63 protein-coding genes, 2 tRNA genes and 2 pseudogenes (2 of these 67 cut by a window edge) are annotated in these 54,253 nt (G+C 69.9%); 37 read left to right on the top strand and 30 right to left on the bottom strand.

Annotated features, from left to right (window positions below):
• The 3 genes from KSK32_RS12410 to KSK32_RS12400 form a co-directional block, all read left to right on the top strand.
• Positions 1–616: the 3' portion of a 5'-methylthioadenosine/S-adenosylhomocysteine nucleosidase gene (locus tag KSK32_RS12410; protein WP_216931380.1), read on the top strand. Its footprint begins 539 nt before the window's first position; the window shows 616 of its 1,155 coding nt (coding positions 540–1,155); its start codon lies beyond the left edge, outside the window; its stop codon occupies positions 614–616.
• On the top strand, positions 616–2,463 hold the full coding sequence (locus KSK32_RS12405; RefSeq protein ID WP_254187029.1) for a hypothetical protein: 1,848 nt from the start codon (positions 616–618) through the stop codon (positions 2,461–2,463). The genes KSK32_RS12410 and KSK32_RS12405 overlap by 1 nt, the downstream gene beginning before the upstream one ends.
• Before the next feature lie 49 nt (positions 2,464–2,512).
• Positions 2,513–3,681 (top strand): IS3 family transposase gene (locus KSK32_RS12400; protein ID WP_216931379.1). Its coding sequence is split into 2 segments (ribosomal slippage): positions 2,513–2,797 and positions 2,800–3,681, totalling 1,167 coding nucleotides; the frame shifts between segments, so codons are not numbered across the junction.
• Between the two features lie 259 nt (positions 3,682–3,940).
• Here the strand turns inward: KSK32_RS12400 and KSK32_RS12395 are convergent.
• Together KSK32_RS12395 and KSK32_RS12390 are read right to left on the bottom strand one after the other, a co-directional pair.
• Positions 3,941–4,330: a hypothetical protein gene (locus KSK32_RS12395; protein ID WP_216931378.1), complete on the bottom strand. Its 390-nt coding sequence runs from the start codon at positions 4,328–4,330 to the stop codon at positions 3,941–3,943.
• A gap of 15 nt (positions 4,331–4,345) precedes the next feature.
• On the bottom strand, positions 4,346–4,987 hold the full coding sequence (locus KSK32_RS12390) for a S1 family peptidase (protein ID WP_216931377.1): 642 nt from the start codon (positions 4,985–4,987) through the stop codon (positions 4,346–4,348).
• A 173-nt stretch (positions 4,988–5,160) separates the two neighbouring features.
• On the opposite strand from KSK32_RS12390, the gene KSK32_RS12385 reads away from it, so the two are divergent.
• Positions 5,161–5,943 (top strand): transposase family protein, encoded by a 783-nt coding sequence (locus tag KSK32_RS12385; protein WP_216930649.1) that lies wholly within the window; start codon positions 5,161–5,163, stop codon positions 5,941–5,943.
• Here KSK32_RS12385 and KSK32_RS12380 read toward each other — a convergent pair.
• The gene (locus KSK32_RS12380; RefSeq protein ID WP_216931376.1) at positions 5,931–6,431 is read right to left on the bottom strand and encodes a hypothetical protein; all 501 of its coding nucleotides are present in this window, start codon (positions 6,429–6,431) and stop codon (positions 5,931–5,933) included. The two genes, KSK32_RS12385 and KSK32_RS12380, sit on opposite strands and share 13 nt — an antisense overlap.
• 244 nt (positions 6,432–6,675) lie before the next feature.
• On the opposite strand from KSK32_RS12380, the gene KSK32_RS12375 reads away from it, so the two are divergent.
• Positions 6,676–7,044 (top strand): hypothetical protein, encoded by a 369-nt coding sequence (locus KSK32_RS12375; RefSeq protein ID WP_216931375.1) that lies wholly within the window; start codon positions 6,676–6,678, stop codon positions 7,042–7,044.
• A gap of 56 nt (positions 7,045–7,100) precedes the next feature.
• Here the strand turns inward: KSK32_RS12375 and KSK32_RS12370 are convergent, their stop codons facing one another.
• The 5 genes and pseudogenes from KSK32_RS12370 to KSK32_RS12350 all read right to left on the bottom strand — a co-directional run bounded on the left by KSK32_RS12370 (position 7,101) and on the right by KSK32_RS12350 (position 10,679).
• Positions 7,101–8,663, bottom strand: coding sequence for a recombinase family protein (locus tag KSK32_RS12370; protein ID WP_216931374.1), 1,563 nt, complete (start codon positions 8,661–8,663; stop codon positions 7,101–7,103).
• A gap of 52 nt (positions 8,664–8,715) precedes the next feature.
• Positions 8,716–9,168: a SigE family RNA polymerase sigma factor gene (locus KSK32_RS12365; RefSeq protein WP_289256549.1), complete on the bottom strand. Its 453-nt coding sequence runs from the start codon at positions 9,166–9,168 to the stop codon at positions 8,716–8,718.
• A gap of 114 nt (positions 9,169–9,282) precedes the next feature.
• Positions 9,283–9,799, bottom strand: a pseudogene (locus tag KSK32_RS12360) (putative immunity protein).
• Positions 9,796–10,347, bottom strand: a complete 552-nt coding sequence (locus KSK32_RS12355) for a putative immunity protein (RefSeq protein WP_216931373.1) — start codon at positions 10,345–10,347, stop codon at positions 9,796–9,798. The pseudogene KSK32_RS12360 and the gene KSK32_RS12355 overlap by 4 nt, the downstream one beginning before the upstream one ends.
• The gene (locus tag KSK32_RS12350) at positions 10,344–10,679 is read right to left on the bottom strand and encodes a hypothetical protein (RefSeq protein ID WP_216931372.1); all 336 of its coding nucleotides are present in this window, start codon (positions 10,677–10,679) and stop codon (positions 10,344–10,346) included. Before KSK32_RS12350 ends, KSK32_RS12355 begins: the two co-directional genes overlap by 4 nt.
• 95 nt (positions 10,680–10,774) lie before the next feature.
• Between KSK32_RS12350 and KSK32_RS12345 the strand changes: the two genes are divergently transcribed.
• Together KSK32_RS12345 and KSK32_RS12340 are read left to right on the top strand one after the other, a co-directional pair.
• Positions 10,775–11,578, top strand: a complete 804-nt coding sequence (locus KSK32_RS12345) for a helix-turn-helix transcriptional regulator (protein WP_216931371.1) — start codon at positions 10,775–10,777, stop codon at positions 11,576–11,578.
• On the top strand, positions 11,569–11,763 hold the full coding sequence (locus KSK32_RS12340; RefSeq protein ID WP_216931370.1) for a DUF397 domain-containing protein: 195 nt from the start codon (positions 11,569–11,571) through the stop codon (positions 11,761–11,763). The genes KSK32_RS12345 and KSK32_RS12340 overlap by 10 nt, the downstream gene beginning before the upstream one ends.
• On the opposite strand, the gene KSK32_RS12335 is transcribed toward KSK32_RS12340, so the two are convergent.
• A complete protein-coding gene (locus KSK32_RS12335) occupies positions 11,738–12,505 on the bottom strand; it encodes a class I SAM-dependent methyltransferase (RefSeq protein ID WP_216931369.1) in 768 nt (255 codons plus the stop codon). The genes KSK32_RS12340 and KSK32_RS12335 overlap by 26 nt on opposite strands.
• A 120-nt stretch (positions 12,506–12,625) precedes the next feature.
• Here KSK32_RS12335 and KSK32_RS12330 point away from each other — a divergent pair, with 120 nt between their 5' ends.
• The 8 genes from KSK32_RS12330 (at position 12,626) to KSK32_RS12295 (ending at position 18,379) form a co-directional block, all read left to right on the top strand.
• Positions 12,626–12,973 (top strand): PadR family transcriptional regulator, encoded by a 348-nt coding sequence (locus KSK32_RS12330; RefSeq protein ID WP_216931368.1) that lies wholly within the window; start codon positions 12,626–12,628, stop codon positions 12,971–12,973.
• Positions 12,974–12,975: 2 nt separating this feature from the next.
• Entirely contained in the window at positions 12,976–13,353 is a 378-nt protein-coding gene (locus KSK32_RS12325; RefSeq protein WP_216931367.1) for a DUF1048 domain-containing protein, read from the top strand.
• Entirely contained in the window at positions 13,350–14,132 is a 783-nt protein-coding gene (locus tag KSK32_RS12320; protein ID WP_216931366.1) for an ABC transporter ATP-binding protein, read from the top strand. The genes KSK32_RS12325 and KSK32_RS12320 overlap by 4 nt, the downstream gene beginning before the upstream one ends.
• A complete protein-coding gene (locus tag KSK32_RS12315) occupies positions 14,129–14,893 on the top strand; it encodes an ABC transporter permease (RefSeq protein ID WP_216931365.1) in 765 nt (254 codons plus the stop codon). The genes KSK32_RS12320 and KSK32_RS12315 overlap by 4 nt, the downstream gene beginning before the upstream one ends.
• Before the next feature lie 85 nt (positions 14,894–14,978).
• A complete protein-coding gene (locus KSK32_RS12310) occupies positions 14,979–16,748 on the top strand; it encodes a proline--tRNA ligase (protein WP_216931364.1) in 1,770 nt (589 codons plus the stop codon).
• Between the two features lie 54 nt (positions 16,749–16,802).
• On the top strand, positions 16,803–17,222 hold the full coding sequence (locus KSK32_RS12305) for a CBS domain-containing protein (RefSeq protein WP_216931363.1): 420 nt from the start codon (positions 16,803–16,805) through the stop codon (positions 17,220–17,222).
• A gap of 78 nt (positions 17,223–17,300) precedes the next feature.
• Positions 17,301–17,726: a SufE family protein gene (locus KSK32_RS12300; RefSeq protein WP_013283255.1), complete on the top strand. Its 426-nt coding sequence runs from the start codon at positions 17,301–17,303 to the stop codon at positions 17,724–17,726.
• A gap of 20 nt (positions 17,727–17,746) precedes the next feature.
• Positions 17,747–18,379, top strand: a complete 633-nt coding sequence (locus KSK32_RS12295) for a DsbA family protein (protein WP_216931362.1) — start codon at positions 17,747–17,749, stop codon at positions 18,377–18,379.
• Between the two features lie 36 nt (positions 18,380–18,415).
• Here KSK32_RS12295 and KSK32_RS12290 read toward each other — a convergent pair whose 3' ends face one another.
• From KSK32_RS12290 to KSK32_RS12275, 4 genes are all read right to left on the bottom strand, one after another.
• Positions 18,416–18,964 carry a YbaK/EbsC family protein gene (locus KSK32_RS12290; RefSeq protein ID WP_216936032.1) on the bottom strand — a complete coding sequence of 183 codons (549 nt, stop codon included), beginning with the start codon at positions 18,962–18,964 and terminating at the stop codon, positions 18,416–18,418.
• Positions 18,965–19,023: 59 nt separating this feature from the next.
• The gene (locus KSK32_RS12285) at positions 19,024–19,221 is read right to left on the bottom strand and encodes a hypothetical protein (RefSeq protein ID WP_013283252.1); all 198 of its coding nucleotides are present in this window, start codon (positions 19,219–19,221) and stop codon (positions 19,024–19,026) included.
• A gap of 36 nt (positions 19,222–19,257) precedes the next feature.
• On the bottom strand, positions 19,258–20,037 hold the full coding sequence (locus KSK32_RS12280) for an SDR family oxidoreductase (protein ID WP_216931361.1): 780 nt from the start codon (positions 20,035–20,037) through the stop codon (positions 19,258–19,260).
• Positions 20,038–20,457: 420 nt separating this feature from the next.
• Entirely contained in the window at positions 20,458–21,834 is a 1,377-nt protein-coding gene (locus KSK32_RS12275) for an MFS transporter (protein WP_216931360.1), read from the bottom strand.
• Positions 21,835–21,993: 159 nt separating this feature from the next.
• On the opposite strand from KSK32_RS12275, the gene KSK32_RS12270 reads away from it, so the two are divergent.
• Positions 21,994–26,508, top strand: a complete 4,515-nt coding sequence (locus tag KSK32_RS12270) for a cation-translocating P-type ATPase (protein ID WP_216931359.1) — start codon at positions 21,994–21,996, stop codon at positions 26,506–26,508.
• 17 nt (positions 26,509–26,525) lie between these two features.
• Here KSK32_RS12270 and KSK32_RS12265 read toward each other — a convergent pair whose 3' ends face one another.
• On the bottom strand, positions 26,526–27,473 hold the full coding sequence (locus tag KSK32_RS12265) for an L-threonylcarbamoyladenylate synthase (RefSeq protein ID WP_216936031.1): 948 nt from the start codon (positions 27,471–27,473) through the stop codon (positions 26,526–26,528).
• 167 nt (positions 27,474–27,640) lie between these two features.
• Positions 27,641–28,270, bottom strand: coding sequence for a helix-turn-helix domain-containing protein (locus tag KSK32_RS12260; protein WP_216931358.1), 630 nt, complete (start codon positions 28,268–28,270; stop codon positions 27,641–27,643).
• Between the two features lie 65 nt (positions 28,271–28,335).
• Here KSK32_RS12260 and KSK32_RS12255 point away from each other — a divergent pair, with 65 nt between their 5' ends.
• The gene (locus tag KSK32_RS12255; protein WP_216931357.1) at positions 28,336–28,926 is read left to right on the top strand and encodes a dienelactone hydrolase family protein; all 591 of its coding nucleotides are present in this window, start codon (positions 28,336–28,338) and stop codon (positions 28,924–28,926) included.
• A gap of 42 nt (positions 28,927–28,968) precedes the next feature.
• On the opposite strand, the gene KSK32_RS12250 is transcribed toward KSK32_RS12255, so the two are convergent.
• Genes KSK32_RS12250 through KSK32_RS12240 form a run of 3 tightly spaced genes read right to left on the bottom strand, consistent with a single transcriptional unit; the run spans position 28,969 to position 30,216 of the window.
• Complete coding sequence (locus tag KSK32_RS12250; protein ID WP_216931356.1) at positions 28,969–29,517, bottom strand: hypothetical protein; 549 nt, start codon at positions 29,515–29,517, stop codon at positions 28,969–28,971.
• Positions 29,518–29,527: 10 nt separating this feature from the next.
• Complete coding sequence (locus KSK32_RS12245) at positions 29,528–29,914, bottom strand: VOC family protein (protein ID WP_216931355.1); 387 nt, start codon at positions 29,912–29,914, stop codon at positions 29,528–29,530.
• A complete protein-coding gene (locus tag KSK32_RS12240) occupies positions 29,911–30,216 on the bottom strand; it encodes a helix-turn-helix transcriptional regulator (protein WP_216931354.1) in 306 nt (101 codons plus the stop codon). The genes KSK32_RS12245 and KSK32_RS12240 overlap by 4 nt, the downstream gene beginning before the upstream one ends.
• Before the next feature lie 52 nt (positions 30,217–30,268).
• Between KSK32_RS12240 and KSK32_RS12235 the strand changes: the two genes are divergently transcribed.
• Entirely contained in the window at positions 30,269–30,808 is a 540-nt protein-coding gene (locus KSK32_RS12235) for an AAA family ATPase (RefSeq protein WP_216931353.1), read from the top strand.
• 39 nt (positions 30,809–30,847) lie between these two features.
• Positions 30,848–31,033 (top strand): annotated as a pseudogene (locus KSK32_RS12230) (cell wall anchor protein); the annotation flags it as partial.
• A gap of 61 nt (positions 31,034–31,094) precedes the next feature.
• Here KSK32_RS12230 and KSK32_RS12225 read toward each other — a convergent pair.
• Both KSK32_RS12225 and KSK32_RS12220 read right to left on the bottom strand, forming a co-directional pair.
• Complete coding sequence (locus tag KSK32_RS12225) at positions 31,095–31,532, bottom strand: hypothetical protein (protein ID WP_216931352.1); 438 nt, start codon at positions 31,530–31,532, stop codon at positions 31,095–31,097.
• Positions 31,533–32,177: 645 nt separating this feature from the next.
• The gene (locus tag KSK32_RS12220; RefSeq protein ID WP_256451548.1) at positions 32,178–32,675 is read right to left on the bottom strand and encodes a very short patch repair endonuclease; all 498 of its coding nucleotides are present in this window, start codon (positions 32,673–32,675) and stop codon (positions 32,178–32,180) included.
• 7 nt (positions 32,676–32,682) lie between these two features.
• On the opposite strand from KSK32_RS12220, the gene KSK32_RS12215 reads away from it, so the two are divergent.
• Together KSK32_RS12215 and KSK32_RS12210 are read left to right on the top strand one after the other, a co-directional pair.
• The gene (locus tag KSK32_RS12215; RefSeq protein WP_254187025.1) at positions 32,683–33,780 is read left to right on the top strand and encodes a DNA cytosine methyltransferase; all 1,098 of its coding nucleotides are present in this window, start codon (positions 32,683–32,685) and stop codon (positions 33,778–33,780) included.
• 114 nt (positions 33,781–33,894) lie between these two features.
• Positions 33,895–34,839, top strand: coding sequence for a NaeI family type II restriction endonuclease (locus KSK32_RS12210; protein ID WP_216931349.1), 945 nt, complete (start codon positions 33,895–33,897; stop codon positions 34,837–34,839).
• 1,570 nt (positions 34,840–36,409) lie between these two features.
• Here KSK32_RS12210 and KSK32_RS12205 read toward each other — a convergent pair.
• A complete protein-coding gene (locus KSK32_RS12205) occupies positions 36,410–37,105 on the bottom strand; it encodes an HAD family hydrolase (RefSeq protein ID WP_216931348.1) in 696 nt (231 codons plus the stop codon).
• Positions 37,102–37,968 carry a GntR family transcriptional regulator gene (locus KSK32_RS12200; RefSeq protein WP_013283236.1) on the bottom strand — a complete coding sequence of 289 codons (867 nt, stop codon included), beginning with the start codon at positions 37,966–37,968 and terminating at the stop codon, positions 37,102–37,104. The genes KSK32_RS12205 and KSK32_RS12200 overlap by 4 nt, the downstream gene beginning before the upstream one ends.
• A 185-nt stretch (positions 37,969–38,153) precedes the next feature.
• Here KSK32_RS12200 and KSK32_RS12195 point away from each other — a divergent pair, with 185 nt between their 5' ends.
• From KSK32_RS12195 to KSK32_RS12130, 14 genes are all read left to right on the top strand, one after another.
• The gene (locus tag KSK32_RS12195) at positions 38,154–38,552 is read left to right on the top strand and encodes a transcriptional regulator (protein WP_216931347.1); all 399 of its coding nucleotides are present in this window, start codon (positions 38,154–38,156) and stop codon (positions 38,550–38,552) included.
• Positions 38,552–38,767 (top strand): hypothetical protein, encoded by a 216-nt coding sequence (locus KSK32_RS12190; protein ID WP_216931346.1) that lies wholly within the window; start codon positions 38,552–38,554, stop codon positions 38,765–38,767. The genes KSK32_RS12195 and KSK32_RS12190 overlap by 1 nt, the downstream gene beginning before the upstream one ends.
• Before the next feature lie 91 nt (positions 38,768–38,858).
• Positions 38,859–39,032, top strand: coding sequence for a hypothetical protein (locus tag KSK32_RS12185; RefSeq protein ID WP_216931344.1), 174 nt, complete (start codon positions 38,859–38,861; stop codon positions 39,030–39,032).
• Positions 39,032–40,672, top strand: a complete 1,641-nt coding sequence (locus KSK32_RS12180) for an FtsK/SpoIIIE domain-containing protein (RefSeq protein WP_216936029.1) — start codon at positions 39,032–39,034, stop codon at positions 40,670–40,672. Before KSK32_RS12185 ends, KSK32_RS12180 begins: the two co-directional genes overlap by 1 nt.
• Positions 40,669–40,986, top strand: a complete 318-nt coding sequence (locus KSK32_RS12175; RefSeq protein WP_216931341.1) for a spread protein — start codon at positions 40,669–40,671, stop codon at positions 40,984–40,986. The genes KSK32_RS12180 and KSK32_RS12175 overlap by 4 nt, the downstream gene beginning before the upstream one ends.
• Positions 40,987–41,007: 21 nt before the next feature.
• On the top strand, positions 41,008–41,196 hold the full coding sequence (locus KSK32_RS12170) for a hypothetical protein (RefSeq protein WP_216931339.1): 189 nt from the start codon (positions 41,008–41,010) through the stop codon (positions 41,194–41,196).
• Positions 41,193–41,450: a hypothetical protein gene (locus KSK32_RS12165; RefSeq protein WP_216931338.1), complete on the top strand. Its 258-nt coding sequence runs from the start codon at positions 41,193–41,195 to the stop codon at positions 41,448–41,450. Before KSK32_RS12170 ends, KSK32_RS12165 begins: the two co-directional genes overlap by 4 nt.
• The gene (locus tag KSK32_RS12160) at positions 41,447–42,070 is read left to right on the top strand and encodes a hypothetical protein (protein WP_289256548.1); all 624 of its coding nucleotides are present in this window, start codon (positions 41,447–41,449) and stop codon (positions 42,068–42,070) included. The genes KSK32_RS12165 and KSK32_RS12160 overlap by 4 nt, the downstream gene beginning before the upstream one ends.
• Positions 42,067–42,213 (top strand): hypothetical protein, encoded by a 147-nt coding sequence (locus KSK32_RS12155; protein ID WP_216931333.1) that lies wholly within the window; start codon positions 42,067–42,069, stop codon positions 42,211–42,213. Before KSK32_RS12160 ends, KSK32_RS12155 begins: the two co-directional genes overlap by 4 nt.
• A gap of 87 nt (positions 42,214–42,300) precedes the next feature.
• Positions 42,301–42,744, top strand: coding sequence for a hypothetical protein (locus KSK32_RS12150; protein ID WP_216931332.1), 444 nt, complete (start codon positions 42,301–42,303; stop codon positions 42,742–42,744).
• Entirely contained in the window at positions 42,732–42,974 is a 243-nt protein-coding gene (locus tag KSK32_RS12145) for a hypothetical protein (protein ID WP_216931324.1), read from the top strand. The genes KSK32_RS12150 and KSK32_RS12145 overlap by 13 nt, the downstream gene beginning before the upstream one ends.
• Before the next feature lie 204 nt (positions 42,975–43,178).
• Positions 43,179–44,936 carry a replication initiator gene (locus KSK32_RS12140; protein ID WP_216931323.1) on the top strand — a complete coding sequence of 586 codons (1,758 nt, stop codon included), beginning with the start codon at positions 43,179–43,181 and terminating at the stop codon, positions 44,934–44,936.
• Positions 44,936–45,133 (top strand): helix-turn-helix domain-containing protein, encoded by a 198-nt coding sequence (locus tag KSK32_RS12135; protein ID WP_216931321.1) that lies wholly within the window; start codon positions 44,936–44,938, stop codon positions 45,131–45,133. Before KSK32_RS12140 ends, KSK32_RS12135 begins: the two co-directional genes overlap by 1 nt.
• A gap of 35 nt (positions 45,134–45,168) precedes the next feature.
• Positions 45,169–46,281: a tyrosine-type recombinase/integrase gene (locus tag KSK32_RS12130; protein ID WP_289256547.1), complete on the top strand. Its 1,113-nt coding sequence runs from the start codon at positions 45,169–45,171 to the stop codon at positions 46,279–46,281.
• A gap of 55 nt (positions 46,282–46,336) precedes the next feature.
• Here KSK32_RS12130 and KSK32_RS12125 read toward each other — a convergent pair.
• The 6 genes from KSK32_RS12125 to gyrB form a co-directional block, all read right to left on the bottom strand.
• Positions 46,337–46,412, bottom strand: a tRNA-Ala gene (locus KSK32_RS12125).
• 10 nt (positions 46,413–46,422) lie between these two features.
• Positions 46,423–46,551: a DLW-39 family protein gene (locus KSK32_RS12120; RefSeq protein ID WP_013283222.1), complete on the bottom strand. Its 129-nt coding sequence runs from the start codon at positions 46,549–46,551 to the stop codon at positions 46,423–46,425.
• Between the two features lie 43 nt (positions 46,552–46,594).
• Positions 46,595–46,668: transfer RNA gene (locus tag KSK32_RS12115), tRNA-Ile, on the bottom strand.
• Positions 46,669–46,810: 142 nt separating this feature from the next.
• Entirely contained in the window at positions 46,811–47,737 is a 927-nt protein-coding gene (locus KSK32_RS12110) for a DUF3566 domain-containing protein (protein WP_216931317.1), read from the bottom strand.
• Between the two features lie 3 nt (positions 47,738–47,740).
• On the bottom strand, positions 47,741–50,260 hold the full coding sequence (gene gyrA, locus KSK32_RS12105) for a DNA gyrase subunit A (protein ID WP_216931315.1): 2,520 nt from the start codon (positions 50,258–50,260) through the stop codon (positions 47,741–47,743).
• Between the two features lie 131 nt (positions 50,261–50,391).
• A complete protein-coding gene (gyrB, locus tag KSK32_RS12100; RefSeq protein WP_216931313.1) occupies positions 50,392–52,338 on the bottom strand; it encodes a DNA topoisomerase (ATP-hydrolyzing) subunit B in 1,947 nt (648 codons plus the stop codon).
• Positions 52,339–52,883: 545 nt separating this feature from the next.
• On the opposite strand from gyrB, the gene KSK32_RS12095 reads away from it, so the two are divergent.
• Complete coding sequence (locus tag KSK32_RS12095; protein ID WP_216931311.1) at positions 52,884–53,438, top strand: hypothetical protein; 555 nt, start codon at positions 52,884–52,886, stop codon at positions 53,436–53,438.
• On the opposite strand, the gene KSK32_RS12090 is transcribed toward KSK32_RS12095, so the two are convergent.
• Positions 53,423–53,917, bottom strand: coding sequence for a MarR family winged helix-turn-helix transcriptional regulator (locus KSK32_RS12090; protein WP_216927904.1), 495 nt, complete (start codon positions 53,915–53,917; stop codon positions 53,423–53,425). The two genes, KSK32_RS12095 and KSK32_RS12090, sit on opposite strands and share 16 nt — an antisense overlap.
• An 84-nt stretch (positions 53,918–54,001) precedes the next feature.
• On the opposite strand from KSK32_RS12090, the gene KSK32_RS12085 reads away from it, so the two are divergent.
• Positions 54,002–54,241, top strand: a complete 240-nt coding sequence (locus tag KSK32_RS12085) for a hypothetical protein (protein WP_216927903.1) — start codon at positions 54,002–54,004, stop codon at positions 54,239–54,241.
• Here the strand turns inward: KSK32_RS12085 and KSK32_RS12080 are convergent.
• On the bottom strand, positions 54,232–54,253 hold the 3' portion of the coding sequence (locus KSK32_RS12080) for a DciA family protein (protein WP_216931309.1). It continues 584 nt past the right edge of the window; only the last 22 of its 606 coding nucleotides appear in the window; its start codon lies off the right edge, out of view; its stop codon occupies positions 54,232–54,234. The two genes, KSK32_RS12085 and KSK32_RS12080, sit on opposite strands and share 10 nt — an antisense overlap.

Below are 54,253 nucleotides of genomic sequence, written 5' to 3'. Positions count from 1 at the left end.
CTACAACGACGCCGTAGCAATCGAGATGGAAGCGGCCGGTGTGGCCCAGGCGGGCCATCTCAACCGTGCCCTGCCCGTGGTGGTCGTGCGCGGCATCAGCGACCACGCGGACGGCGGCAAGGCAGCCACGGACGGACAGGACTGGCAACCGAAGGCCGCACGCCACGCCGCCGCGTTCGCCACCGCACTGGCGCGAGAACTGATCATCGACGGGCCGGCCAGCCGAGGCGGCGCGGACCGGGACGGGAGCCCCACGATGCCAATGACCAACCGCAACATCGCCACCGGGAACGCCCACGTCGGGGTGCAAGCCGGGCAGATCTACGGCAACGTCACCGTCGGTGCTGGCGCCAATCAGCGGATCGACTTGGCAGCGAGCATCGCAGACCTGCGAACCCACCTCAAGCAGGCCCACCTCGACGGACAGTTGGACGAAGAAACCTACGCCGCCGCAGAGTCGGAACTGGAAGCGGCGACGGCATGCGTCTCGGCGGGCACACCCGAGAAGAAGAGCGGCCTGATGGTCGCGCTCAAGCGGTTGCGGGGCCTGGTAGCCGACGTGTCTGAGCTGGCCGCGCGGCTCGCGGCGATCATCGCCGTGGTGCGGGACCTGTGATGACGACCACGACCACGACCAACGTCGCCCAAGGAGATGCGCACGTCGACCTACAGGCAGGCGTAGTCCACGGTGACATCAACTTCTACCGCCTGCCCCCAAACCCGAGTCCGGAGGAGCAGTTCACCTTCGCGCTGAAGTATCTCGACGCGCGAGTTCGTGATCAGGCGCGCGAGCTCATCGAAAAGGCCGTCGCCGGTGGGTATGTGACCACGGAGGTCCAGTTCTACCGGCTGATCGCCCTGTTGAGCGGACGTACTCTGCGCCAACTCGCCCCCGAGGAGCTGGATCGCCTCACCGCCATCTGCGCCAGCCTGCCCCACCTCGACGACCATGACGAGTGGACCGCGGGGCTGAAGGCAATCATCCACCTCCTGGCCCCCGTCAGCGCCGCCGAGACGGATCTCGTGATCAAAGAGATCGACGCGCTGAACCGACGGCAACGCGACGGGATCTACGGCCACCTCGAGGCGCTCCTCGAAGGCGCGATGCAAGAAGAGATGTGGCGGAAGTCCGTCACCCTGGCGGACTCGCAGCGCACAGCCGGGGACCGATTCAACCGCGTCTGGAAATTCTTTCACCCCACACCCGCGCAGCCTCGGACCCTACCGGTGCAACCCGCTGCTGTTGCGCTGCGCGACTGGCTACGCGCCGGCGCTGGCACGGCCGTGTTCACTCTCGCCGTGGTGCAGATGATCGTGCTGGTGACGGCCCGCGGCACGCTCGACCCGTTCCTCGGTCTCCTCGCCGCCCTGGTCGGACTGGCCGCGTTTTGCGTCGGTGGGGCGGACCAGTACTACCGCGGGACACGGCTTCGCGCAAAGGAAGCCCAGATCCGTCCACCCCGGCAGCGGCGACGAGATGCACCACCGGGAGGCTTCGCCCGCAAGGTGGACCGGCTCTTCGACCGCTACTTCCGCCGGTACGTGCCCGAAGGAACCGACCGAGCCTACTGGCTCGACCAGACGGCGGGGATCCGGCGGCACCTCCGCGACGAGGTCGTCGAGCTCTACCGGGAACAGCGCATCGACGCCGAACGGGTCGCCTGGCTCGTCCGACACCTGGTGGGAGATGTCCGAGGGCAATGGGAACGAGACACGCTGACGTCGTACCGCCAGCAGCTGCGTAACCCCGCCAGGACCACGGCCCTCCACGTCGGGGGACTGGCCCTCCTTGCCGCAGGGAGCCTCTGGGCCGTTGCTGCCGTCGTGACCAGCGCCCCCTTGTCCGGCACAGGCTGGTTCCTGCTCGCGGTGACGTCCGCGGTGCCGGCGGTGCGCTCGTCGTTCCGGATCATCGCCGAGCATCGCAGGGTCACCGACGACCATGCGGAACGCAACAACAAGGACACGGCCCGCTGGGCGGCATACCACCAGTGGTGCCACAAGCTGTCCGACAAGCCGTCGGACACCGAGATGGCCACCTGGCTGGAAAGCGACCGCAAAGTCCTGGTCGACCAGGCCATGCAGCAGTACCGACTCCGCCCCAGCCAGGTAATCGCCCACGCCTTCATCGAGGCGCCGGCACCATCATGCAAAAAGGCCCGCTACCCACAAGGACCATGGCGGTACTCCCGGTACCGCCTGCTGCTATTTCTCCTCACCGACGACGGCGTCCGGCAGGTCAACATCGATCTCGACTTCGAAACCTCCGCAAGCCACACCACCCAACGGCTCAACTACCGCTTCGACGCCGTCGCCGCCGTACGGATCGACGGCATCGCCACCCGACAGCAGACCTTCGAGCTGACTCTATTCAACGGAGAACCCATCTCAATCCGAGTGAGCGATCCTGACAACGGAACCCTCCAGCACGACGAGAACCCAACGGGTCTGCTGCACCGATAGGTGACATCTGAGATGGCTTGCCCTGACGGCGAGCTGGAAGGATGTCGCTGTGCCCAAGCCCTATCCCCGAGAGTTCCGCGACGATGTCGTGCGGGTGGCCCGTGACCGCGATCCGGGCGTGACGGTCGAGCAGATCGCCAAGGACTTCGGAGTCCACCCGATGACGTTGTTCAAGTGGATGCGCCAGGCTGACGTCGACGCCGGAACCAGACCGGGTGTCAGCGGCGGCGAGTCAGCCGAGCTGCGTGAGGCCCGTAAGCGGATCAAGCTGCTGGAGCAGGAGAACGAGGTCCTGCGCCGGGCCGCGGCTTACCTGTCGCAGGCGCATCTGCCGGGAAAAGGCTCTACCCGCTCGTGAGCGAGCTGGCCGCCGACGGGGTCCCCGTGGCGGTGACGTGCCGGGTATTGACCATCGCTCGTCAGCCCTACTACCGGTGGCTTGCCCGCCGTGTCACAGACGCCGAACTGGTGGCGGCGTATCGGACGAACGCGTTGTTCGACGCCCATCGCGACGACCCGGAGTTCGGCTACCGGTTCCTGGCCGACGAGGCCCGCACTGCCGGCCAGCCGATGGTCGAACGCACCGCCTGGAAGATCTGCTCCCACATGGGCTGGTGGAGCGCGTTCAGCAAGCGCAAGCGCCGGGGCAAGGGCGGCAAGGTCGGTCCGCCAGTGCACGACGATCTGGTACGCCGCGACTTCACCGCCCACGGCCCGAACCGGTTGTGGCTGGCCGACATCACCGAACACCGAACCGGCGAGGGCAAGCTCTACCTGTGCGCGATCAAGGACGTGTGGTCCCACCGGATCGTCGGCTACTCCATCAACTCACGGATGAAGTCGAGGCTGGCCGTCAACGCCATGCACAACGCCGTAGCCCGCCGCGGTGACGTGGCCGGCTGCGTGCTGCACACCGACCGCGGGTCGCAATTCCGAAGCCGGAAATTCGTCCACGCCCTCAACCAGCACAACATGACCGGGTCGATGGGCAGGGTCGGCGCCGCCGGCGACAACGCTGCCATGGAATCCTTCTTCGGCCTGCTGCAGAACAACGTCCTCGACCGCCGAACCTGGACGACCCGGCAGCAGCTGAGGACCGCGATCGTGACCTGGATCGAGCGGACCTACCACCGCCGACGACGCCAACGATCCCTGTCCCGGTTGACCCCCATCGAGTACGAGACCATCATGACCCCACCGGCCAGTCAGGCCGCGTGACTGAACCTGTCACCTATCGGTGCAGCAGACCCGAAGACGTGCACGAGGAGTAAGAGCGGCGTTAGCGTGGGCACGAAGGCCTCCTGGTTGCCGGAGCGGTTCCTAGACAGCTCCACTCCACAACCGGAGGCCTTCGTCATCACGTCTATCTACGCCGTGTCGTCACACGACCTCAACCAGCCTGCCTGGGCAGTACACCCAGACGGTGGGCCGGACCGGTCGGTTCGGCCCACCGTCTCTTGCCGTTGCAGGCGGACCCTCACGAGGCCACGACGACCCAAAACGGTCCGGCCGTTGGACATCGGGTCGGTAACTGGGCACCCTCTGGGGCTGCTGCCTCCACTGATCCTCCTCGCAAGGAGACCTTGTCGCCGGTCTTGAGCGACTGGGGCTGACTCAGTGAGGAGGTAGGAAAGATCGGCACGTAGACCGTGCCTGATGTGGAATCGGTGACGCTCAGGCACTCATCTCTTTTCGAGACGGTGCCCTCCAGCAGCGCGCTGTCGCCGACGCCTGGCTCCTCGTCTCGATATTGGGCAAATGTCGCCGAGTTGGCGTCAAAGGCATCGTCGGGCGAACGGGAGCAGCCGTTCATGCAAGCCATGATCACGCAGCCTGCGAGCAGGGGGCGCAGAACAGCACGGTTCATCCGTCACCAACTCTGCTAGTAGTAGAGGGTTGTGCCTGACGGGATTCGGTAGATCTTGGAGTATACGCTCCACCCGCTGCCCCCGCCCTTATGGATCCCGATCGCGTTACTTCCGTTCACCCACGGCCCGCCGCTGTCGCCTCCGGCCTGGTCGGCGCTCACCCTGACGAAGACCGAATTGCATGTCGTGCCGGGGCAGGCGCCGGACCAGGTCGGCTTGTAGGCGATCGAGGTGATCGTGCCGCACTTCCAACCGGTCGTCTTGCCCCGATGACATGCCGTAATGCCTTCCGGCACGTCTTGCGGTCCCCCGACGATCGTCGGACTTGATGAGGATGACCCGTAGAACGTGTTGGAGATGGAGTTCCCGGTGCCGACGGCGACGCTGTAGAACGCGATGTCCGCGTTGGCGCCGTAGTTCTGGGCCTGTCTGGTGCTGGTTTCCCAGACGCCGGTGCCTGCGGTGTTGGGGTAGATGTTCTGCGTCTGACCACAGTGGGCGGCGGAGAAGTATCCGATGGCGGAACCGTTCTTTGCGGAGAAGCCTGCGGTACAGCTGGTCATCGCTACCCCGCCCCGGACCGTCAGCGCAGAGTCACCGCCGGCGTCCTGCAGGTGCTTGAGCACGACCTCGGGAAAACCGGTACGGTCCTTCACCGCCTGAGCTACTGACCCACTGCCGCTGTCTGTGGTTTCGATGACCAGTGAGCCTTTTCCAAGCTGATCTTGCAGCTCAGGGCGGTTGCGGTAGGCCCGGTGATCGATGGGTGCGAGGCTCCAGGTAGGACAGCTGTCGACCAAGACTCGAAGCCCCGACCGGGAGCCTCGCCATGCTGTCCTACCCCGCCACGATTCCGTTGTCCAGCCGCACCCTGAACCACCTCGCCGAACGCATCCGCGGCCACCGTAAGCAGCGCCGATCCCGGTGGCGGCGTCTCGAACCCGGCCGGCAGGCGCTGCTCGCTCTCGCCCATCTGCGCAACGGCGACACCTACACCCGACTCGCGGCCGGATTCGAGATCGGCGTCGCCACTGCTTGGCGCTACGTCCAGGAAGCGATCGCCCTGCTCAGCTCGGCAGCCGATGACCTGGACACCGCGATGCGACGCATCCGGCTGCTGGCGTACGCGATCCTGGACGGCACGCTCATCCCGATCGACCGAGTCGCCGATCAGAGGCTCTACTACAGCGGCAAGCACAAACGCCACGGCGTGAACGTGCAGGTCATCGCGGACGCCGCCGGCCGGCTCGTGTGGGCATCACCGGCACTGCCCGGGTCGGTACACGACCTGACCGCCGCCCGCCATCACGGCATCATCGATGCTCTGACCCGCGCGGATGTGATGACCTTCGCCGATAAGGGCTACCAGGGCGCCCGTGGCAGCGTGCGCACCCCGTTCAAGCGACGCCGCTTCCGCCCGAAGCTGTCACGCCGGCAAAAGGCCGTGAACCGGGCCAACGCCAAGATCCGCGCCCGCGGAGAACGAGCGATCGCCACGCTCAAGACCTGGAAAATTCTGGTCAAGCTGCGCTGCTGCCCACGCCGAGCCACCGCGATCGTCCAGGCCATCCTCGCCCTGCACCACGTCGAAGCGAACCGCTACGCAGGATGAAAATGGCTCAGTGCTCCGTCTGCCGTCCGGACGTACATGCCCTGCACCCCCGGGGAAACCTGGCGTACTGCAGCCTCGACCTGTGCCGTCAGCTCGGGTCGCCTGCTGCTGATCGGTGTTCCATCGACCACCGAGACGGTGGTCAGGCTGGACAGCCGCAGTTCGGCGAAGGCGGATGCGACATCTTTCCGCACGGTGCGCACCCGCAGTATCTGGCCACCGGAGTCCTGCTCGATCCAGACGTCGGCGTCGACCCCGAGTGTGACGCCGGTGCGGGAGATTAACTCCACGACGTTCTTCTGGTCATGGATTGCGTCAGTGGCCTTGTCGATGCCCACGTTGTTGAGCCGCGCATAGTCCTCGGTGGCGGCAGTGGTCGCATCGGCTGGAGCGGAAGAGGCCACAGCCTGCGCTGTCGGCGTTGCGGCCAGGGCGAGCAGAGTCGCCGCCGAGAGCGCGGCAGCCTTGTGAGCTGTGCGACGTCGCACCGGTCCTCCCAGGTAGCGTGATCGATGGTTCACGGACGGTAGCAAGAGTCGCTTCACCGCCACAAGACTTCGGAGAACGACAGACGTCGTTGCCTTTACCCATTCTCAACAGCCTCGTGGCCTGCCCTGACTCGCGGTGGCGGCGGGCCTCCGTCATTGTCCACTGGGGAACACGGCTGTCGGCCTCGGTCCAGGCTCGCAGCCGTACGACATTCTCTGCTTCCGCATGAGTTTGGGTGCCAACGTGCCAACGCCGCCGATCCTGTGCGCCAACCTGGCACTCCTCGGCCGTCCTCGGAAACACGACGAGGATGAGGCCGGACCGAACGGCGCAGACGTCTTCACCCTCGAAGCGACGCGGGACCGGGTCGGCGAACTTCACGACGTCGTCACGGCCAGCCTTGAGTGCAAATCCTGGATCGGACCTCGCGCTGCTCCGCGCCGCCGAGAATCTCTATCGGGCTTGAACAGCAGTTCCGATGGCATCGACACCGCCGTCGACATACACCTATTCGAACGGGCGCTACCGAACCACGACAATGCGACGGTGGCGCCGACGGCGGCGCAACTGCGATACAGCCTTCTTGCCTCTGCTTCAATCGCACGTGAGTAATTGCTGATCGAACCGCTGGTTGCCGGGAGGAACTTCTCGATTTTGGACCGCGCGGGTCAGGCCTTCGGGTGGTGGTGGGGGTCGAAGTTCCAGTTCCAGTGGAGGCGGTGGCGGCCGAAGGGGCTGCGGTCGCCTTTGTAGGCGGCGGGTAGGAGTTTGATGTCGGCGACGAGGCGGATGATCTCTCGTTTGACGGGGGTGTTGCCGTCGAGTTCTTGCCATGCCTGTACGGCGTGGTCGCCGATGCGTCCGCGCAGCACGGCGGGGATGCCGGCGTCGGCGGCGCGTTGTTCGTGCTCGGCGATCTGGGCGAGGAGGCCTTTCTCGGCGCGGGCGTAGGCGATGGCGGTGACGTCGCCGTCTTCGGCGAGGCGGCGCCAGTCCTCGAGTTCTCCACGCAGGCGTTGGGCTTCGGCGCGGGCGTGGGTGACGTCTTCGTCGCTGCCGGCAGTGGCGGTGAGGATGTCGTGGACGTCGGGGCGGGACAGCCACGCCACCACGGCGCGCTGCACGTACTCGTCGAGGATCGGCGCCTTCACTCCGACGTGCCGCTTGTGCAGGCAGGAGTACACCTGCCCGGTCCAGCCGTGCCGGTTCTGCCGCTGCGAGGACAGCGGCCCGTCGCACACTCCGCACCGCACGATGTAGGACAGCAGGTGCACCGCCCGGCCCGGACGCGTCGTGGTGCGCGCGGGGTCGCCGAGCATGCGCACCACCGCCCAGTAGGTCTCCTCGCTCACCAGGGCGGGCCAGATCCCGTCGCCGACGATCTCCCCGCGCAGGACCCGCTTACCGATGTAGGCCGGGTTCATCACCTGCTTGCGCAGGATCCCCCGCCGCCAGACCCCGCCCTGGGAGGCGGGGATCCCGAGCCGGTTCAACTCGGCTTCCCGCGCCGTCAACGGCATCCCGGCGGCGATGAGCCGGAAGTTGTCCCGCACCACCTGAGCGTGGGAATACTCCGTCACCGTCCCGTCGGCGGCCACGGCGGTGCGGATCTCGTCGTCGGGCTCCTGACGCAGCAACGCTCGGGTGCGCTGGTCGTAGATTCGCCGGTACCCGTAGGTGATCTTCCCGTGCGGGCGGCCCGCTTCGGCGGCGCCGACGATGCCGCGCAGCACGTTGTCGCGGATCGAGTCGGCCATCCACTCCGCCTGCACCGCCTGGAAACCGAGCATCATCCGGTCGTTCTTGTCCCGCAGGTCATACAGCACCCCGCCGACCAGCCAGAAGTTGAGACCCACCTCGTAGCACATGTCGCGGATCTTCACGAACACCGCGAGGTCGCGTTCCTTGCGGGAGATCTCCCACACCACCAGCACGTCACCCTTGCCCGCGCGGATCTGCTCGATCAACAACTCGAACTGCTCCCGCTCCTTCGTGGCGCGACGGCTCGCCGAGCGGTGGTTGTCCGTGAACGACCCCGCGTCCGTCCAGGACCGCTTCGTGATCTCCGCCAGGTTCAGCACGCCCTGGTCGTGGACGCTCTTGCCCTGCTCCTTCTTGTCCTGACTCGCGCGCTGATACCGCAACGCCCGCACCTCTATCCCACCGGCCAGCAGGGCGTCCTTGCTGTCGAACCGGCCCCGGTTCCCCGACCGGGCCTTCCGCCGTACCATCAGAACCGTCCCCCTAGATCGACGTTCGTGTCGGCAACATCGACCATAGCTTCTAACGATTCTTGACAGTGCCGACGGTCACGCCGAGCAGTTCGGCGGCCTCGGATTCGGTGCGGTCCTCGAAGAACCGCAGGACCAGTACGGCCCGTTGCTTGGCGGACAGCCGGGCCAGCGCGGCCCGGAGGGTCAGCCGGAGTGTGGTCTGCTGGGCGTGGTCGGGGCCCGAGTCGCCTCCGCGCGGCTCGGGCATGTCTCCCGGCATCGACTCGGCCACCCGGCGGCGCCGCCACCAGGAGACCTGCAGGTGGTACATGATCTTCCGGGTGTACGCCTCCGCGTTGCCGGTCTCGTGCAACCGGTTCCAGGCACGGTGGGTACGGGCGAGCGCGGACTGGACGAGATCCTCGGCCAGATGCTGGTCGCCGGTCAGCAGGTAGGCGGATCGCAGTAACGCGGGGGTGCGAGTTCGGACGAACAGGTCGAACTCATTCAGGAGAGGGTCCACACGAGCCGGTCCTTGAGGTCAGGTGGTACATCAGCGTGACGCCTTCCGAGACGCCACCCGTCCACGCCATGGTTGCCGCCGCCGCTGACTCTTTTGGACGGACCCGGGCGGGTGTCAGCAGTCGAAGACCGACCAGCAGATGTCATTGCGCAGGCGCTGGTCGTCCAGGACCAGGTCGCGGATCTCCGCCGGGAGCCGGTCGCGCTGCCACCGGCACTCGTCGCGCCCGGCCGCCTCGCCGAGACCGGCGGGCGCCGCCGCGCGTACCGCCTTGATCGCGTACGCGGCGGCGCCGAGTTCGTGGGCGGCGACATGGGCCACGACGGCGGCCTGACCGGCGGCGTACGCGGCGTTGCGTGCCGCCCCGCGCAGGTTCCGGGCCGCGCCCATGGCGTGACCGCCCGCCGCACGCGCCGCCATCATCCGGACCTCGCCCCGCGCCCAGGCGCGCACGTGCTCGATCGCCTCGCGCGGACGCGTGTCGTCCGGCCCGGACCGCCTCGAACAGCCCGAGGACGTGCTCGGCGCAGGTGGCGGCCCAGAGCGCGAGCAGATGGTGGTGCTCTTCGGTGAGCGTGCCGCCCCGGCGGATCGTCGTGAACCGGGGGTCGCGGACCTTCGGCAGGATCACGACGCGGCCTCCGGTCCGGCGCGGCGCAGGTCGTGGTCGAGGGCGCTCATCAGCCGGGCGACCCGGCTGCCGCCGCCGGTCAGCGGCGGATAGCGGCGGAGCACGTCGACCAGCACCGGTGTGGCGCGCAGCCGGGACCGGTCCACCTGCGAGTTCCCGATGGTCTCGTCGCCGCCGGCCTCCAGCTCGGCAACGCGCGCGGCGTTGGCGGCCGCCCGCAGGATGTGACCGACCTGGGTGGCCTTGGCGATGGGGTGCAGGTAGGCGGCCGCCGCGGCGTCACCGGCGGCCCGGGCGGCCAGGCGCGCGGCCTCGGTGGGCGCGGACCGGGCGGCGCGATGCGCGTCGAGGGACGTGACCCGCTGGAGCTTCGTCCGGGCGGCGCCGCGCACGAACGTCCAGGCCGCGTCGACAGCCGCCCGGGGACGCGGGTCACCGGGAACCGCCCGCTCGTAGACCGGGAGGACGTCCTCCGCGTGCCGGACCGCGTACCGCGCCACCTCGCGCAGCTCATCAGTCGTCAGGTCGAAGTCCCCGGGCGCTGTCATGTCGCGGGCATCGTATCGGTGATGCTTCGCCGGTACGGGCCCCAGCCGACGAACCGCTCGAACAGCTCGCGCGGGGTCGGCCCGTCCTGCGGGTTGAGGCGGAACAGGTCGTGGGTGGCCTCGTGGTAGAGCCCGGACAGGTAGACGGCCAGGTCGACAGGGCGGTCCGCGTACTCGACCTTGAGCAGCAGGCGGGCCTGGGCGCAGGGCCACGGTCCGCCGCAGGCGCGGCAGAGCCAGAGCGGCCGGATCGGCAGGTGGGCCGGGTGGTCCGGCGGATAGGGGCGGGGCCGATCGGGGTACGGCCCGAGCCGCGGTACGGGAAGGTTCATGCGTGACAGTCTGCTGACGACACCACTACGCTCGGAAGCCGTCCCGGCCGGTCCGGGGAGAGACCGGGAGACCGGCGGCCGACTGGGGAGGGCGTGTGGAGAACGAACCGACCGCCGAGCTGATCCGCGCGCAACTGCGGCGGCTGCGAGTGCGGGCCGAGCTGAGCCAGGAGGAGTTCGGGAGGCTCGTGCACTTCTCCGGCTCCCAGGTGTCGGCCGTCGAACTGGGCCACCGGCCGCTCGACCGGTTCTTCCTCGCCCGGGCCGACGAGGTGCTCGGCACCGGCGGGCTGTTGATGTCGCTGCTCAAGCTTGCCGAGCGCGACGGCCAGCCGAGCTGGTTCCGCCCCTGGCTCGAAGCCGAACGCCAGGCGCAGCAGTTGCGCACCTACCAACCGACGCTGGTGCCCGGACTGCTCCAGACCGAGAACTACGCCCGAGCCATGATCCGCACGGACGACCTGATCACCGATGACGAGGTGGAACGGCGACTCGGAGTACGGCTGGACCGGCAGTCGATCCTCTCCGACCCGGATCGTCCGAAGTACATCGCCGTCATCGAGGAGTCCGTCCTGCGCCGCGCCGACGAGGGCTATCGCGGACTCATGGCCGAGCAGATCGCGCACCTCGTCGAGTGCGCCGAGCGCCCGCACGTCGACATCCACATCGTGCCGACCTCGGTCACCGTGCATGTCGGCCTGGTTGGACCGTTCGCGCTGGCCCGGGGAACAGACGGCGGCTGGGTCGGTCACCTGGAGAACCAACTCGGCGGCGTCGTGGTCGACAAGGACGAGGACGTGGCTATTCTGCTGTCCAGATGGGAGAGTGTCCGCAGCGAGGCACTGCCGCGCCGGCAGTCGGTCGAGCTGATGAAGGACGTGATGACCTCGTGGAGCTGACCGGAGCGATCTGGCGGAAGTCCACCCGCAGCGGCACCCAGGGCGACTGTGTCGAGGTGGCGGACAATCTGGCCGGGGTGGTCGGGGTGCGGGACAGCAACGATCCGGGCGGGCCGGTGCTCATCTTCACGCCGGACGCCTGGCGTGCCTTCGTCCGGTTCAGCGGGAGCCGCGCACCGCGCTGATCAGCACCGTGTGCTTGCGTACCCGGAAGGCGCCTTCGGCGTCGATGCGGGCCTGGATCGCGGCGCGGGCCGCCGCCTCCTGCGCGGCGGTGAGCGGCCCGATCATGCTGGCGATGTACGCCAGGATCGGCCCCACGGCGGGCACCCCCAGTTCGTCCGGGTAGCGCTCGACAGTCACGTCGTCGAAGTGGGCGGCGACCCGTGCGGGTGTCGCCTCGGCGGTGACGTCGTTCCGGTCGTGGAACCGTACGGCCAGGTCGGGACGCCCGATCACCGGGCCGAGCGCATCCAGCTCGGCGAGATGGTCGCGGCCGTTCACGGCGACCGCGACCCGCCCGCCGGGGCGCAGCACCCGGGCGAACTCGCGCAGCGCGGCGTCCGGGTGGTCCAGGTGGTAGAGCATGCTGTTGGCGATCACCGCGTCGGCCGCGCCGTCGCCGATCGGCAGGTACGTGGCGTCGCAGCGCATCACCCGCGCCCCGGGCACCTCGCGTAGCCGTGCGCACATGGCGGCTGAGAAGTCGGTGAGCGTGAGCCGACCCCGATGGCTCACCCGGTGCCACAGCTCGCCGGTGCCGGCGCCCACCTCCAGCACGTCGCCGGACAGCGGCAGCCGCTCGCCGAGCCAGGCGAACCAGCTCTGCGGGTTCGTGCCGTACGAGTGCAGCGCCATGCGGGCGGTCAGGTTGCCGGTGGTCGTCGCGTACTGACTCACGGCACGAGCCGACGGAGTGGTGGTCATCCGTCAAACGTAGAGGAAGCGGTTCTCCGGAGACCTCGGTATCAAGTGTTGCTAGCTACCGGTACCTAGTGTTACTTTCTACTGGTACTCAGCGTCGCTTGGTAGCGAGGAGACGAGGGCATGGGCAATCAGATGACCGAGATGCTGAAGGGCACTCTCGAAGGCATCGTCCTGGCGATCCTGGCCCGCCGGTCCGCGTACGGCTACGAGATCACCGCGTGGCTGCGCGACCGCGGATTCTCGGACATCGCGGAAGGCACGATCTACGCGCTGCTCGTCCGCATCGAGCAACGCGGCTTCGTGGACGTGGAGAAGGTTCCCTCCGAGAAGGGCCCCCCGCGAAAGGTGTACTCGCTCAACGCGAAGGGGCGGGAGCAACTCGACGAGTTCTGGGGGACGTGGAGCGTCCTGACGGAGCGCATCGCACAACTTCGTGACACCGACAACCCACACGACGAAGGAGCATGACCATGGCCGCGAAGTGGATCGAGACGCTCGTCGGATCGCTCGACCAGAAGAAGCAGTACAAGCAGCACATGGCCCGCATGGAGGCCCTGCCGGAGCCGCACCGCAGCGCCGCCAAGGCGCTCCAGCGGTACTTCATGTACCAGGGCGGGATCGAGGACGGGAACACGCTCATCACGATGCTCGGCGACTTCGTCGACCTCTGGGAGCGTGCGGCCACCGACGGCACGCCGGTCCGCGCCATCGTCGGCGACGACCCGGTCGAGTTCGCCGAGACTTTCGTGTCCGCGTACTCCGGCAGGCAGTGGATCGACAAGGAGCGCGAGCGCCTCCGCAAGGCGATCGACGCCGCCTCCGGCAACAGCGGGGAGAAGCTCGCATGACCACCGCGACGCGCGAACCCGCGATCCGAGTGCGGGGCGTCACCAAGTCCTACCAGGACTTGCACGTGCTGCGAGGCGTCAACTTCGAGGTGAGCGCCGGAAGCATCTTCGCTCTGCTCGGCTCGAACGGCGCCGGAAAGACCACGCTGGTGCGGATCCTGGCCACGCTGCTGAAGGCGAGCAGCGGCACCGCGACCGTCCACGGCTTCGACGTCTCCTCGGCTCCCGCCGAGGTACGCAAGTCGATCAGCCTGACCGGCCAGTTCGCCGCCGTCGACGAAGTGCTCACCGGCCGGGAGAACCTGATCCTGGTCGCGAAGCTCCGCCACCTGAAGAACCCGGCCGCGATCGCCGACGACATGCTGGCCCGCTTCTCGCTCACCGACGCCGGGAACCGCCGGGCGGGGACGTACTCGGGCGGCATGCGCCGGCGGCTGGACATCGCGATGAGCCTCGTCGGCAACCCGCCGGTCGTGTTCCTCGACGAGCCGACCACCGGCCTCGACCCGCAGGCCCGCATCGAGGTCTGGCAGACGGTACGGCAGCTCGCCGAGGACGGCACCACCATCCTGCTGACCACCCAGTACCTCGACGAGGCCGAGCAACTCGCCGACCGGATCGCGATCCTGCACCGGGGCACGATCATCCAGAACGGCACTCTCGCCGAGCTGAGACAACTCCTCCCGGCCGCGAAGGTCGAGTACGTCGAGAAGCAACCGACCCTTGAGGACGTCTTCCTCGCCCTCGTGGGCCAGACCTCGGGAGAGGAATCGCGATGACCACCCACGTCCTGAGCGACACCGGAACCCTGACCGGCCGCTCCCTGCGTCACATCCTCCGCAGCCCGGACACCATCATCACCACGGCGGTCACCCCCGTCGCGCTGATGCTGCTCTTCGTGTACGTGCTGGGTGGAGCCATCAACACCGGCTCCGGCGGGTCGTACATCAACTACATGCTCCCGGGCATCCTCCTCATCACGATCGCATCCGGCATCGCCTACACGGCGTACCGCCTGTTCCTCGACATGCAGGGCGGCATCTTCGAGCGCTTCCAGTCGATGCCGATCCCGCGGCCCTCCGTGCTCTGGGCGCACGTCCTGACCTCACTCGTCGCCAACCTGGCCTCGCTCGTGATCGTCACAGGTGTCGCGCTGGTCATGGGATTCCGGACGGGCGCATCGGTGGCCGGCTGGCTCGCCGTCGCCGGCATCCTGATCCTGTTCACCCTCGCCCTCACCTGGATCGCCGTGATCGCGGGCCTGTCCGCCAGGACCGTCGACGGCGCGAGCGCCTTCAGCTACCCCCTGATCTTCCTGCCCTTCATCAGCTCGGCGTTCGTCCCCACCGACTCGATGCCCGGCCCGGTCGCGTGGTTCGCCGACAACCAGCCGGTGACGTCGATCGTGAACACTCTCCGCGCGATCTTCGCGCAGCAACCCGTCGGCCACGACGTCTGGATCGCGCTCGCCTGGTGCGTCGGCCTGCTCCTGGCCGCCTACGCCGCCGCAACCGCGATCTACCGCAGGAAGGTCAGCTAGGCGCATCCGCCCCTGTGACAACCTCACCCGCCACGAGCGCGGAAAGGGATCGCAGGGGCACAAGCGCTCGCCGTACGCTGCGGCAATGCTGCTGCGCACGTCGACCCTGCTGCTCCGGACCCTGCGCGAGGACCCGGCCGATGCGGAGGTGCCGAGCCACCGGCTGCTGCTGCGCGCCGGATACGTCCGCCGGGCCGCGCCGGGCGGCTACACCTGGCTGCCGCTGGGCAAGCTCGTGCTGGACCGGATCACCGCGATCGTGCGGGACGAGATGACCGCGATCGGCGACCAGGAGGTGCACTTCCCGGCGCTGCTCCCGGCCGAGCCGTACCGGACCAGCGGGCGGTGGACCGAGTACGGGGACGACATCTTCACGCTCGCCGACCGCAAGGGCGCCGACCACCTGCTCGCGCCGACCCACGAGGAGCTGGCCGCGCTGCTGGTGAAGGACCTGTTCACCTCGTACCGGGACTTCCCGGTGACGCTGTTCCAGATCCAGACCAAGTTCCGCGACGAGGCGCGTCCCCGGGCCGGTCTGCTGCGCGGGCGCGAGTTCCTGATGAAGGACGCCTACTCGTTCGACCTGGACGACGCCGGGCTCCGGGCGGCGTACGACCGGCACCGGGCCGCCTACGAGCGCGTCTTCACCCGGCTCGGGCTGGACTTCACCACCGTCCACGCGATGTCCGGCGCGATGGGTGGGTCCGCGTCGGAGGAGTTCCTGGCCGCCACGCCGGTCGGCGAGGACACGTTCGTCGGCTGCACCGCCTGCGACTACGCGGCGAACACCGAGGCGGTGGTGACCCGCGCCCCGGCCGCCGGTGACCCCGACGCGCACCCGCCCGCCGAGGTGCACGACACCCCGGAGACACCCACCATCACCGCTCTGGTCGAGCTGGCCGAGGCCCGCAAGCTGGGCGGGCGCACCGGCTGGACCGCCGCCGACACGTTGAAGAACGTGGTCCTCACCGTCCGCCGGCCCGGCGCCGAACAGGGCGAACCGCTGGTGATCGGCCTGCCCGGCGACCGCGAGGTGGACCTCAAACGGGTCGAGGCGGTGCTCGCCCCGGCCACCGTAACGGTCTTCGAGGACTGGGACGCGCACCCCGAACTGGTCCGCGGCTACATCGGACCGCAGATCCTGGCCAAGCACGGCATCCGCTACCTGGTCGACCCGCGCGTCGTGCCCGGCACCACGTGGCTGACCGGGGCGAACGAGCAGGGCCGGCACGCCACCGACGTGGTGTGCGGGCGCGACTTCGTACCGGACGGCACGATCGAGGCCGCCGAGGTACGGCCCGGCGACCCCTGCCCGGCCTGCGCCGACGGCGAGCTGACCATCCGGCGGGGCATCGAGGTCGGGCACATCTTCCAGCTCGGACGCCGGTACACCGACGCGTTCGCGGTCGACGTGCTCGGCCCCGAGGGCAAGCCGGTCCGGCCCACCATGGGCTGCTACGGCATCGGCGTGTCCCGGGCGGTCGCCGCGGTGGCCGAGCAGCACCACGACGACCGAGGACTGGTCTGGCCGGCCGCTGTCGCGCCGTGCGACGTACACCTGATCGCCGCCGGGAAGGGGCCGCAGCTCGACGCGGCGCTCGACCTCGGCGGGCGCCTCGCCGCCGCCGGCCTGCGCGTGCTGGTCGACGACCGCACGCACGTGTCCGCCGGGGTGAAGTTCACCGACGCCGAGCTGATCGGCATCCCGCGCGCCGTCGTGGTCGGCCGCCGCCTGGCCGAGGGGTACGTGGAACTGCGCGACCGGGCCACCGGCGAGCGCACCGAGCTACCGGTGGAGGCCATCGTGGAGCGCCTGCGCGACGAGGTGGGCGCGACGCGCCGCGACGGGGTGTAGCGATCGCGCCACCGGGTACCGCAGACGGATCGACCGAAGCGTTCGGAGGCTCTCATGTTCCGCGTCAGTGACGTGATGACCAGGCAGGTGGTCTACCTCCCGGCGGAGACCCCGTTGGACGAGGCGGCCCGGGTGATGAAGGAGTCGGACATCGGCGACGTGGTGGTGACCGACGGCGCCACGCTGGCCGGAATGCTGACCGACCGCGACATCGTGGTCCGGGCGGTGGCCGAGCGCGCCGACCCCGGCACCACCACCATCGGCTCGATCATCACCCGTGAGGTGGTGATGATCGAGCAGCACTGCACGGCGAACGAGGCGGCAGCGCTGATGCGCGAGCGCAACATCCGCCGGGTGCTCGTGTGCGACAGCGACCGCAAGCTCGTCGGCATCGTCTCCCTCGGTGACCTCGCCATGCAGCTCGACCCCCAGTCGGCGCTCAGCGACATCAGCGAGGCCGCGCCGAACGTGTGAGCGCGGGCCCCGCACGCGCGGCGGGGCCCCGCCCGGCACCACCGGGTGGCGACGCGCGGCGGCGGATAGCCTCGACCCATGCCCGAGATGCCGACCAAGCTGGCCGAGATCGTCGACGAGTTCGCCGCCGCGCCCCGCGACGTCGTCCTGGAGATGCTGCTGGAGTTCGCGGACGTGATCCCGCCCCTGCCCGAGGGTGTGAACCGGGAGGAGCTGGAGCAGGTCCCCGAGTGCCAGACCGCGTTCTTCCTGCGCGCCGAGGTGAACGCGGACAAGACCGTGAGCACTGTCTTCGACTGTCCGCCCGAGGCGCCCACCACGCGGGCGTTCGCCGGCATCCTCGCCGAAGGGCTGGCCGGGGCGAGCGCCGAGGAGGTGCTCGCCGTACCCGACGACCTCTACCAGCGGATGGGCCTGGCGCAGGCGATCAGCCCGCTGCGGGTACGCGGTGGCACCGCCATCCTGGCCCGGCTCAAGCGCCAGGTCCGGGAACAGATTTCCTGACCCGCGGGTTGTCGCTGGTCATGGACATCGAGATCTACGCCGACGTGGTCTGCCCCTGGTGCTGGATCGGCAAGCGCCGGCTGGAACAGGCACTGGAGTCGTACGACGGCGAGGTGACGGTCCGGTTCCGGCCGTTCCAGCTCGACCCGACGCCGGTCACCGAGCCGAAGCCGCTGCTGGAGGCGCTCGGCGACAAGTTCGGCGGGCGGGACAAGGCCGAGGGCATGGCCGCGCACGTCACGGGCGTCGCCGCGGGCGCGGGCCTGGACCTGCGGTTCGACCGCGCGGTGGCCGCGAACACGTTCGACGCGCACCGGCTGGTGCGTTTCGCCACCGAGCACGGGCGCTCCGCCGAGACGGTCGAGCGGCTCTACCGGGCGCACTTCCACGACGGCGTCGACGTCGGCTCGGTCGACGCGCTCGTCACGCTGGCCGGCGAGGCCGGGCTGGACGAGACCGAGGCGCGGCAGTACCTGGAGTCGAACCTGGGCCGCCGGGAGGTCGCCGCCGACCTGAGCACCGCCCACCAGCTCGGTGTCTCCAGCGTGCCGACGTTCGTGCTGGCCGGGAAGTACGCGGTCACCGGCGCCCAGGAGCCGGAGACGCTGCTCGCCGCGCTGCGCGAGGTGGCTCAACGCGAAGCGGCAGCCTGATGTTTCACGTGGAACAAGATCGATGCGGATGAGGGCCTAGGCCGGTCTGGCCAGGTCCTCCACCACCCTCGCCCCGGGCAGCGCACCGAGCGCCGGCCCGGGCAGGGCGATCTTGCTGTGCCGTACGCCCGAGCCGATGATCACATGCGGCGCGGCGATCACCCGGGAGTCGACGAGGATCGGCCAGTCCACCGGCAGGCCGATCGGCGTGATGCCGCCGTACTCCATGCCGCTCAGCTCCACCGCCTCGGCCATCGGCGCGAAGCTCGCCTTGCGCACGTCGAGCAGCTTGCGGACCACGCCGTTCACGTCGGCGCGGGTGGTGGCGAGCACGACACAGGCCGCGTACCGCGTCTCACCGCCGCGCTTACCGGCGACCACCACGCAGTTGGCCGACTCCTCCAGCCCCACCTCGTACGCCTCGCAGAAGGCGGCGGTGTCGGCCAGGTCGGCGTCGATCGGAGTGACGAGCACGTCGTCCACGTCCACCGGGGCCTCGTCCGGCCACGCCTGCACCGCGGCGGCGACCGGCGGGGCGAGCAGGTCGAGCCGGGTCCGGGCCGGCTCCGTCTTCAGCGTCCCCATCATGCCGCGATCCTCGCACCCCTCCGGCGGGCCGACCGGCCGGGCCCCGCCCGCGCCCTTCAGTTGGGGTTGGTGAGGAACGCGTTCTCCTGGGCGAAGTCCCGGCTCTCGGTGGTGGTGAGCTGCCGGCGGCGCAGCACCTCGGGACGGTTCGCCTCGGCGTCCTCGATGCCGTGCCGGACGCCGACCCGGATCACGCCGTAGAGGAAGACGAAACCGAAGACGTAGAGGACCACTGTGGCGACGAAGACCAGCATGCGCTCACCGTAGGCCGGTGCGGATCCGACCGGTTCTCACCTTCCGTCGGTTCCCCCGTACGTGTCCGCGAGGTAGTCGGCCCAGGTCCGGGCACCGGTCGGCGTGGCGGTCGTGGTGAGACCACCCGCGCGCAGCTCCCGCCCGAGCCGGCCGGGGATCCGGACCGGCAGCAGCGGACGGCGTACCCGGCGCGCCGCGAGCCAGGCACGGGCCGCCTCGTCGAAGCGCAGCACCTCTGGTCCGCCGAAGTCCTCCACCCGGTTCGACGGCCCGGCGAGCAGCAGGACCGCGAGCCGGTCCGCCACCTCGGCGGGGTCGACCGGCTGGGCGAGCACCGCCCGGTCCCCGATCACCGGGCCGAGGCGGCTCGCACCGCTGAGCAGGCCCTCCAGGAACTCCGGGAACTGGGTCGCCCGCAGCACGCTCCACGGCACCGGCCCGGCGGCCACCACCTGCTCGGCCGCGAGCTTGTGCCGGTAGTAGCCGAGTGGCACCCGGTCGACGCCGACGATCGAGACGAAGACCAGATGACGCACTCCGGCGTGACCGGCGGCCACGGCGAGCCGGCGGGTGCCGAGCACGTCGATGTCGTGGGTACGCCGGTTCGGCGACGAGGCCAGGTGCAGCACGGCGTCCATCCCGGCGACCGCCTCCGCCAGCCCGGCGCCGGTGGCCAGGTCGGCGGCCACCCACTCGACCCCGTCCCCGGTACGCGCCCGGCGGCTGACCGCCCGCAGCGTGAAGCCCTCGTCCCGCAGCCGCGGCACCGCCACCCGTCCGAGCCGCCCGGTCGCCCCGGTCACCAGTACCCGCATCGCCACTCCTCCCGCTCACGCCGCACCCGCCGTGCGCGTCGTTCCCCGCCGGCTCCGCCCGCGTCGCGGCGGCTTCGCGCCGTCGACACTTCGTCCGACCGGATCCAGGACGGAGTTCGGGCGCGGATCGTGACCACCCAGCGCCGCGTCCAGGGCGGTGGGGCGCCGACCGGCGGCGACGCGCGCCGTCGGGCCGGACAACGCCACCCCACGCACCCACCGATCCTGCGGCACGAGGAGGACGGCGGAGGCTGAATTCGGCTCGCTCGTGACGGCGAGTGAGGTCCACGCGGACCACGTGCACCCTCTGAGCGATATACCTCTCAGTCATGAATATGACCAGGAGTCATATCGCTTTCCGGTGATGCCTTCCGAGCGGTGGCGTCACCAAACGTGACGGACGGCAGAACCGGCGCCGCTTCAGGTGGCCGGGCTGGGCACCACTCGACCGGCCAGAACCAGGCCGAGCAGGCCGCAGGCGGCGGCCACGGCCAGGGTGGTCGCGAAGCCGGCCGGGCCGGGGGACGCACCGGCGGCCAGGACCGCGCCGGTGAGCGCCAGCACGGTGGCGGCGGCGAGCGAGTCGCCCAGTTGCAGCGCGGAACTGTTGCGGCCCTGCTCGGCCGGCGCGGACTGCTCCAGGGTGAGCACCGACAGCGACGGATAGAGCAGACCCATGCCCAACCCGGCCACGGCCCAGCAGAGCACGGCCGGCAGCACCGGCAGTCCGGGCACCAGCGCCGACGCCACGCCCGCCGTACCGATCGTGATGCAGGCCAGCCCGGCCCGGGGCAAGGTCGCCGCCGAGCGGGGTGAGCCGATCCGCCCCTGGATCCACGAGCCCACCGACCAGGACAGCGCCCCGACGGTCAGCACCAGACCGGCGCCGGTGGGCGAGAAGCCACGCTCCCGGGACAGCATCAGCGGGATCACCACCTCGGCGGCGACGAACGCCGCCGAGGCCAGCGCGCGCAGGCCGATCACCGTCGGCAGTCCCCGGGCCGCGCGCAGGAAGCCGGCCGGCAGCAGATGCGGTACGCAGACAAGCAACCCGGCCAGCGCCGCGGCGATCAGGCCGGCGGCGAACACGCCGCGCTGCTGCCCCCCGTAGTGCAGCAGTGCGGCGCTCGCCCCCGCCCCGCAGGCCCAGCCGATCCGGGCAAGCGCGCCCGCCGGCGGCCGGGTCGCCACGGTGGCGGTCAGTGCCCGCAGCCCCGGCTGGACCAGCAGCGCCGCCGGGATCGCCACCGCCGGCACCGCGAGGAACACCCACCGCCAGCCCAGGTGTTCCACGATCAGTCCGGCCAGCGCCGGGCCGACGAGCGACGGCACCACCCAGGCCGCGGCGAACGCGGCGAAGATCCGCCGCCGCAACTGCTCCGGGTACGCCTGACCGACGACCACGTAGAGCGCCACCGAGACCAGTCCGGAGCCGAAGCCCTGCACCACCCGCCCGACGACCAGCACCTCCATGGTCGTCGCGGCGCCCGCCACCACCAGCCCGGCGACGAACCAGACCACTCCGTGCCACATCGCCGGGCGCGGCCCGCGCGCGTCGCACCAGATGCCGGAGGCGACCATCGCCACCACGCCGGAGGCGAACGAACCGCCGAACGCCAGGGCGTACAGGCCGAGCCCGTCGAGACTGCGCGCCACAGTGGGCATGGCGGTGCCCACCGCCAGCGCCTCGAACGCGAGCAGGGACACCAGGGCGACGCTGCCCACCGTCATCGCCCGCAGGCGCGGCGACCACAGGTCGACAGGTGGATCAGCCGGTACGGCGGTGGTGCTGGTCATGGCGTTCAGCCTCGGACCTCACCCCCGGTTGAGGTCAACTGTGTCGCGCGTCTCGTCCGGCGGAAGCGGCGGGGCGACGCCGGAAACTTCTGCCGTCGGGGTGGCATAACGGACGCCGCCCCGGGAAGTCGGGCCGCCGGGACGAGACCGGGAGGCGAGATGACGCTGGGACGGTTCGCCGGTCTCCTGCTGTCACCGACTGTCGTGCCGGAGACCGCCGCGCGCGTCGCGCGTACCGTCGGGTCGGCCCTGCCCACTGACGCCGTGCCGGCCCGGGTCACCGAGGTGGCGGGCAGCGTCGGTACGGCCGCGGCCCGGCTGGCCCGACTCACCGGGCTGACCAGCCGCCGGGTGTGGTCGTCCCAGGACGGCCGCCACCACATCGAGGTGCACGGCGTCTGCCAGGACGGCGGTGACCGGCTCGCCCGCCAGGTCGAGGCGGCGCTGGAGTCGATGCCGGGGGTGGACTGGGCGCGGGTGAACGCGCCGTCCGGCCGGGTGGTGGTCGCAACCGGGGAACCCGCACCGAAACTACGGGACCTGATCGCCACCGTGGCGCGCGTCGAGCGGACCTGCCCGTACGAGCCGGACCCGGATATCGATCCGCCGCAGCCGCCCGAGGACGGTCCGCGCACGGCGCGGACGTTGGGCGCGCTGCTGTCCGACGTGCTCGGGCTGGGCATCTCCGCGGCCACCCGGGTGCTGCCGCTGACCCCGATTCCCGCCGAGGTGGCCGGACTGCTGAGCGCTGTCGACCTGCACCCGAAGCTGCACGCGCTGGCCGGGCTGGGCATCCGCGCCGACCCGCGCGCCGAGGTGTTGTTCCCGCTGGCCGAGGCGGTGGTGCAGGGTCTCACCGGCGGCTGGGCCGGGATCGTGCTCGACGGCGCGCATCGGATCGTGCAGTGGGGCGAGGGCACTGCTCAACTGGCGGCATGGCGGCGGGCCGAGCCGCGCCTGACCGGCGCTCCGGAGCACGCGATCGCCCGGGTGCCGGACGGCGAGCGGCCGTGCCCGGTGCCGGACGGGCAGCCGGAGCGCTACGCCAAGCGGGTGCTACCGGCCGCCGCGGTCGCCGGGGCGGCGGCGCTGCCGGTGCTGGGGCCGAAGCGGGCCGCCGCGCTGGCGTTGTCCTCGCTGCCCAAGGCGCCCGGTTCCGGACGCGAGGGGTACGGCGCCCAACTCGGCCTGATGCTCGCCCGGCGCGGCGTGATCGCGATGGACCGCACCGTGCTGCGGGAGCTGGACCGGATCGACACGGTGGTGCTCGACGCGGCGGTGCTCGGCTCGGACCGGGGGATCCTGGCCGATCTCGCGCCGCTGGCCGACGCCGACACCGGGCACGTCGCCGCCCGGGCGTTCGCGTTGTTCGACCCGGCCGAGCCGGACGCGGTACGCACCGGCGACGGCTGGCGGATCGGCCCTCTGGACCGGCTCGGCGCCGACGATCCCGGGGACACCCCGGACAGCGCCCGGCTGCGCGCCGACGGTGGGCAGCTGCTCGGGCTGGCCGAGAACGGCCGGCTCGCCGCCGTACTGCGGGTCGAACCGGAGCCCGCGCCCGGCGTGGACGCGCTGACGTCGGCCGCCCGGCAGGCGGGCCTGCGGCTCGTGGTCGGCGGCGCGGACGACGGCCGGTACGACTTCGCGGACCTGCTCGTGCCCGGTGGGGCCCGGCTCGCCGACGCGGTGCGCGACCTGCAACGCGAGGGCGCGGTGGTGATGGTGGTCTCCGGTGAGCGGTCGGCGCTCGCCGTGTCCGACTGCGGTCTCGGCGTGCACGGCCCGGACGACCTGCCGCCGTGGGGCGCGCACCTGCTCGTCGGCGACGACCTGCGGGTACCCGCCCTGCTCGTGGACGCCGCCGGGGTGGCCCGCCGGACGACCGAGCAGAACATCCGGATCGCCATGGCCGGCAGCGGGCTCGGCGCGCTCGGCGCGTTCACCGCCGACCGCCGGCGCCTGCCCGGCCGGACGCTCGCCGCCGTGAACGGCGCCGCGGCGCTCGCATTCGCGCACGGCGTGTTCCGGGCGCACCGGCTGCCGGACCGTACCGGCGCCCCGATGCCCGCGCTCACCGCCTGGCACCTCATGCCGGCGCAGACCGTCCTGGACGAGCTCGGCACCGGTCCGTCCGGGCTGACCGAGGAGGAGGCGGCCCGACGCCGGCGTGTCGAGGTCGGCGACGAGCACGGGCCGGCCGGGCTGCTCCGGTCGTTCGTCGACGAACTGTCCAACCCGCTCACCCCGGTGCTGGCCGCCGGCGCGGCGCTCTCCGCCGCGTTCGGCTCGCTCGTCGACGCCGCACTGGTCGGCGGCGTGGTGGGCGGTTCCGCGCTGGTCGGCGCGGTGCACCAGCGCAACACCGAACGGTCCCTCGTCGAGCTGCTGTCCCGCTCGGCGGTCACCGCCCGGGTGCTGCGCGACGGCACCGAGCGCGTGGTGCCCGCCGAGGAGCTGGTACGCGGCGACGTGATCACCGTCAGCTCCGGCGACGCCGTACCGGCCGACTGCCGGGTGCTGACGAGCGACGGGCTGGAGGCGGACGAGTCGTCACTGACCGGCGAGTCGCTGCCGGTGGCGAAGAGCCCGGAACCGGTGGTGGCGGCGGCCATCGCCGACCGGCACTCGATGCTGTTCGAGGGCACCACTGTCGCTGCCGGGCTCGGCACCGCGGTGGTGGTGGCCACCGGATCCCAGACCGAGGCCGGGCGAAGCCTCGCCATGGCCCGGCAGGCCCCGCCCGCCAGTGGCGTGGAGGCGCGGCTCGGCAAGCTGACCAGCAGCGCCGTACCCCTTGCGGCCGCCTCGGCGATCGCGGTCGCCGGAGCGGGGCTGCTTCGGGGCGTACCCCTTGCCGAAACGGCGGCGACCGCCGCGAACCTGGCCGTGGCGTCGGTGCCGGAGGGGTTGCCGTTCCTGGTCAGCGCCGCGCAGCTGGCGGCGGCGCGGCGGCTGGCCGAGCACGGCGCCCTGGTCCGCAACCCCCGGACCATCGAGGCGCTGGGCCGGGTCGACGTGCTCTGCTTCGACAAGACCGGCACGCTCACCGAGGGGAAGTTGCTGCTGGCGGGGGTGGGTGCGGGCGACGGCCGGTACGCCGCACTTGACGAACTCGACGAGCCGCTCCGGTCGACGCTGGCCGCCGCGGTGCGGGCCACCCCGGCCGCTGACGACCCGGACGAGTTGCCGCAGCAGACCGACCGCACGGTACGCCACGGCGCGGACGCCGCCGGGGTGGACGAGCGGACCGGTGCGGCGGGCTGGACCGCCACGGCCGGGCTGCCGTTCGAGCCGTCCCGGGGTTACAGCGCCTTCGTCGGGCGCGCCGCCGACGGCCTGCTGCTGAGCGTGAAGGGCGCCCCCGAGTCGGTGCTGCCGCGCTGCGCGTCCCGGCGCACCGCCCAGGGTGACCGTCCGTTGGACGCGGCCGGACGCGAGGAGGTGCAAGCCATGCTGGCCGGTCGGGCCGGTGCCGGGCACCGCATCCTCGCCGTGGCCGAGTGCCCGGTCTCCACGGACCAGGTCAGCGACGAGCAGGTCGACGGGCTGGTCTTCGTGGGTTTCCTGACGCTCGCCGACGGGGTGCGGGAGAGCGCTCGGCCGGCGGTGGCCCGGATCCGGGCCGCGGGCGTGCACACCGTCATGATCACTGGTGACCACCCGGCCACCGCCGAGGCGATCGCCGCCGCGATCAGCCCGGACGACGGCGGCCAGCGCGTGGTCACCGCCACCGACCTGGACCGGCTGGACGACGCGGCGCTCGCCGAGCGCCTGATGGCCACCGATGTGGTGGCGCGCTGCACGCCCGCGCACAAGGTACGGATCATCCAGGCGTTGCAGCGCCAGGACCGCACGGTCGCGATGACCGGCGACGGCGCCAACGACGCGCCCGCGATCCGGCTCGCCGACGTGGGCATCGCGCTCGGCCAGCGCGGCACACCGGCCGCCCGCGCCGCCGCCGACCTGGTGGTCACCGACGACCGGCTGGAGACGATCATCGCCACGCTCGTCGAGGGACGGGCCATGTGGTCGTCGGTACGGCACGCCCTGAGCATCCTGGTCGGCGGAAACCTCGGTGAGATCGCGTTCAGCGTGCTGACCGCCGCCGCGACCGGCCGGTCCGCCCTGAACGGCCGGCAACTACTGCTGGTCAACCTGCTCACCGACCTGGCACCCGCGCTCGCCATCGCGGTCCGCCCGCCCGCCGACGACAGCGCCGACCACCTGCTCCGGGAGGGGCCGGACTCGTCGCTCGGCGTCACCATGACCCGGGAGATCGGGCTGCGCGCGGCGTCGACCACGCTGGGCGCGACCGCCGGCTGGACGATCGCCCGGTGGACCGGCACCCAGCGGCGCGCCGGCACGGTCGCGCTCGCCTCGCTGATCGGCACCCAGCTCGGCCAGACCGTACTGGCCGGCGGCACCAGCCCCAGCGTGCTCGCCGCCACCGCCGCGTCGGTCGGTGTACTCGTGGCGGTGGTGCAGACGCCCGGGGTCAGCCACTTCTTCGGCTGCACCCCGCTCGGCCCGGTGGGCTGGACCATCGCCACCGGCTCGGCGCTCGGCGCGACGTTCGCCAACGGCGCGCTGACCAGGCTGGTGGACCGCCTGCCGCAGCCCGGTTCGCATGGGCGTCCCGATCAGGGGTCCGGCGAAGGGCAAGACGCCTGAGGTGACGCGGCCCGGTTCTAGTGCCAGGTGGCGGCGGCCCGGCGCAGCCGGTCGTTGATCGCGCGGCCCACGCCGGTCTCCGGCACCGGCTCCGCGACGATCTCGGTCACCCCTGCCGCGTCGAGCCGGTGCAGCGCGTCGAACAGGCGTGCCGCCGCGGCCGTCACGTCGCCGTCGGGCGACAGCACCTCCACCGCCGCCCAGTCGCCGTCCGCCGGTGGCTCCCGGAAGGCCAGGAATCCACGCCGGCCGTCGCCGGGCTCGGCCGCCCCGCCCATCCGCAACGGGGTACGCGGGGCGTAGTGCGCGGCCAGCGTCCCGGGCGCGACCGGCTGGCCGGAGTTGCCCTGGCGCACCTCGACCGGGCCGACCGCCTCGACGAGCGCCTCGACCGGCAGCGCGCCCAGCCGCAGCACCACCGGCCGCTCGCCTCGCGCGTCCACGATCGTCGACTCGATCCCGCACCGGGTGGGACCGCCGTCGAGCACCACGTCCACCGCGCCGCCCAGCCCGGCCACCACGTGTTCGGCCCGGGTCGGGCTGAGCTGACCGAACCGGTTGGCGCTCGGCGCGGCCACCGGTACGCCCGCGGCCGCGATCAGGGCCCGCGCCGACGGCTCGTCCGGTACGCGTACCGCCATGGTGTCCAGGCCGGAGGTGACGATCGACGGGATGATCTGCGGCCGGTCCACGATCAGGGTGAGCGGGCCGGGCCAGAAGCGTTTCGCCAGCGCGGACACCGCCGCGGGCACCTCGCCCACCAGCGCGACCAGGTCGGCGGCGTCAGCGAGATGGCTGATCAGCGGGTCGAAGCTGGGCCGCGCCTTCGCCTCGAAGATGCGCGCCGCGGCCCGGGCGTCGAGCGCGTTGGCGCCCAGCCCGTAGACCGTCTCGGTGGGGAAGGCGACCAGCCCGCCGGCGCGCAGGACGGCGGCTGCCTCGTCGATGCCGCGCTCGGCCGGCAGGACGCGCGGGGATCCGGTGCTCACGCTTCCGACGCTAGCCTGCCCGGTTCGCCGCCCCGGCAAGACCCTGCCGACGGCGCAGCCCGGCTCGGTGACAGCTCAACGGCTCGGGCGTGTCGCGGCCGCGCAGACATCTTCCTGATGTGCGATATGACTCTGGGGCATATTTATGCCGGAGAGTCATACCGGTCGGAGTTAGTCGGTCCGGCCGCGGTCCGTGTCGTGTCCGTGTCCGTGTCCGGCAGCGTGGGCGCGTCGGTGGGGTAGAGGCCGGCGGCGAAGCCGTACACCTGGTCTCCGGCGCGGGGGATCTGCGCGAACCGCCGGGCCAGCGCCTGCACCTCCGTCCAGAACTCGCGGACGTCCTCGATCGGGATACGCGCGTGCACGAGCGTGCACCGCAGCTCGTCGGCGGCGTGTGCGGCGGCCGCCTCGGCGGCTGCCTCGGCGAGCCCGTTGATCCGGGACACCACCTGCTTGTCCTCCGCCCGGCTGAGCGCCCCGACGTAGTAGGTGCGGGCCACCCGCCCGTAGAACCGCTCCTCGATGGCGCGTACCCGGCGGGTCCGCACCACGCGCAGCAGGCCGGCGTCCACCAGTTGGTTCACGTGGTACGCCACGCTGCTCTTGGGCCGGTCGACGGCGCGGGCCATCTCGTTGACAGTGGCGGCGCGCTCCAGGAGCAGTTCGAGCAGCGTGCTCCGCAGCGGGTCGGCGAGCGCGCGCAGCTGCTCCGGACCGGTGACCACGAGCAGGTCGTCGAGGTCGTAGTCCGGGATCTGCTGATTGACCGACATTTCTCGACCGTTCTAAGATTATGGTTCGTTCGATAACTCTGGTCCGACAACTCAGGAGTGTAGTGATGGCCGAGATCGTGCTCTTCCACCACATTCAAGGGCTCACGGACGGCGTCCGCGCGCTCGCCGACTCCCTGCGCTCCGGTGGGCACACCGTGCACGCCCCCGACCTCTTCGACGGCGAACGGCCGGCCACCATCGAGGACGGCGCCGCGCTGATCAAGCGGATCGGCGGCGACGCCCTCGACCGGCGCGCCGACGCGCTCGTCGCCGACCTGCCCGCCGACCTCGTCTACGCGGGCGTCTCCTGGGGCGCCGCCATCGCCCAGCGACTCGCCCAGACCCGGGCCGGCGCCCGGGCCGCCCTGCTCTACGAGGCCTGCCTGCCGGTGACCGGCGAGTGGGCGATCGCCCCCTGGCCCGACCGGGTGGCGGTGCAGGTGCACGGCATGGAGCGGGATCCGTTCTTCGGGCTGGAAGGGGACGTGGACGCCGCCCGCGAGCTCGTGTCGATCGTCGGTCCCGAGCGCGGCGAGCTGTACGTCTACCCCGGCGACCGGCACCTGTTCACCGACAGCTCGCTGCCCTCGTACGACAAGGAGGCGACAGCGCTGGTGGTGAGCCGCAGCCGCGAGCTGCTCGACCGGCTCGGCTGACGCCCACCCGTCACCGCGCAGCCGCGCCGGTGCGCAGCGGAGTCAACGCCCTCTCGCCAACTCCGCGACCTCGGCCAGGCTCGCGACCCGGTCGCACTCGTCGTCGGTCAACGTGTTGATGAGTGCCTTGGCAGCCTGGGCCTGGGGAGTCGTGGGCAGGGAACCGGCCAGCAGATCCGGCAGGACCAGTTCGTAGCCGACCCGCGCCCGAGGTGAGTAGCGGTGCCGGCTGCGGGTCACCGCCGTGGCGACGCGCAACGCGTGCTCGTGGCCGGGCGGCACGTGCGGGCGGTCCCGCTCCCGGGCGCCGAACCGCATCCGGTGGCAGAACTCGCACGTCGTGCACGTCACCGGTCCGGCGCTCAGCCGTGCCCCGCAGTCGGGACAGGTCAGCCGGTCCACCGCCCCGTCCACAGTCCGCCAGTCGTACGCCCCGGGGTCGTCGATGACGAGCCAGGCCAGCTCGCTCTCCTCGGGCGAGCCCGGCGCCACGTCCAGCTCAGCGCGCAGCCGCGCCCAGGCGTCCCGGATCTCGTCCTCCAGGCGCGCCACCGCGGCCGCCAGTGCCGGGCTCCGCCACGGTCCGGCCACTGCCGACCCGCTACCGGTACTGTGCGATCTGGATCAGGTTGCCGCAGGTGTCGTCGAACACCGCGGTGGTCACCGGGCCCATGTCGACGGGTTCCTGGGTGAACAGCACGCCGAGGCCGCGCAGCCGGTCGTGCTCGGCGGCCACGTCGTCCACCGCGAACTGCGTCAGCGGAATGCCGTCGGCCGCGAGCGCCTCCTTGAACGCCTTGGCGGCCGGGTGGGCGTCGGGCTCCAGCAGCAGCTCCACGCCGTCCGGGGCGTCGGGCGAGACCACCGTGAGCCAGCGGTACTCCCCGGTCGGCACGTCGGTCTTCTTCACGAAGCCCAGCACCTCGGTGTAGAAGCGCAGGGCCTTGGCCTGGTCGTCGACGTACACGTTGGTCAGGTTGATTCTCACGGGTTCTCCTGGGTGGGTTCGGCGGACCTGAGCCATCGCTCAGTGATGGACCGCAGCGGCCGGGTGTCGAGGTGGTGGAACTTGTAGCGACCCTGCCGCCGCGTGACGATCAGACCGGCGGCCTCCAGGACGTCGAGATGCTGGGAGATCGCCTGCCGGGACGAGCCGACCTGGTGCTTGGTGGCCAGTCGGCCGCAGATCTCGAACAGGGTCTGACCGTCGCGCTCGGTCAGCTCGTCGAGGATCAGGCGGCGGGTGGGGTCGGCCAGCGCCTGGTACAGATCGCCCACGTCATCCAGCATATGCAAGTTGCGGCTTGCCTATCAAGCGGCTTTCCACGCATCGGAGGACGTCATGCCCGGATACATCCTCACCGGCGCTCCCGGCTCCGGTAAGACTGCGCTCCTGCGCCACCTGGAGATCGACGGCTATCCCGTCGTGGAGGAGGCCGCGACCGACGTGATCGCGCTCGACCAGGCGCTCGGCCGACCGGAGCCGTGGCGTGAGCCGGACTTCGCCGACCGGGTGCTGGACCTCCAGCAGAGGCGCCGGCGCCGAGCCGACGTCCATACCGACCTCGTGGTCTTCCACGACCGCTCGCCCGTCTGCACCCTCGCGTTGTGCCGCCACCTGGGCATGACACCGCCACCCGCCCTGCTGGACGAGGTCGAGCGCATGACAACGGATCGCCGGTACGAGCGGACCGCCTTCTTCGTACGGAATCAGGGCTTCGTCGAGGCGACCGCCGCCCGCCGGATCAGCTTCGAGGAGTCACTCGTCTTCGAGCGGGTCCACGAGCTGACGTACCGGGAGGCGGGATTCGATCTCGTCGACGTGCCCGCCGGCGCGCTGCCGGCGCGGGTGGCGGCGATCAAGCGGGCGGTCGACCGGTAACATCTCCATGTTTTGATTTCTCACGGGGAGGAAAACCGCATGCGGAAGATCGCGGCCGGCGCCTTGATGGCGCTGGCCTTCTTGATTCCGGCAGCGCCCGCGGCGGCTCAGGCGGCAACGCCCGGGCTCAACGAGGCATGCCAAACGGTCGAACGCAAGGTGTACAAGGACATCCGGGAATTCGTCACCATCGACCTGGACACAGCCGACGTCGGCCAGGTGCGGCGCCACCGTGACCGAGGTTGCCGAGCACCGTCCCCGACGGCCATGATCCGCGAGACAGAACCTAGGCCCGCGTGTAGGTGACGTCGAAGTCGTGGATCCACTCGCCGTCTTCGACGAGGTAGCAGGAGCTGTCGATCGTCTTGCCGTCTTCTGAGAGCGTGCCTTCGAAACGCTGATCGAAATCGTCCGGGTCGGTCGCGTGGCGCCACCACTTCCAGACGCCGTCCTGGAAGCTCATATGGAGTACGCGCGAAACCGCGCGGGAGTCGAAGTAGTGCGCGGTGAAGTCGCCCTCGGCGTCTTCGTCGGCGGCCATGATCAGGACGACGCCCTCGGGAAACATCGGGTTCTCGGCGATCGAGCGCTGGAGGATCACCTTCTCGCCACGGAGCCACTCCAGCGTCATATCGCCCTTGATCTTCTCCTCGACGTGCCGCGGCGCGTCAACGACCTGGCTCCAGCGACCGATCAGTGGCTCAAGGTCCTTGATGTTCGGCATAAGGCCGAGGCTACCGGCGCGCGTATGACGTGGTCGAGGTCTTCGTCTGCTGAAGGTTGTGTTGCAAGCCGTCCACCATCTGGGCGGAAATTCGTCCGAACCACTGCGCGTCGTCCGGCGGGTCAGCGCCTGCGGTGCTCTGGCCATCGCCGGGCAACGCATTCAGGCCGGCATCCGCCTCGCTGGGCGCACCCTGACCGTCGAAGCCGCCGACGCCACCTTTCGCATCTACGACGATCAGCTCGTACCGAAGTCGCCCGCGCCACCACCGAACCCATCACTAGATTCAGCGTCCGCAAACCCGAACCCCCACGACAGGCGTCTACACGCACACGCCGGCCGATTTCCACGAGTCGGTGCGCCGCGTCTTCGAAGAATCTGCTGACGGTCCGCTGACTACCAAAGATGATCCTCAATCCGAGGGGGAGCCAACGGAGGAGGGAAAGTAGGCCATGACCTGGCCGGATGATGTGGTGGAGCCCAGGGGACTCGAACCCCTAACCCCTGCCTTGCAAAGATCAAGACGGTTGTCAGTTGGCGTCGGCCACTGCGGCTGACCTACTCGTCCCGTCGGCTCGCGTCCGCTCATGACTGCACCAGTCGGCAGGCTTGGCTGTACGGATGGCTGTACAGCCACGCTCCTGATCAGGTGCGCGAGGTTGACCCACCGCTCAGTCGCTTCACGGTCTCCGCGACGCGATCAGCAGCTTCGGCAGGCGCCTCATGCTCCCAGATCCTCAGCACAGTCCACCCTTCGGCGGTCAACCGCGCATCGGTGTCGGCATCGCGGCGGCGGTTGGTGGTTACCTTCTCAGCCCAGAAGGCCGCGTTGGTCTTGGCCACGGTGTGGTGCTGGGGGCACCCGTGCCAGAAGCACCCATCCAAGAAGACCGCCAACCGCAGGCGCGGAAATACTAGATCGGCGGCTCGGCGGACTGAGCGGATCGGGCGTCGGCTGACGAAGTACCGGAGCCCCAAGGCGTGCACAGCGCGCCGCAACGCTAGTTCCGGCTTCGTGTCACGGCCGGTGTTGGACTGCATCGACTTGCGTACACCGTGGGACGACGCCCACGAGACATCAGACACTTGTTCGACTCTCCTTCGGCATGCCGGCGGGGTTCCTGGCGGGAGGGCATCTAGCATGTTGCAGATGAGCGAGCGGCCGAGCATGATCGATCTTTTCGCAGGGTGCGGCGGGATGACCGTCGGGTTCCATCGTGAAGGCTTCCGGTCGGTTCTGGCAGTGGAGTGGGAGCGCTCTGCAGCGGCGACGTACGCCGCCAACTTCGGGGAAGCCCATACCCACTGGGGCGACATCGCCGACGTGACCGAGGACCAGATCCCCGAGGCGGACGTCATCATCGGCGGCCCGCCCTGCCAGGGGTTCTCCAACCTCGGCAGCAAGGACGTGAACGATCCCCGCAACAAGCTGTGGAAGGAGTACCTCCGCTTCGTCGTGACGGCGAGGCCGCAGGCTTTCGTGATCGAAAACGTCCAGCGGTTCTCCAGGAGTAGTGAATTCCAGTTGCTGCTCAGCGAGGCGGACCACGGCATCATCAAGGACTACGAGTTGAGCTACGGCGTCCTACTCGCCGCCGACTACGGCGTCGCCCAACGGCGCCCGCGCACCATCGTCATTGGCTCTCGCGTCGGGAAGATCGATCTGCCGCGGCCGACGCACGCCCGGGTGCCGACCGGCGATCTGCTGCCTTGGGAGACCGTTCGAAGCCGCATCGGTGGCATCGATGAGCGACCGGCGACCACCGAGCTGCCGCGGGCTTTTACCGAGTACTTCGGCGAGCGGATCCCCGGACTCTTCAAAGGGATGGACATCCACTTCGGCCGGCAGCCGACGCAGCTTTCCCTGGACCGGTACGACCACGTGCCTCCGGGCGGCGGGAGGTTCGACGTCCCATCGCACCTGCTGCCTCGATGCTGGCGTGAGAAGTCGACGGGTACGACGGATGTTATGGGGCGGATGCGCTGGGACGCCCCGTCGTTGACCATCCGCACGGAGTTCTTCAAGCCCGAGAAGGGCCAGTACCTGCACCCGCAGTGGGATCCGTACGACCGGGACCGGCGGGTCAACCGAGTCATCACCCACTACGAGGCTTCATTGCTGCAGGACTTCCCGAAGGACTACCTGTGGTGTGGCACGAAGACTGAGATCGCCAAGCAGATCGGCAACGCCGTCCCGTCAGGCTTGGCGGCGGCGATCGCAGCGCAAGTCAAGCGGCACCTTCAGTAGCCGCAAGAGCCACTGAGGTAGAACTGCATCCGCAAAACGGATCATTGCCAGGCCTCCATGGGCGTTGGAGGGGTGGTTGGAGTGATGGGGAGCCACGCTCGCTAGCTTGACCGCATGACGACGGACATCGCGGTCGAACAGGTGGTGCAGCACCTGCTCAGACTGGACCCAGACGGTAGCCGCACCAGTCAGGTTTTACGCGAGACTTTCGACCAAATCTATGACGGCCAGCGAACGGGTCGATTTAGCTTCGATCAATTGGCCAAGACTGAGCGCACGCACATTGGAAGTCTGGTCGAGATCAATTTGCAGCGCCACTTCAACTTTGAGGACGGCAATCAGCTAGACTTCACCATCGCCGGCCACGACGTTGATGCCAAATATTCGATGACCGTAGGCGGGTGGATGATACCGATCGAAGCACAAGGAAAGCTGTGCATGCTCCTCCACGCGAACGATGCTGCTGCGCGTTGGAACTACGGCGTAGTGCGGGCCAACCTTGAGATCCTTGGCGCCCCCAACAGAGATCAGAAGCGGAGCATCCTTTCGGCTCACCTCGGAGCAGTGCGTTGGCTCTTCAAGAACGCTCCGTTGCCCGAGAACACCATGCTGCTACTCTCCGACGAAGATCGATCCGCCATCGCATCGTACCCAGCGGGGTCGCTACGTGTAGCAGAGTTGATGCGGCGCGCAGAGGGCCGGCTAGTAAACCGGTCTTCAATTGAAGCTGCAGCTCAGCAAAAAGATAGCATGAAGAGGGTTCGCGCAAATGGTGGAGCCGCGGACATGCTCGCACCCGAGAGCTACCTCCTGTTTGGTGGAACACGTAGACGCTCGCAAGCCGCGGCAGCGTCGTTAGCGCTTCCAGTGCCGACGTCAGGGACTTTCGTGCCACTCAAAGTCGCGGTAGCCGAGCCTCGATGCCCCGAGCCCACCGCCGTGATCAACGGGATACGCGTCCGCAAGTGGAGGAAGGGCGATCCCGTGTTCAATACGGCTAGCCTCACTCGATGGCTGAACGCACCCAGCAGAGCGGGCCTCGCATCACCTGATATCTAAACAGTCGCCTCCAGCTACCCCCATCAGCGGTCTGTAGCCATCCCGTCTGCCGCCGACCCACACACCGTGGAGCGGGCCAGGGCCAGGGTGACAAGGTGGAGCGCCCTACCGGACGTACGACCTTGTCACCCTGGCCCTGGCCCGCTCGGCTTGCCTGGGTCGGTGGCTGGCGGGATGGCATCCCACATCAACCACTCTCCGACCGGAACCGTTCGGCAACTCCATCCCGGAGTCGTCTGGCCCCCGCCGGAGGCACAGCTCTAACCTCACTCCTCCCTCACCCCACCACCCCACACCACCTCCACCTCTTCCCCACTCCGGGGCCTGGGCGACCGTGCGGAACCGTTCGGCAACTTCCTCCGCCGCGGTTGGCCTGCCGGATCTCGTGCTGCCTCGGGATCGTCGGCATCGGTGGAAGGTGTTCGCCTGGCCCTGGTCGTCCTTCGGGACTCGTCACCGGTCGTCTCACTGACCCAATGTGTGACGCGCGGGGCGGGGCGTGGGGTTCGGGCCGGTTGATTTTCCGCCCCGGCGCCCTTGCGCCGGGGCGGCGGCTCCGCAGGAGCCGTTTGCCGCGCCCCGGCCCGCGCCGCGCGGAGCGCGCTTGATCTAGTACAGGCCAATTCGGCAACAGATCACGGACAGCGCTCCAGGGGACAAGGTTCTCACGGCACCCATCTCTCCCGGCTGTCTCCGAGGGCTATGTCAGAGGAAATGGCGGCACTACCTCCTCGGGCGCTGACGCTTCGCATGTGGTCACCCACTGGCTCCCCGCCTCATTAGCCATTGGTCGCCAGAAAACTACTTTCCGTTACCCCTCATGCGAAGATCATCTTTGCCATATGCAACTTGCACCCGCCTGATAGACGCTCTGCCGAATAGCGCTAAGTGGTAATAAAAACGGGCAAAACACCCCGAAAATTCGCCCTGACTGGCCAATCACTTTTTGCACGGTCGTTTCGTTTCACATTAAGCGGGCGGACACAGCCCGTGCAGAAGGGGGCGGCACCCTGCTTGGTCCGCGAGTGCCGCCCCTGCCCTGCGCCCAGCCCACTGCGAGGGAGAGACGCAAGACGATGAGACTAACGACCGTTCGCAGGTTCGGTGGTTCCCGCGATGGGAATTCCAGCGATTCGGCCCGCCGCAAGCCGACGATCGGCGAGGTAGCCACGCTCATTGCTGCCTCAGCTACGGCGATCACCGCAATCACCGGCCTGATCAGCTCGTGCGGTAGCTAGCCGCCTCTCGGCCAGCCGTCTATCGACACGCGATGGGCGGCTGGCCGAGAAACAGACCAGCTGGCGTCAGAGATGGAAGCGGTGACAGCCACGACCGCGGCTCGTTGGCCAACCGGCGTCGCCTCACCGCGCTCCGCTTCTAGCTGCTTCCGCACCGCCCAGGACGCGGGCACAGCAACAAGGCCGACGCAGGCAAGCCCCACGAGTGCCCCAAGCACCCAGGGCCATCCCCGCGCCGGCCTTGTCGCTGCCCGGACTCGGTGCGGTCGCCATCCGTGCGGTTCCTCCCCCATGGTCATCATCTGCCGGCGATACGAAGCAACCAGGAAAGATCAAAGACCCTCGACCTGCATGAGGGCCTGCGCGATTTGCCGCATCGACGTAACCACCGCGTCCGCACCCGCCTCTTGGAACGCCGCCACCTTTGCGGGCTTGTTCGCATACCCGATCACACGAGTGCCTGCGGCTTTCGCTCCCTCGATGTCGGAGAGCGAGTCGCCGACCAACACACACAGCGCCGGAACGACTCCAAGGGATGCCGCCGCGTCAACGATGGGCGTCGGGTTCGGCTTCATGCGCGAGGGATCGGCGTATGCTCGGCCAACAGTCTTGGCGACGTGCTGGCTCAGTCGGTGCTCTCTCAAGTAGGCGTCCACCGCTTGGGGCGAGTTGTTGCTGACCACCGCGATTGGCAGGTGCAGCTGGCGCGCGGCCACGATGACCTCTCGCCCGTAGGCGGTCGGTTCCGACGTCGATGCCGCCTTCACCTCAGCTGCGATCAAGGCGTCTTCGACGAGTCGGGTCAACTCCTGATCCGACGAGCTGCCGGTGTGCCTCAGCACCTCCAGGGGGTCCGATTCTTCGGCTAGCTCGTTCGTGAGCGCCAAGCCCTGGCTCACTAGTAGGTCGAGGAGCTCCCTCGCAACCTGTGGTGCTGGGTAGTTGGCGAAGATGCTGCATACCGGCCCGTCGAAGTCGAGCAGCAACGCGCGGACATCCCGGCACAGCTGCTCCAGGCTGGCGGTCATCCTTCGTGCCGATAGGCGATGGTCGACCATAGGGAGTCGAACCACTGGCGGGACGCTTCCACGAACTGAGTGCCGTGCGAGGTGTCGTCGTCGGTGACGGCGTAGTGGAAGAGCGGGACGTCCTTGCCCATGAGGTCGTAGATGGCGGTGGGCTCGCCCTTGATGGTGACGGTCCGTTCGACGGCGGGGTAGAAGCCGAAGAACACCTCTTCACCGTTGAGGACGTAGAGCTTGAACTGCGGTGAACCGCGATGCATCCGCACCTCGACCGTGGCCGAACGAATCAAGCCCAGGTCGCCTAGCTCCGTGACCTGATCAACAATGCCGTCGACAGCCCTGCGGGTGATGCGGTCAGCTCGTTCCCGGACGGCCGGATCGTCAGACTGTGTCTCAGCCCTGGCGGGTAGCGCCATGGGGACGGACATGTCGGAGACGAGCACACGTACTGCGATCGTCTCCGGGGCGAGGCGACCAACGCGGACCTTGTCCAGCACCTCGGCCAGGGCGTCTCGCAGGGTCTCGCCAGAAAAGCCGGCGAAGTCGATGGTGACGTGGGCTCGCTCGAACGCTGCTTCGATGTGGGGTCGTAGCTCCACTGCCCGTTGCGTCTGGGCGCGAACGAAAGCGCCGCTGCCTTGCCGGGTGATGATGAGGCGTTCTGAGCGGAGCACCTCTAGCGCTCGTTTGATGGTCTCCCGTGCCACCCCGTAGCGGGAAGCAAGTTCAGGTTGCGACGGCAACTTGTCGCCCGGCGCCAGTCGGCGCGTAAGGATCGCGGCCCGGAGCTTGTTTGCGATCTGCTGTGACGCCTGCTTCGGGTCATCGGGGTCGAGTTCACCCAGGTAGTCCAGGTCTTCGGTCACCCGTCAAGGCTACCTGCTGGCTAGCCAAGCTAGGAAACCCCGACTCCAACTCTTGACCTGACTAGCCAAGGCGGCCTAACCTCGGTGCATGCCACTTGGCTAGCCAGGCAAGTCAAGCCTGGTGCACAAGCTCTACCGGATGGGTCCGGCTGAGCAGAAAGCGCATTGCGCTGAAGGAGGAATCCGTGGCTCTTCGTGGTGGTACTCGGTTCTCGGTTCCGTTCGAGGCGGTCTTTCCGCATGGCGCGGTGTTCGTGCCGGACTCGATTGCGGAGGCGCAGGACTTCAACGAGGCGACTCGTCAGCGGACGCCGGCGAAGGACAAGGTGACGGGGCAGCGGGTGTGGCAGTGCCGGGTGATGGACATGGACCCGGAGTTGGGGTCGCGGTCGCGTGAGGTGGCGATCAAGATCCTGGCCGATCACCAGCCGGTGCCGCCGGTGGGTCCGTTCGAGCGGGTGGAGTTCGAGGGCCTGAACGTGACGCCCTACGTCGGTTCGAACGGCCGGCTGGCGTTCTCCTACCGGGCCACCGGTCTGGTGGCGCCGAAGACCCTGGCCGAGACGCGCGGCAAGGCCGCCTGATGTTCGGCCGCAAGCGCCCCGAGCCGGAGCCGGTGCGTCGGGACCAGGTGATGAAGCTGATCAACCTGGGGATGAAGGAGACCGACGCCGCTGACCGGGACATCGACAGCCCGGAGTTCGACAAGGCCCGCGACGCGTTCAACAGCGCGATGCGGAAGTCGACCCCGGCGGAAAAGGCCGCCGCGTACGACGCGCTCAAGCGGCACGGCTACTGACTGACGTTGGCGCGGGGCGGCCCATGCCCTAGGAAAGCCGGCCGCCCCGCTGCCCTCTCAAACCCTCTCGGCCTGGAAGGGCAGGTTCATCATGCCTGTTGTCCTGGACTGGACGCGCACTGCCGGTGCTGGCGAGCCGGTCCCGTGTGTCATCTGCGGCAAGCCCACGATCTGCCGGAGTCCGGCGGGCAAGCCGGTGCACAAAGTCTGCGCGGAGACCTGGACCGAGCAGCACCACACCAACGGCCGTAAGGCGGTGGCGTGATGGTGCGGGCGCCGCTGGTCAACTTCCGCCGGTTCCAGATCACCGCGCCGTGGCCGCTGCTCTGGACCGTCACCGCCCTGTTCCTCCTCTTCCGCCTCCTCACTGCCGTGGTCCGCCTCGGTGTGTTCGTGGTGCGGCACTGGCAGGCCTGGCCAGGCGTCGCCCTGGTCCTACTCGCCGTGAACGTCTACCGGTCGCACGGCTGGTGGCCTCACGCCCTGGTCGCCGTCGTCCTCGCCGCCTCGGGTGGCGTGTGGTGGTGGCGTGGCCGGGACTCGTTCCACCGCCACGTCGTGCTGCGGGCCGTCTCCGTCTGGCGGCGGCTGTGGGTGTATCGGCGGCAGTGGCACGAGGTGATGTCGCTGTGCGGGCTGGTGAAGAAGTACGACGGCGGCGAGGTCGTACCGCGGCTGTTGTCGGTGCGCTGCTCCTACGCCACCGACGAACTCGTCTTGCGGATGCCGAAGGGCCAAAACCCCGAGGTGTACCACAAGGCCGCCCGGGATCTCGCGTACTCCTTCGGTACCCGGCACTGCCGCGTCTTCTCCACCCGCCGCCACCCCATCCCGCACCGCACCGGCCGCCTCGCGGTCGTGCTGCGGCTGATCGACCGGGTCCGGTTCCGGGACCGCCCCCGGCACGTGTGGCTCGTGTTCATCCGCCGCGACCCGCTCACCCGCATCGTCGCACCACTGCCCGTGCCCGCCCGACCAGACTTCACCGCCCTGCCCCTCGGCCTGCGCGAAGACCTGGCCGTCTACGCCTTCCGGCTCCTCGCCACGCACGTCCTCATCGGCGGCGCCACCCGGATGGGAAAGGGCTCGGTCATCTGGTCCCTGCTCCGCGCCCTCGCCGCCGGTATCCGGTCGGGGTTGGTGCGGGTGTGGGCGATCGACCCGAAGGGCGGCATGGAACTGGCGATCGGTCGGCCGCTGTTCTCCCGCTACGTCGATGACGACTGGTCCCGCATGGCCGACCTGCTCGAAGACGCCGTAGCCCGGATGCGCGCCCGTCAGCAGATCCTGCGCGGCAAAGCCCGCGTCCACACCCCCACCGTCGATGAGCCGCTGATCGTCGTCGTGATCGATGAGATCGCCGCGCTCCTGGCCTACCTGCCCGACTCCGAGATCCGCACCCGGATCACGCAGGCGCTCGGGTTGCTGCTGTCGCAGGGTGCCGGACTCGGCGTCCTGGTCGTCGCCGCCACCCAGGACCCCCGCAAGGAAGTCGTCTCCGTACGCGACCTGTTCCCCACCCGCATCGCCCTGGGCCTGACCGAGCGCGGTCACGTCGACCTCCTGCTCGGGGATGGCGCCCGCGAGCGGGGAGCCCTGGCGGATCAGATCCCGCTTTCGGCTAAGGGCGTGGCCTACGTGCTGCTGGACGGGCAGCCGGAACCGGCTCGGGTCCGGTTCTCCTACCTGGCCGATGACGTGATCCGGGACATGGCCGCGACCTTTCCTGCCCCTCCGGAGACGCAGCCGGAGCCCGCTGTCCAGTCGGCACCCAAGCCTCGCGCCAGCACCGGCAACGGGCGGCACACCTACCGGCCAACGCCGAAGCAGGGTGCGCCGCTGTTGCCGCCGTCGCTGCTCAACGCCCTGGACCTCAACACCAGCAACGGGAGTGATCCCCGATGACCCACCACGAGATCCCCGACGGCGCTGCGGTGCGGATGCCCTACGCCGACGAACCCGACGAGCAGGAGCAGGCGCCGGAGCCGCGGCGGTTCTACCGGCTGCGCGCCCCGCACATCGACAAGGCGTCGGTGCCGGTCACGGTCCGGGTCACCCCCGACGCCGACCTCTACATCGCCGTCGGCGCCGGGCGTCGCCGGATGTACCTGACACCTGCGGAGGCGTGGGCGCTGTGGCGCTGCCTGTCCGAAGCCGTGGCGTCGACCGGTGAGCCGCCGGAGTGGATCCGCGTGCACGTCAACCCCACCACCCGCTAACCCGCCTGCTTGGAGCCCGTGATGCCTACCCGTCGCCTCAACCGCCGGCCGATCCGCCGCACCTGCCTCGACCTGCTCCACACCGACCCCGACCAGACCTGCCCCTACTGCGCACCCGACCCCGACGCCGTCGACGTGATCGCCGCGGCGCTGCGCCAGCACGCCGAGATCGCCGCCGAAGACGCCGAAGCGTGGGGGTGGGCGGCATGACCGGCCGTCCCGGGCGCGGTCCGTTCGCGCTTCCGGTCGCCGTGTTCATCGTCGGCTGGGGCGGCCCCGTGCAGCTCGTCACCGACCCCGACGACTGCTCCCTGTGCCAGCAGCGCGGCGAGGTGCAGATCTGGAACCCCGACATGACCGACGGCCTGACCTACGAGCTGACCCCACCCGCGCACCGCATGTGGAAGGTCCCCTGCCCGGTCTGCCGGCACACCGACTTCACCCGATGGGAGGCCCCGAAGTGACCGCCACCCGCCCGAGCCCGGACCGGCTGGAAGCCGTCGCGCTGGTCCTCATCCTCCTCATCGTCGCCGGGACCGCCGGGTGGGCGTCGTTCTCCCACGTCCACGACTGGACCATGCGCCACGTCCCGCCCGGCACCCCCGACGCCTTCGGCTGGGCCAACGCCGTCCTGTCCGACCTCGTACCCGTCGCCTGCCTGCTCGACATCCGCCGCCGCCGACGCCACCGCCAACCCATCGGCTACCCCGTGTTCCTCATGCTCGCCTTCGCCTCCTTCTCCCTCGCCGCCCAGCTCGCCGTCGCCGACGCCAGCCCCTCCGGCTGGCTGCTGTCCGCGCTGCCCGCGCTGGCATTCATGGCCCTTACCAAGCTCGTCTTCACCGGCACCCCCACCCCCGCACCCGCCGCGGTGAAGCCGACCCCGGCACCGGCCCCGGCTCCCGTGCGGGAGCCCGTCGACGCCGAGCCCGTCGGCGTCCCGACTGCCCCGGCGCCCGTCTTCACGCCTCCGACTCCGACTCCGGCCCCGGCCGCGGCTGTCGCCCCGGTGCGGTCGGCGCTCGTGTCGTCGGTCGTTCAGGCCCCGCGCAACGGCCACATCGTCTCCGAGGTGACCCGATGAACCAGCCCAAGCACCCGCGGCTGACGGACACGTGCGTCGTGTGCAACGGACCGATCGAGTACGTCGACGTGAAGGACCCCTACTGGCGGCACACCGACATGCGCAACCTCGCCAAACCCCACGGCGCCCGCCCTCGCCGCTAACCCGACCGGTGCTGCGGCGCGGCCGACTCACCCTCGACCGCGCCGCAGCACCCTCGGACACCGACCGAGCCAGAGCAGGAGAAACCGATGCCGTCCACCGCCCGCACCGCTCTCGCCCACCGGACCCGTCCCACCACGCTGACCCGCCGGATCGTCGGCACCCCCACCGAGGTCGCCGCCGCGCTCGCCGTGCTCAGGGAGTCGGGGCGGCTGATGTTCGCCGACCGACCCCACCAACACGCTGACGGCCGGGTCACGGTCACCGTGCGGTTCCTCGACACCGCCCGCACCACCCCACCGCCCGTGCGTCGACTGCGCCGCGGCCGGGTCATCGCCGCCACCGCCATCACCACCGCGGCCGTCGGCGCCCTGGCCGGAATCGGCTACCTCGCGACCCAGGTCGCCCACACCGTCCAGCGCAACGCGCCCGCCGTCGTCGGTGTGGCCCTGGTCCTCATCGTCCTCGCGGTGTTGCTGCTGCGCCGGAAGGTCACCTGCGGCGGGCTGCACTGCTCCGGGTGCCAGCACTGACCGCCATGAACATCGGTCGGCCCGTCTACTGCGCGCGCTGCCGTCGGTGGGCCACCGCCCTCATCGAAGCCGGCCATCCCGGCACCGGCCGCTACCGCGCCGAAACCGCCTGCACGCGCCACCAGGCCGCCGCCCGCCGCTGGGCCAGCCACGCCGGCCCACCCCGCACCACCCCCATCGGCCCCACACCCGCCGCCCTGTTCGAGCTGCCGGAGGTGAACACGTCATGAGGGCTCTGTATGACGGGTCCGGTGGTGTTCATTCAGGACGCCGATCGCGCGCCACGCGTGCGGCTACCACCTGCACCGCCTCTTTCCCCCACCGGTTCGGCTCACGCCTCGGGCGCCCCGCCGCGCCTGTTGAGGTGACGCCCCGATCGTGCCAGCCACACCCCACCGACTCCACCCCGCTCCCCGCCCCCCGGAGGTGACCCGATGACCGCCCAGACCCTGCCCGGCCTCACCCCCGACCCCGCCCCACCGACCACCGACCCGGTAACCGTCCCGGCTGACCTCGGCCCGGCTCCCGGCACCCGCGCAGCCCGTCTCGCGCTGCCGATGTCGCGCAAGGTGCTTACGGAGATGGCCGCCGAGTACGGCGTCTGCTTGCACCCGGTCACCCTGCGCCGCACCGACCTGCACACCGGACACACCGAAGTCGTGGACCTGCCCTGCGGCTCCACCCGCGAGGACAAGTGCGAGCCGTGCGCGAAACGCGCCCGCCGCCTACGGCAGACGCAGATCCGGGAGGGCTGGCACCGCACCGACGAACCCGCGCCCGGCCCGAACCCGGCCACAGACGCGCAACGGGAGTTGATCCTGCTGCGCGCACATCTGGAGTTCGCCCGCGATGAGGCCCAACGGGCGGCGCAGTTCGAGCAGGTGCCCGCTATTGATGAGGCGATCGGGGAGGTCGAGGAAGCCATCGCGGCCGAAGGACTCCGCGGCGCCGTCGCACCCAGCCACGACCCCGACGACGACAACCACGCACGCCGCAAGCGCTCCACCCGCCGCCGCCAAGACGCCCCCGACCTGCCGCGCAAGAAGGTCGAGCCGCGCACCGTCGGGAAGGTCTACACCGCCCCGGACGGCACCGAGCACCGGCCGTCGATGTGGCTGTCGCTCACCCTGGACACCTACGGTCGGGTGCTGCCTGACGGCACCCCCGTCAACCCCGACACCTACGACTATCGGCGAGCCGCGTGGGATGCGGTGCACTTCGCCCGGCTCCTGGACCGGTTCTGGCAGAACCTGCGCCGGTGCGTCGGCTGGAACGTGCAGTACGCCGGGTGCGTCGAGCCCCAACGCAGGCTCGCCCCGCACGCGCACTTCGCCATCCGCGGCACCATCCCCCGCGCGGTGCTGCGGCAGGTCGCCGCCGCCACCTACCACCAAGTCTGGTGGCCCGCCGCCGACGAACCGGTCTACTCCCTCGACCGGCCACCCGTGTGGGACGCCGACCGCGCCGAGTGGATCGACCCCGACAGCCGGGAACCGCTGCGCTCGTGGGCTGACGCCCTGGATCTCATCGACTCCGACCCGGACGCGCAACCGGCGCACGTGGTCCGCTTCGGATCGCAGGTCCACGCCGAGGGCGTCACCCCGGGCACGGTGCACGCCAACCGCACCATCGGTTACATCACGAAGTACATCACCAAGTCCGCGGCCGACTGCCACAAGCCCGACAGCGACCGGCAGCGGGACCACCTGGACCGGCTCTGGCACGAGCTGCGGGTGACGCCGTGCAATGAGCGGTGCGCGAACTGGCTGCTCTACGGCATCCAACCGAAGAAGGCACACGGGCGTCTGCAAGCCGGCCGTTGCAAAGGCAGAGTCCACCAGCGAGCCACCCTCGGCATCGGCGGCCGACGCATCCTCGTCTCCCGCGACTGGTCCGGGAAAACCCTCGCCGACCACCGCGCCGACGCCCGCGCCTGGGTCCGCAACCTCCTCGGCGTCACCACCGGCGCCACCGACGCCGACACCGTCGACCAGGACGACCCGCCCGCGTACGCCTGGGAACTCGCCCGCCCCGACGACCCGGACCTACCGCCGCTGCAACACCGGCTCCTCAAGGCGCTGTCGCAACGCGCTCAGTGGAAGGCGGCACTGCTCGCGGCGAGAGACAAGGCGACACAGGGCGTTCCGGTTCCGACCCGATCCGATCTCGACTCCCCGGAAGGACGTGCGTGATGATCCAGCCCCGCGCCGTGGCTCCCAAGAGCGTCCGGCCCGCCGAAGCTGCTGTCCTGCTGGGCGTCTGCCGGGACACCGTCTACGTCCTGATGCGCTCCGGGCGACTGCGGTCGATCAAGGCTGGCCGGGCTCGCCTGATCCCGCTGGCGGCGATTGATGAGTTCCTGTCGGCTGATGAGGAGTTTGCGGCATGACGGGCCGTCGTCGTCGGGCTCATGGGGAAGGCTCGGTGTACGAGCAGCGGCCGGGCGTGTGGGCTGCGGTAATCGATCTCGGCTGGATCGACGGGAAGCGAAAGCGGAAGTACGTCTACGCCAAGACCGAGGCGGAAGCGGTCCGGAAGCGCGACGAGCTGCGGCGCCAACTCCAACTCGGGGTCGACCTCACCGCGCAGCCTCGGACCGTGGAAGCCTGGCTCACGGAGTGGCTGCGGGACGTGAAGGCTCACGACGGCACCCGGCCGTCTACGCTCGTCCGCTACCGCCTGGCGGTGACCAAGCACCTGGTGCCGGGTCTGGGTCGGGTGAAGCTCGACCGGCTGACGCCTCGGGAGGTACAGCGGTTCCTCACCGGGCTTCGCGGCAAGCTCGCGCCGGCCAGCATCATCAAGGTGCATGCGGTTCTGCGCGTGGCCCTGGCCGACGCTGAGCGGATGGACCTCGTCGCGCGCAACGTTGCCAAGGCGGCCAAGCCACCCGCCCTTGGCCGAATCGAACGGCGGGCACTGACTCCCCAGGAGGCCAAGCAACTGCTGTCGGTGCTCGCCGGGGACCGGTTGGAGTCCCTGTTCGTGCTGGCGTTGGCCACCGGGCTTCGCCGGGCGGAACTTCTGGGCCTGCGCTGGTCGGATGTCGACCTGCCCGGTAAGGCGCTGTTCGTTCGCCAGACGGTCCAGCGCACCGACCGCGGCTTGGAGTTCGTGCCGCCGAAGACGCACCGGTCGAGTCGGCCTCTGCCGCTGTCCGCGCTGGCGGTCCGGGCGTTGGAGGCTCAGCGGGTTCGGCAGGCCAAGGAACGACTCGCGGCGGGGGAGCTGTGGTCGGACTTCGGGTTGGCCTTCGCCAGCACGATCGGCACTCCGATGGAGCCGCGGAACGTCAACCGGCGATTCGAGCAGCTACGCGCGGCGGCCGGTCTGGACTGGCTGCACCTGCACGACCTGCGCCATGCATTCGCCACGTTCCTGCTCGACCAGGGCGAGGAGCTGCGCACGGTGATGGAGCTGCTCGGGCACTCCACGATCCGGATGACGGCCGACACCTATGGGCACGTCCTGCCGGCGCGGGCTCGTCAGGCTGCCTCGGCCATCGACCGGGTCCTCGGCGAGGAGGGCACGGCGTGACCGCTTGGCTGTACGAATGGCTGTACTCGGGACCGAGATCAACCGAGGTAAGTGCTGGTGGAGCCCAGGGGACTCGAACCCCTAACCCCTGCCTTGCAAAGGCAGTGCTCTGCCAGTTGAGCTAGGGCCCCGTGACGGCGTTCAGCGCAGGTCGGGTGCCGTGGTCGCCTCGTGCCACAGGGCGCGCTCGTCGTTCGAGGCCTTCACCTTCTTGGCCACGACGGCGGCCACACCGACGATGCCGGCCAGGATCAGGAGCTTCTTGAACATGTGCTTGACCCCTCGCGCTCGACTGTCGTCGGACGATGTGCGGTGGGGCTAGCTGGAATCGAACCAGCGACCTCAGAGTTATCAGCTCTGCGCTCTAACCGACTGAGCTATAGCCCCGCGTAGCGACGAGCTAGGTTAACCCATCGCCTCCACCACGCCCAAATCGGGGTCTGCGGTGGAAGCACCCGCGCCATTTCGAACCTACCCGGACGCACGACGCCGGGGCGACCGCTTTACGCGGTGCCCCGGCGCCGGTCGATCAGTCCCGCTCGGCGAGCGTCAGCTCGATCCCGCCGACCAGGTCGGCGCAGACGTTGTAGACGAACGCGCTGAGCGTGGCCAGCGCGGTGAACAGCACGACATTCACCAGGCCGATCAGCGCCGACGTCAGGATCACGCCCTTGGCGGTGATCCGGAAGCCGCCGCCACCCTGGGCGCCGCCGGCGTTCACCAGGTCGGTGAGGCTGTCGTTCACGCTCGTGAACACACCCATGGCGTCAAGCGCCAGGTAGAGCACCGACGTCGCCACGACGACCACGATGAAGAGCACCACGGACACCGCGAAGGCGAACTTCATCACCGACCACGGGTCGATCCGCTTCAGGTTCAGCCGGGCCCGTCGCGGTCCGCGCGACGCGGCCGAGCTGACCGATGTACGCGCGGCGCGTACCGCCTCACCCACGCGCGCGGCGCCGACGGCCGCCGCGCCGCCGATGCCCGGCGGCAGGCCGCCGCCGTTGGCGGGCCGGGACTGGGCGCTCGCGGCGCCGCTCGGGCGCGGGCCGTCGGGCGACGCCTTCGGGGCGGTGCCCAAGCCCGCGCCGATCCGCGGCTGCATGCCGGTCGTCCCGGTGGAGGCCCGGCCGGCGGCCGACGGGGTCTTGATCGGCTGGGTGCTCGTGGCGTTCGCGGGCTTGGCGGCCGGAGCGGCCAGACCGTCGGCCGACGTCGGCGCGTCGACCTTGGTCTCGGCCGAGTCCCGGGAACCGGAGTCCTCGGTCGGCTTGTCCGGAGGCGGGGCCATGCCGGGAGCCCGGGTGAACTTCGGGGCAGGCGCGTCGGCGGGAACCGTGGCCCGGCCCACAGCCGCGCGGCCGGTCGCTGGTGTGCCGCCCTGCGCGGCCTCCTCGTCGACCGGAGTGGCCGAGGTCCCCTTGTTCCCCGACTTCGCCTGTGTCTCCGTCATCAACTAGTCCTGTTCGTCAGGCTCGTCGGCATTGCGAGCAATCGCCACGATAGTCACGCCGTCCGGGAGGTCCATCAGCTTGACCCCCATTGTGTTCCGGTCACGCGTACGGCGTACAGGCTTCACCGGAGTCCGGATGACGCCGCCGTTGCTCGTGATGGCGAACAGCTCGTCCTCCGGGTCGATCACGACCGCGCCGACCAGGCCACCGCGTCGCTCGGTGATCTTCGCGGTCAGCACGCCCTTACCTCCCCGGCCCTGGACCGGGTATTCCTCGATCGGGGTACGTTTCGCATAACCCCCGTTCGTCGCCACCAGGACGTCCAGACCCTCCCGGACGACCTCGACGGCGAGCAACTCGTCCTCGCCGCTGAAGCGCATGCCGATCACCCCGGAGGTGGCCCGGCCCATCGGCCGCAGTGCCTCGTCGGTGGCGTTGAAGCGGATCGCCTGGGCGTTCTTCGACACCAGCAACAGGTCGTCCTCCGGAGCGGCCAGGACCGCACCGACCAGCTCGTCCTCATCGCGCAGGTTGATCGCGATGATGCCGCCGGAACGGTTGGAGTCGAACTCCTCGAGCCGCGTCTTCTTCACCAGGCCGTTCTTCGTGGCCAGTACCAGGTAGGGCGCCACCTGGTAGTTCGGGATTTCAATGATCTGCGCGATCTGCTCGTCGGGCTGGAACGCGAGCAGGTTGGCCACGTGCTGGCCCTTGGCCACCCTACTGGCCTCGGGAAGCTCGTACGCCTTCGCCCGGTAGACCCGACCCTTGTTCGTGAAGAACAGGATCCAGTCGTGCGTAGAGCATACGAAGAAGTGGCTGACAATGTCGTCCTGGCGGAGCGTCGCCCCGCTGACGCCCTTCCCGCCGCGCCGCTGTGACCGGTAGAGATCGACCTTGGTCCGCTTCGCGTACCCGGTGCGGGTGATCGTCACCACCACGTCCTCGCGGGCGATGAGGTCCTCCATCGAGACCTCGCCGTCAAACGGGATGATCTTCGTACGCCGGTCGTCGCCCCACTTCGCGACGATCTCACCCAGCTCCTCCGAGACGATCCGCCGCTGCCGCTCCGGCTTGGCCAGGATGTCCTTGAGGTCGGCGATCTCCACCTCGAGCTTCGCCAGGTCGTCCAGGATCCGCTGCCGCTCCAGGGCGGCCAGCCGGCGCAGCTGCATGTCCAGGATCGCGGTCGCCTGGACCTCGTCGATGTCCAGCAGCCGGATCAGGCCCTGCCGGGCGTCCTCCACCGTGGGCGAACGCCGGATCAGGGCGATCACCTCGTCCAGCGCGTCCAGCGCCTTGGACAGGCCGCGCAGGATGTGCGCCCGCTCCTCGGCCTTGCGCAGACGGAACGCGGTCCGCCGCCGGATCACCTCGATCTGGTGCTCGACGTAGTAGCGGATGAACTGGGCCAGGTTGAGCGTGCGCGGCACGCCGTCGACCAGCGCCAGCATGTTGGCGCCGAACGTCTCCTGGAGCTGGGTGTGCTTGTAGAGGTTGTTCAGCACCACCTTGGCGACCGCGTCGCGCTTGAGCACGAGCACGATCCGCATTCCGGTACGCCCGGAGGACTCGTCCCGGATGTCGGCGATGCCGGCGAGCTTGCCCTCCTTGATCAGCTCGGCGATGCGCTCGGCGAGGTTGTCCGGGTTGACCTGGTACGGCAGCTCGCTGACCACGAGCGCCGGCCGGCCCCGCTTGTCCTCCTCGACCTCGACCACGGCGCGCATCCGGATCGAGCCGCGCCCGGTCCGGTACGCGTCCTGGATGGCCGCCTGGCCGACGATCAGGCCGTGGGTCGGGAAGTCCGGGCCCTTGACGATCTCCAGCAGGGCTTCCAGCGTGGTGGCCTCGTCGGCCTCCGGGTGCTCCAGGCACCACTGCACGGCCGCGCCGATCTCGCGCAGGTTGTGCGGCGGGATCTTGGTGGCCATGCCGACCGCGATGCCCTCGGAGCCGTTGATCAGCAGGTTCGGGATGCGCGACGGCAGGATGGTGGGCTCCTTGGCCCGGCCGTCGTAGTTGTCCTGCAGGTCGACGGTGTCTTCGTCGATGTCCCGCAGCATCTCCATCGCCAGCGGGTCGAGCTTGCATTCTGTATATCTCATGGCCGCGGCCGGATCATTTCCCGGCGAGCCGAAGTTGCCGTTGCCGTCGACCAGCGGGTAGCGCAGCGACCACGGCTGCGCCATCCGGACCAGCGCGTCGTAGATGGCCGAGTCGCCGTGCGGGTGGAACTGGCCCATCACGTCGCCGACGACGCGGGAGCACTTCACGTACCCGCGGTCCGGCCGGTAGCCGGAGTCGAACATGGCGTAGAGGATCTTGCGGTGGACCGGCTTGAGCCCGTCCCGGACGTCCGGCAGGGCCCGCCCGACGATGACGCTCATCGCGTAGTCGAGGTACGAGCGCTGCATCTCGACCTCGAGGCCGACCGGCTCGATCCGGTCGTGCTGGACGACCGCGGCCAGTGCCTCCGGGGTCTCCGGCTCGTTCGGGGTGGACTCGGGAGTATCGGTCACTGTTAACCCTTATCAGACTCTTCAGTCATGGTCTCGCTGTGGATAACGGCTGTGGAAAGCGTTCGGACTGTGGATAACTCTGTGGACTACCGGGCCGGCCGGTGGATGTCCGGCCGGCCCGGGCGTGTCCGTCAGATGTCCAGGAACCGCACGTCCTTGGCGTTGCGCTGGATGAACGACCGGCGGGCCTCGACGTCCTCGCCCATCAGGACGCTGAACAGCTCGTCCGCGGTTGCGGCGTCGTCGAGCGTGACCTGGCGCAGCGTTCGCGTGGCCGGGTTCATCGTGGTCTCCCACAGCTCGGGGTAGTTCATCTCGCCGAGACCCTTGAACCGCTGGATGTCGTCCGGGCGGGCGTTGGGCTTCTTCTGCTGACGCAGGGCGATCAGCCCGTCGCGCTCACGGTCCGAGTACGCGTACTGGGCGTCGTCGCCCTTCTTGTTCCACTTGATCTTGTAGAGCGGCGGGGCGGCCAGGTAGACGTGGCCCAGCTCGACCAGCGGCCGCATGAAGCGGAACAGGAGGGTGAGCAGCAGCGTCTGGATGTGCTGGCCGTCGACGTCCGCGTCGGCCATCAGCACGATCTTGTGGTAGCGCAGCTTCTCGATGTCGAAGTCGTCGTGGATGCCGGTGCCGAGCGCGGTGATCAACGCCTGCACCTCGGCGTTCTTGAGCACCCGGTCGATCCGGGCCTTCTCGACGTTGAGGATCTTGCCGCGGATCGGCAGGATCGCCTGGACGCGCGGGTCGCGGCCCTGCTTGGCCGAGCCGCCGGCCGAGTCGCCCTCGACGATGAAGACCTCGGACTCGCGCGGGTCGGTGGACTGGCAGTCGGCCAGCTTGCCGGGCATCGAGCCGGACTCCAGCAGCGACTTGCGCCGGGCGAGCTTGCGCGCCTGCTGGGCGGCGATCCGGGCGCGCGCCGCCTGGGACGCCTTCTGGATGATGATCTTCGCTTCGGCCGGGTTGCGGTCGAACCAGTCGACGAGCGACTCGTTGCAGACCCGCTGCACGAAGCCCTTGACCGGGGTGTTGCCCAGCTTGGTCTTGGTCTGACCCTCGAACTGCGGGTCGGTGAGCTTGACCGAGATGATCGCGGCCAGGCCCTCGCGGATGTCCTCACCCGAGAGGCGCTCGTCGCCCTTGAGCAGCTTCTTCTCGGCGCCGTAGCGGTTGACGACGCTGGTCAGCGCGGCCCGGAAGCCCTCCTCGTGGGTGCCGCCCTCGTGGGTGTTGATGTTGTTGGCGAAGGTGTAGACCGACTCGCCGTACGACTCGTTCCACTGCATGGCGATCTCGACCGACATGCCCGTCTCCTCGGCGCCGAACTCGACCACCGTCTTGTGGATCGGGCTCTTGGAGGCGTTGAGGTGCCGGACGAAGTCGGCGATGCCGCCCTCGTAGTGGAAGGTGACCTCGCGGGTCTTGCCGTCCTCGTCCTCCGGCACCCGCTCGTCGAGCAGGTGGATGGTGAGGCCCCGGGTGAGGAAGGCCATCTCCTGGAGGCGCCGGTAGATGGTGTGGAAGTCGAAGTCGACGGTCTCGAAGACGTCCGGGTCGGGCCAGAAGGAGACGGCCGAACCGGTGCGGTCGGTCTCCTCGCCCTTCTCCAGCGGCGTCGGCTTGGAGTGGTGGTACTGCTGACGCCAGACGAAGCCGTCCTTGTGGATCTCCACGGCCATCCGGGTGGACAGCGCGTTCACCACGGAGACGCCGACGCCGTGCAGGCCGCCGGAGACGGCGTACGCCTTGCCGTCGAACTTGCCGCCCGCGTGCAGCACGGTCAGGGCGACCTCGACACCCGGCTTCTTCAGCTTGGGGTGCAGGTCGACCGGGAAGCCACGGCCGTTGTCGGTCACCCGGACACCGCCGTCGGCCAGCAGCACCACGTCGATGGTGTCGCAGTGCCCGGCCAGCGCCTCGTCCACCGCGTTGTCGACGACCTCCCACACCAGGTGGTGCAGACCGCGCTCGCCGGTGGACCCGATGTACATACCGGGCCGCTTCCGGACCGCTTCCAGGCCTTCGAGAACGGTGATGGACTCGGCACCGTACTTCTTGTTGTCCTCCGCTGCCACGCTCGGCCACTTTCTCGCACCGGCCGCGCGTGGGCGCGGGGCGCGGGTTCGGCGGACAGGACGCGACGTCGGCGCGCACGGACCGCCCCTGGGTTCGCCAGGTCGGATCATGTACGCCGGGCGCCGCGGTTGCCCGCGGATCGCGATCGGCTCGGACCCGATGCGGGACTATGATCGAGGGCTCGGAGGCCCCCTGTCCGTCGCTCCGTCTCGGGTCTTTCGTCTCGCTCCCAATCTTACTGTGCGGAGCCGACCAAACCGCCACTCGGCACCCTCTCCGAGGCGGCTGAGAATGCCGTAGCCGGACGAACCGCGGCTCCCGCGACTCCCCCTACACGCCAACGGGCCGGTACCGCGCCACCGGCCCCCGTGAGCCGCGACGGTCGTCCGACCGGTGATCGGCGGCTGCCCCGACCGGGGGTCGCGGCCGGGCCCGGCGTGCCGTAGCTTTTGCGGCGCCGCCGTTGCGGTCTTGATCTTTTGCGCCCGGAACCGGGACGATCGTCGGAGATGGTCCGAAAACGCTTGGTGAGAGGTGACGCCAGATGGGGCTGGACAACGTCGCGGTGCACTGGCCGCGGACCGGCCGCTTCTACGACCCGGTCGCGCCGGCTGAGTTCGTGGACTTCGGCGAGATCGTGGACATGCCCCGGATCTCCGCGCCGACCGCGGCGCTCGCCGAGCTGATCGCGAAGACCGGCACGGTACGCGCGACCGCGTACACGGAGTTGGTCGACCTGATCCTCGGGCTGGAGAATGTGCTCTACGCCACGGAGAACGCGGTCGAGGACGAGGACCCCGTGATCGACCCGGACGGCTGCTCCTGGATCGCCGAGGGCGTGGAGAAGTTCGTCGCGCGGCACCGGCCGTACGGCGAGGCGGTCACGTTCGAGTCTGTGAGCGACGTGCTGCGCGCGCTGCTCGGCGACGGGCGACTGGCCGAGCAGCAGCTCCGCTGGCTGGACAGCCGGCTCGACCGGCTGCGCGACGAGAACGGCGATCCGCCGCAGTGGAACTTCACCTGCGCCGAGCTGAGCGTGCTCGCGGCCTTCTACCGGCGCTGCGCGGAGCGGGGCTTCGCGGTCTACGCCGACGCCTGACCGGCCGGGCCGGGCCCCTGCGCGCCCGTCGTGGTGGCCCGGTTGGCGGCCGCGATCACCTCGGTCAGCGCCGTGTGCAGGTGCCGCAGGTCGGCCAGCGGCAGGCCGAGGCGCTGCACGATGGCCGGCGGGATCCGCTCGGCCTGCGCCCGCAGCGCCTGCCCCTCGGCGGTGAGTGAGACGGCCAGGCTGCGCTCGTCGGCAGCGTCGCGTTCCCGCCGGATGTAGCCGGCCGCCTCCAGCCGCTTGAGCAGCGGGGACAGCGTGCCGGGGTCGAGCTGGAGCAGCCGGCTCAGATCCCGCCCGGACAGCGGCGCGTGCTGCCAGAGCGCCAGCATGACCAGGTATTGCGGGTGGGTGAGCCCCATCGGCTCCAGCAACGGCCGGTAGACCGCGACGACGCTCCGGGCCGCGACGGAGAGCGCGAAGCAGACCTGCTGCTCCAGCGCCAGCGGATCCTCCTCGATGCCGTCGGTCACCGGCGTCCTCCTCCTCGTCGTCGTTGCGATCCTAGCAATGATTGGTGTACCAATGGTTTGCACACGAAACAGGGAGACGGCGGGATGAGCGACGACGAGCAGGTGGGCGACGCCTCCGGCAAGGGTGGCCGCCTGTTGGGCTGGGTGTTCCGCAACCTCGCCGGCCCCTCCCAGGTGCAGGGCGCGGTGCAGGGCGGCTCGCAGCTGGCCCGCGAGGCCTGGAAGCAGGATCTGGAGCGCCGCAAGCAGTGGAGCCGCGAGCAGCGCGAACTCAAGCGCGCCCGGCGGGAGGCCCGGCGTTCGGGCGGTGTCGGTCAGCCGTAGGTGTCGCGGGGG

It is taken from the genome of Micromonospora sp. WMMB482 (assembly GCF_019038635.1).
Lineage (GTDB): Bacteria > Actinomycetota > Actinomycetes > Mycobacteriales > Micromonosporaceae > Micromonospora > Micromonospora marina.
Note: the sequence above shows the minus strand (reverse complement) of the source record. Positions and strands in the feature narration are given on the sequence as shown.

Coding starts and splice junctions, on each gene's coding strand:
- KSK32_RS12085 (WP_216927903.1), top strand. CDS start 54,002: ATGAGCGACGACGAGCAGGTGGGCGACGCCTCCGGCAAGGGTGGCCGC.
- KSK32_RS12190 (WP_216931346.1), top strand. CDS start 38,552: ATGTTCGGCCGCAAGCGCCCCGAGCCGGAGCCGGTGCGTCGGGACCAG.
- KSK32_RS12120 (WP_013283222.1), bottom strand. CDS start 46,551: ATGTTCAAGAAGCTCCTGATCCTGGCCGGCATCGTCGGTGTGGCCGCC.
- KSK32_RS12260 (WP_216931358.1), bottom strand. CDS start 28,270: ATGTCGGTCAATCAGCAGATCCCGGACTACGACCTCGACGACCTGCTC.
- KSK32_RS12205 (WP_216931348.1), bottom strand. CDS start 37,105: ATGACCGCCAGCCTGGAGCAGCTGTGCCGGGATGTCCGCGCGTTGCTG.
- KSK32_RS12165 (WP_216931338.1), top strand. CDS start 41,193: ATGACCGGCCGTCCCGGGCGCGGTCCGTTCGCGCTTCCGGTCGCCGTG.
- KSK32_RS12335 (WP_216931369.1), bottom strand. CDS start 12,505: ATGACCACCACTCCGTCGGCTCGTGCCGTGAGTCAGTACGCGACGACC.
- KSK32_RS12350 (WP_216931372.1), bottom strand. CDS start 10,679: ATGAACCTTCCCGTACCGCGGCTCGGGCCGTACCCCGATCGGCCCCGC.
- KSK32_RS12210 (WP_216931349.1), top strand. CDS start 33,895: ATGACGACGGACATCGCGGTCGAACAGGTGGTGCAGCACCTGCTCAGA.
- KSK32_RS12215 (WP_254187025.1), top strand. CDS start 32,683: ATGAGCGAGCGGCCGAGCATGATCGATCTTTTCGCAGGGTGCGGCGGG.
- KSK32_RS12225 (WP_216931352.1), bottom strand. CDS start 31,532: ATGCCGAACATCAAGGACCTTGAGCCACTGATCGGTCGCTGGAGCCAG.
- KSK32_RS12155 (WP_216931333.1), top strand. CDS start 42,067: ATGAACCAGCCCAAGCACCCGCGGCTGACGGACACGTGCGTCGTGTGC.
- KSK32_RS12140 (WP_216931323.1), top strand. CDS start 43,179: ATGACCGCCCAGACCCTGCCCGGCCTCACCCCCGACCCCGCCCCACCG.
- KSK32_RS12315 (WP_216931365.1), top strand. CDS start 14,129: ATGACCACCCACGTCCTGAGCGACACCGGAACCCTGACCGGCCGCTCC.
- KSK32_RS12330 (WP_216931368.1), top strand. CDS start 12,626: ATGGGCAATCAGATGACCGAGATGCTGAAGGGCACTCTCGAAGGCATC.
- KSK32_RS12395 (WP_216931378.1), bottom strand. CDS start 4,330: ATGAACCGTGCTGTTCTGCGCCCCCTGCTCGCAGGCTGCGTGATCATG.
- KSK32_RS12150 (WP_216931332.1), top strand. CDS start 42,301: ATGCCGTCCACCGCCCGCACCGCTCTCGCCCACCGGACCCGTCCCACC.
- KSK32_RS12275 (WP_216931360.1), bottom strand. CDS start 21,834: ATGACCAGCACCACCGCCGTACCGGCTGATCCACCTGTCGACCTGTGG.
- KSK32_RS12270 (WP_216931359.1), top strand. CDS start 21,994: ATGACGCTGGGACGGTTCGCCGGTCTCCTGCTGTCACCGACTGTCGTG.
- KSK32_RS12285 (WP_013283252.1), bottom strand. CDS start 19,221: ATGCTGGTCTTCGTCGCCACAGTGGTCCTCTACGTCTTCGGTTTCGTC.
- KSK32_RS12305 (WP_216931363.1), top strand. CDS start 16,803: ATGTTCCGCGTCAGTGACGTGATGACCAGGCAGGTGGTCTACCTCCCG.
- KSK32_RS12110 (WP_216931317.1), bottom strand. CDS start 47,737: ATGACGGAGACACAGGCGAAGTCGGGGAACAAGGGGACCTCGGCCACT.
- KSK32_RS12180 (WP_216936029.1), top strand. CDS start 39,032: ATGGTGCGGGCGCCGCTGGTCAACTTCCGCCGGTTCCAGATCACCGCG.
- KSK32_RS12320 (WP_216931366.1), top strand. CDS start 13,350: ATGACCACCGCGACGCGCGAACCCGCGATCCGAGTGCGGGGCGTCACC.
- KSK32_RS12185 (WP_216931344.1), top strand. CDS start 38,859: ATGCCTGTTGTCCTGGACTGGACGCGCACTGCCGGTGCTGGCGAGCCG.
- KSK32_RS12240 (WP_216931354.1), bottom strand. CDS start 30,216: ATGCTGGATGACGTGGGCGATCTGTACCAGGCGCTGGCCGACCCCACC.
- KSK32_RS12355 (WP_216931373.1), bottom strand. CDS start 10,347: ATGACAGCGCCCGGGGACTTCGACCTGACGACTGATGAGCTGCGCGAG.
- KSK32_RS12280 (WP_216931361.1), bottom strand. CDS start 20,037: ATGCGGGTACTGGTGACCGGGGCGACCGGGCGGCTCGGACGGGTGGCG.
- KSK32_RS12175 (WP_216931341.1), top strand. CDS start 40,669: ATGACCCACCACGAGATCCCCGACGGCGCTGCGGTGCGGATGCCCTAC.
- KSK32_RS12170 (WP_216931339.1), top strand. CDS start 41,008: ATGCCTACCCGTCGCCTCAACCGCCGGCCGATCCGCCGCACCTGCCTC.
- KSK32_RS12235 (WP_216931353.1), top strand. CDS start 30,269: ATGCCCGGATACATCCTCACCGGCGCTCCCGGCTCCGGTAAGACTGCG.
- KSK32_RS12290 (WP_216936032.1), bottom strand. CDS start 18,964: ATGGGGACGCTGAAGACGGAGCCGGCCCGGACCCGGCTCGACCTGCTC.
- KSK32_RS12220 (WP_256451548.1), bottom strand. CDS start 32,675: ATGCTAGATGCCCTCCCGCCAGGAACCCCGCCGGCATGCCGAAGGAGA.
- KSK32_RS12095 (WP_216931311.1), top strand. CDS start 52,884: ATGGGGCTGGACAACGTCGCGGTGCACTGGCCGCGGACCGGCCGCTTC.
- KSK32_RS12300 (WP_013283255.1), top strand. CDS start 17,301: ATGCCCGAGATGCCGACCAAGCTGGCCGAGATCGTCGACGAGTTCGCC.
- KSK32_RS12370 (WP_216931374.1), bottom strand. CDS start 8,663: ATGGTACGGCGGAAGGCCCGGTCGGGGAACCGGGGCCGGTTCGACAGC.
- KSK32_RS12295 (WP_216931362.1), top strand. CDS start 17,747: ATGGACATCGAGATCTACGCCGACGTGGTCTGCCCCTGGTGCTGGATC.
- KSK32_RS12255 (WP_216931357.1), top strand. CDS start 28,336: ATGGCCGAGATCGTGCTCTTCCACCACATTCAAGGGCTCACGGACGGC.
- KSK32_RS12405 (WP_254187029.1), top strand. CDS start 616: ATGACGACCACGACCACGACCAACGTCGCCCAAGGAGATGCGCACGTC.
- KSK32_RS12310 (WP_216931364.1), top strand. CDS start 14,979: ATGCTGCTGCGCACGTCGACCCTGCTGCTCCGGACCCTGCGCGAGGAC.
- KSK32_RS12135 (WP_216931321.1), top strand. CDS start 44,936: ATGATCCAGCCCCGCGCCGTGGCTCCCAAGAGCGTCCGGCCCGCCGAA.
- KSK32_RS12325 (WP_216931367.1), top strand. CDS start 12,976: ATGGCCGCGAAGTGGATCGAGACGCTCGTCGGATCGCTCGACCAGAAG.
- KSK32_RS12385 (WP_216930649.1), top strand. CDS start 5,161: ATGCTGTCCTACCCCGCCACGATTCCGTTGTCCAGCCGCACCCTGAAC.